General features: G+C 68.8%; 53 protein-coding genes and 1 riboswitch (1 of these 54 only partly in view). Of the genes, 31 read left to right on the forward strand and 22 right to left on the reverse strand.

Annotation, left to right across the window (positions count from 1 at the left end; all coding sequences use genetic code 11):
- The 6 genes from GPX89_RS23495 to GPX89_RS23520 form a co-directional block, all read right to left on the reverse strand.
- Positions 1-8, reverse strand: partial view of a hypothetical protein gene (locus tag GPX89_RS23495; protein WP_207710599.1) — the start only. 538 nt of this gene lie to the left of the window's left edge; 8 of the gene's 546 nt are visible here — the first part of the coding sequence; its start codon is at positions 6-8; its stop codon lies beyond the left edge, outside the window.
- A 570-nt stretch (positions 9-578) separates the two neighbouring features.
- A complete protein-coding gene (locus tag GPX89_RS23500) occupies positions 579-917 on the reverse strand; it encodes a hypothetical protein (protein ID WP_157389705.1) in 339 nt (112 codons plus the stop codon).
- A 16-nt stretch (positions 918-933) separates the two neighbouring features.
- Positions 934-1938 carry a hypothetical protein gene (locus GPX89_RS23505; protein ID WP_157389706.1) on the reverse strand — a complete coding sequence of 335 codons (1005 nt, stop codon included), beginning with the start codon at positions 1936-1938 and terminating at the stop codon, positions 934-936.
- 177 nt (positions 1939-2115) lie between these two features.
- On the reverse strand, positions 2116-2976 hold the full coding sequence (locus GPX89_RS23510; RefSeq protein ID WP_157389707.1) for a hypothetical protein: 861 nt from the start codon (positions 2974-2976) through the stop codon (positions 2116-2118).
- A gap of 225 nt (positions 2977-3201) precedes the next feature.
- Positions 3202-5820 (reverse strand): helix-turn-helix transcriptional regulator, encoded by a 2619-nt coding sequence (locus GPX89_RS23515; protein WP_157389708.1) that lies wholly within the window; start codon positions 5818-5820, stop codon positions 3202-3204.
- Between the two features lie 65 nt (positions 5821-5885).
- Entirely contained in the window at positions 5886-6707 is an 822-nt protein-coding gene (locus GPX89_RS23520; RefSeq protein WP_328602218.1) for an MmyB family transcriptional regulator, read from the reverse strand.
- Between the two features lie 101 nt (positions 6708-6808).
- Here GPX89_RS23520 and GPX89_RS23525 point away from each other — a divergent pair, with 101 nt between their 5' ends.
- The gene (locus tag GPX89_RS23525; protein ID WP_157389709.1) at positions 6809-7345 is read left to right on the forward strand and encodes a YceI family protein; all 537 of its coding nucleotides are present in this window, start codon (positions 6809-6811) and stop codon (positions 7343-7345) included.
- 77 nt (positions 7346-7422) lie between these two features.
- On the opposite strand, the gene GPX89_RS23530 is transcribed toward GPX89_RS23525, so the two are convergent.
- The 3 genes from GPX89_RS23530 to GPX89_RS23540 form a co-directional block, all read right to left on the reverse strand.
- Positions 7423-8520: a CaiB/BaiF CoA transferase family protein gene (locus GPX89_RS23530; protein ID WP_328602219.1), complete on the reverse strand. Its 1098-nt coding sequence runs from the start codon at positions 8518-8520 to the stop codon at positions 7423-7425.
- Between the two features lie 108 nt (positions 8521-8628).
- Positions 8629-9498 (reverse strand): amidohydrolase family protein, encoded by an 870-nt coding sequence (locus tag GPX89_RS23535; RefSeq protein ID WP_328602220.1) that lies wholly within the window; start codon positions 9496-9498, stop codon positions 8629-8631.
- 86 nt (positions 9499-9584) lie between these two features.
- Positions 9585-10988 carry an FAD-dependent oxidoreductase gene (locus GPX89_RS23540; RefSeq protein WP_157389710.1) on the reverse strand — a complete coding sequence of 468 codons (1404 nt, stop codon included), beginning with the start codon at positions 10986-10988 and terminating at the stop codon, positions 9585-9587.
- A 241-nt stretch (positions 10989-11229) separates the two neighbouring features.
- Between GPX89_RS23540 and GPX89_RS23545 the strand changes: the two genes are divergently transcribed.
- From GPX89_RS23545 to GPX89_RS23570, 6 genes are all read left to right on the forward strand, one after another.
- Entirely contained in the window at positions 11230-11676 is a 447-nt protein-coding gene (locus GPX89_RS23545; RefSeq protein ID WP_157389711.1) for an Rv0361 family membrane protein, read from the forward strand.
- Between the two features lie 62 nt (positions 11677-11738).
- Positions 11739-11855, forward strand: a riboswitch (SAM riboswitch).
- Positions 11856-11884: 29 nt separating this feature from the next.
- Positions 11885-12307 (forward strand): rhodanese-like domain-containing protein, encoded by a 423-nt coding sequence (locus tag GPX89_RS23550; protein ID WP_157389950.1) that lies wholly within the window; start codon positions 11885-11887, stop codon positions 12305-12307.
- The gene (locus tag GPX89_RS23555; protein ID WP_157389712.1) at positions 12304-13518 is read left to right on the forward strand and encodes an O-succinylhomoserine sulfhydrylase; all 1215 of its coding nucleotides are present in this window, start codon (positions 12304-12306) and stop codon (positions 13516-13518) included. The genes GPX89_RS23550 and GPX89_RS23555 overlap by 4 nt, the downstream gene beginning before the upstream one ends.
- A gap of 140 nt (positions 13519-13658) precedes the next feature.
- Entirely contained in the window at positions 13659-14453 is a 795-nt protein-coding gene (locus tag GPX89_RS23560; RefSeq protein ID WP_157389713.1) for an alpha/beta fold hydrolase, read from the forward strand.
- Positions 14454-14513: 60 nt separating this feature from the next.
- Complete coding sequence (locus tag GPX89_RS23565) at positions 14514-15152, forward strand: DJ-1/PfpI family protein (RefSeq protein ID WP_157389714.1); 639 nt, start codon at positions 14514-14516, stop codon at positions 15150-15152.
- A complete protein-coding gene (locus GPX89_RS23570; protein ID WP_157389715.1) occupies positions 15149-15610 on the forward strand; it encodes a MarR family winged helix-turn-helix transcriptional regulator in 462 nt (153 codons plus the stop codon). The genes GPX89_RS23565 and GPX89_RS23570 overlap by 4 nt, the downstream gene beginning before the upstream one ends.
- Here GPX89_RS23570 and GPX89_RS23575 read toward each other — a convergent pair whose 3' ends face one another.
- Positions 15611-16369, reverse strand: coding sequence for an HAD-IIA family hydrolase (locus tag GPX89_RS23575; protein WP_157389951.1), 759 nt, complete (start codon positions 16367-16369; stop codon positions 15611-15613).
- 335 nt (positions 16370-16704) lie between these two features.
- On the opposite strand from GPX89_RS23575, the gene fgd reads away from it, so the two are divergent.
- The 3 genes from fgd to GPX89_RS23590 all read left to right on the forward strand — a co-directional run bounded on the left by fgd (position 16705) and on the right by GPX89_RS23590 (position 21268).
- A complete protein-coding gene (fgd, locus tag GPX89_RS23580) occupies positions 16705-17712 on the forward strand; it encodes a glucose-6-phosphate dehydrogenase (coenzyme-F420) (RefSeq protein ID WP_328602221.1) in 1008 nt (335 codons plus the stop codon).
- A 281-nt stretch (positions 17713-17993) separates the two neighbouring features.
- Entirely contained in the window at positions 17994-20075 is a 2082-nt protein-coding gene (gene pta / locus GPX89_RS23585) for a phosphate acetyltransferase (RefSeq protein ID WP_157389717.1), read from the forward strand.
- Positions 20072-21268, forward strand: coding sequence for an acetate kinase (locus tag GPX89_RS23590; protein WP_157389718.1), 1197 nt, complete (start codon positions 20072-20074; stop codon positions 21266-21268). The genes pta and GPX89_RS23590 overlap by 4 nt, the downstream gene beginning before the upstream one ends.
- Before the next feature lie 274 nt (positions 21269-21542).
- Here GPX89_RS23590 and GPX89_RS23595 read toward each other — a convergent pair whose 3' ends face one another.
- The 3 genes from GPX89_RS23595 to GPX89_RS23605 form a co-directional block, all read right to left on the reverse strand.
- On the reverse strand, positions 21543-23864 hold the full coding sequence (locus GPX89_RS23595) for a serine/threonine-protein kinase (RefSeq protein ID WP_235947933.1): 2322 nt from the start codon (positions 23862-23864) through the stop codon (positions 21543-21545).
- Between the two features lie 371 nt (positions 23865-24235).
- Entirely contained in the window at positions 24236-25222 is a 987-nt protein-coding gene (locus GPX89_RS23600) for a glutamate ABC transporter substrate-binding protein (RefSeq protein WP_157389720.1), read from the reverse strand.
- Positions 25219-26550, reverse strand: coding sequence for a hypothetical protein (locus tag GPX89_RS23605; protein WP_157389721.1), 1332 nt, complete (start codon positions 26548-26550; stop codon positions 25219-25221). The genes GPX89_RS23600 and GPX89_RS23605 overlap by 4 nt, the downstream gene beginning before the upstream one ends.
- Before the next feature lie 133 nt (positions 26551-26683).
- Here GPX89_RS23605 and GPX89_RS23610 point away from each other — a divergent pair, with 133 nt between their 5' ends.
- Entirely contained in the window at positions 26684-27358 is a 675-nt protein-coding gene (locus tag GPX89_RS23610; RefSeq protein ID WP_157389722.1) for an NUDIX domain-containing protein, read from the forward strand.
- 4 nt (positions 27359-27362) lie between these two features.
- On the forward strand, positions 27363-29546 hold the full coding sequence (locus GPX89_RS23615) for a molybdopterin-containing oxidoreductase family protein (protein ID WP_328602222.1): 2184 nt from the start codon (positions 27363-27365) through the stop codon (positions 29544-29546).
- Positions 29547-29640: 94 nt separating this feature from the next.
- On the opposite strand, the gene thiE is transcribed toward GPX89_RS23615, so the two are convergent.
- Positions 29641-30342: a thiamine phosphate synthase gene (gene thiE, locus GPX89_RS23620; protein WP_328602223.1), complete on the reverse strand. Its 702-nt coding sequence runs from the start codon at positions 30340-30342 to the stop codon at positions 29641-29643.
- A gap of 152 nt (positions 30343-30494) precedes the next feature.
- Here thiE and thiO point away from each other — a divergent pair, with 152 nt between their 5' ends.
- The 6 genes from thiO (at position 30495) to GPX89_RS23650 (ending at position 35760) form a co-directional block, all read left to right on the forward strand.
- A complete protein-coding gene (gene thiO / locus GPX89_RS23625; RefSeq protein WP_198347549.1) occupies positions 30495-31580 on the forward strand; it encodes a glycine oxidase ThiO in 1086 nt (361 codons plus the stop codon).
- Positions 31577-31789: a sulfur carrier protein ThiS gene (gene thiS / locus GPX89_RS23630; RefSeq protein WP_157389724.1), complete on the forward strand. Its 213-nt coding sequence runs from the start codon at positions 31577-31579 to the stop codon at positions 31787-31789. The genes thiO and thiS overlap by 4 nt, the downstream gene beginning before the upstream one ends.
- 85 nt (positions 31790-31874) lie before the next feature.
- Entirely contained in the window at positions 31875-32618 is a 744-nt protein-coding gene (gene thiG / locus GPX89_RS23635) for a thiazole synthase (RefSeq protein ID WP_157389954.1), read from the forward strand.
- 109 nt (positions 32619-32727) lie between these two features.
- Positions 32728-33693: an ABC transporter ATP-binding protein gene (locus tag GPX89_RS23640; RefSeq protein ID WP_157389725.1), complete on the forward strand. Its 966-nt coding sequence runs from the start codon at positions 32728-32730 to the stop codon at positions 33691-33693.
- Positions 33693-34445 carry an ABC transporter permease gene (locus GPX89_RS23645; protein ID WP_157389726.1) on the forward strand — a complete coding sequence of 251 codons (753 nt, stop codon included), beginning with the start codon at positions 33693-33695 and terminating at the stop codon, positions 34443-34445. The genes GPX89_RS23640 and GPX89_RS23645 overlap by 1 nt, the downstream gene beginning before the upstream one ends.
- Before the next feature lie 454 nt (positions 34446-34899).
- Positions 34900-35760: an adenylate/guanylate cyclase domain-containing protein gene (locus GPX89_RS23650; RefSeq protein WP_407939483.1), complete on the forward strand. Its 861-nt coding sequence runs from the start codon at positions 34900-34902 to the stop codon at positions 35758-35760.
- On the opposite strand, the gene GPX89_RS23655 is transcribed toward GPX89_RS23650, so the two are convergent.
- Positions 35761-35919: a hypothetical protein gene (locus GPX89_RS23655; RefSeq protein WP_157389727.1), complete on the reverse strand. Its 159-nt coding sequence runs from the start codon at positions 35917-35919 to the stop codon at positions 35761-35763.
- Between the two features lie 167 nt (positions 35920-36086).
- On the opposite strand from GPX89_RS23655, the gene GPX89_RS23660 reads away from it, so the two are divergent.
- The 8 genes from GPX89_RS23660 (at position 36087) to GPX89_RS23695 (ending at position 46005) form a co-directional block, all read left to right on the forward strand.
- Positions 36087-37802: an acyclic terpene utilization AtuA family protein gene (locus GPX89_RS23660; RefSeq protein ID WP_157389728.1), complete on the forward strand. Its 1716-nt coding sequence runs from the start codon at positions 36087-36089 to the stop codon at positions 37800-37802.
- A gap of 106 nt (positions 37803-37908) precedes the next feature.
- Complete coding sequence (locus GPX89_RS23665) at positions 37909-39072, forward strand: acyl-CoA dehydrogenase family protein (protein ID WP_157389729.1); 1164 nt, start codon at positions 37909-37911, stop codon at positions 39070-39072.
- Positions 39069-40673 (forward strand): acyl-CoA carboxylase subunit beta, encoded by a 1605-nt coding sequence (locus tag GPX89_RS23670; protein WP_157389730.1) that lies wholly within the window; start codon positions 39069-39071, stop codon positions 40671-40673. Before GPX89_RS23665 ends, GPX89_RS23670 begins: the two co-directional genes overlap by 4 nt.
- A gap of 8 nt (positions 40674-40681) precedes the next feature.
- Positions 40682-42745 carry an acetyl/propionyl/methylcrotonyl-CoA carboxylase subunit alpha gene (locus GPX89_RS23675; protein WP_157389731.1) on the forward strand — a complete coding sequence of 688 codons (2064 nt, stop codon included), beginning with the start codon at positions 40682-40684 and terminating at the stop codon, positions 42743-42745.
- A 3-nt stretch (positions 42746-42748) separates the two neighbouring features.
- A complete protein-coding gene (locus tag GPX89_RS23680) occupies positions 42749-43912 on the forward strand; it encodes an acyl-CoA dehydrogenase family protein (RefSeq protein WP_157389732.1) in 1164 nt (387 codons plus the stop codon).
- A gap of 84 nt (positions 43913-43996) precedes the next feature.
- Complete coding sequence (locus GPX89_RS23685; RefSeq protein ID WP_157389733.1) at positions 43997-44791, forward strand: enoyl-CoA hydratase family protein; 795 nt, start codon at positions 43997-43999, stop codon at positions 44789-44791.
- Between the two features lie 23 nt (positions 44792-44814).
- Positions 44815-45429, forward strand: a complete 615-nt coding sequence (locus tag GPX89_RS23690) for a TetR/AcrR family transcriptional regulator (protein ID WP_157389734.1) — start codon at positions 44815-44817, stop codon at positions 45427-45429.
- Between the two features lie 219 nt (positions 45430-45648).
- The gene (locus GPX89_RS23695; RefSeq protein ID WP_157389735.1) at positions 45649-46005 is read left to right on the forward strand and encodes a hypothetical protein; all 357 of its coding nucleotides are present in this window, start codon (positions 45649-45651) and stop codon (positions 46003-46005) included.
- 14 nt (positions 46006-46019) lie between these two features.
- Here GPX89_RS23695 and GPX89_RS43915 read toward each other — a convergent pair whose 3' ends face one another.
- The 5 genes from GPX89_RS43915 to thiD form a co-directional block, all read right to left on the reverse strand.
- Positions 46020-46172, reverse strand: a complete 153-nt coding sequence (locus tag GPX89_RS43915) for an RNA polymerase sigma factor sigma-70 region 4 domain-containing protein (RefSeq protein ID WP_198347550.1) — start codon at positions 46170-46172, stop codon at positions 46020-46022.
- Positions 46173-46289: 117 nt separating this feature from the next.
- Positions 46290-48320 carry an ArnT family glycosyltransferase gene (locus GPX89_RS23700; RefSeq protein ID WP_157389736.1) on the reverse strand — a complete coding sequence of 677 codons (2031 nt, stop codon included), beginning with the start codon at positions 48318-48320 and terminating at the stop codon, positions 46290-46292.
- Positions 48317-48502: a hypothetical protein gene (locus GPX89_RS23705; RefSeq protein WP_157389737.1), complete on the reverse strand. Its 186-nt coding sequence runs from the start codon at positions 48500-48502 to the stop codon at positions 48317-48319. The genes GPX89_RS23700 and GPX89_RS23705 overlap by 4 nt, the downstream gene beginning before the upstream one ends.
- Positions 48499-49743, reverse strand: a complete 1245-nt coding sequence (locus tag GPX89_RS23710) for a glycosyltransferase (RefSeq protein ID WP_157389738.1) — start codon at positions 49741-49743, stop codon at positions 48499-48501. Before GPX89_RS23710 ends, GPX89_RS23705 begins: the two co-directional genes overlap by 4 nt.
- Before the next feature lie 76 nt (positions 49744-49819).
- Positions 49820-50671, reverse strand: a complete 852-nt coding sequence (gene thiD, locus GPX89_RS23715; RefSeq protein ID WP_328602224.1) for a bifunctional hydroxymethylpyrimidine kinase/phosphomethylpyrimidine kinase — start codon at positions 50669-50671, stop codon at positions 49820-49822.
- A gap of 71 nt (positions 50672-50742) precedes the next feature.
- Between thiD and GPX89_RS23720 the strand changes: the two genes are divergently transcribed.
- Complete coding sequence (locus tag GPX89_RS23720) at positions 50743-51891, forward strand: GTP-binding protein (protein ID WP_157389739.1); 1149 nt, start codon at positions 50743-50745, stop codon at positions 51889-51891.
- Positions 51892-52024: 133 nt separating this feature from the next.
- Positions 52025-52420 (forward strand): hypothetical protein, encoded by a 396-nt coding sequence (locus GPX89_RS45535; protein ID WP_157389740.1) that lies wholly within the window; start codon positions 52025-52027, stop codon positions 52418-52420.
- 75 nt (positions 52421-52495) lie between these two features.
- Here GPX89_RS45535 and GPX89_RS23730 read toward each other — a convergent pair whose 3' ends face one another.
- Positions 52496-53119 (reverse strand): NAD(P)-dependent oxidoreductase, encoded by a 624-nt coding sequence (locus GPX89_RS23730; RefSeq protein ID WP_157389741.1) that lies wholly within the window; start codon positions 53117-53119, stop codon positions 52496-52498.
- Between the two features lie 157 nt (positions 53120-53276).
- Positions 53277-54431: an epoxide hydrolase family protein gene (locus GPX89_RS23735; protein WP_198347551.1), complete on the reverse strand. Its 1155-nt coding sequence runs from the start codon at positions 54429-54431 to the stop codon at positions 53277-53279.
- An 86-nt stretch (positions 54432-54517) separates the two neighbouring features.
- On the opposite strand from GPX89_RS23735, the gene GPX89_RS23740 reads away from it, so the two are divergent.
- The 3 genes from GPX89_RS23740 (at position 54518) to GPX89_RS23750 (ending at position 56715) form a co-directional block, all read left to right on the forward strand.
- On the forward strand, positions 54518-55168 hold the full coding sequence (locus tag GPX89_RS23740) for a TetR/AcrR family transcriptional regulator (RefSeq protein ID WP_157389743.1): 651 nt from the start codon (positions 54518-54520) through the stop codon (positions 55166-55168).
- Positions 55169-55246: 78 nt separating this feature from the next.
- Positions 55247-56245: a 2-hydroxyacid dehydrogenase gene (locus tag GPX89_RS23745; RefSeq protein ID WP_157389744.1), complete on the forward strand. Its 999-nt coding sequence runs from the start codon at positions 55247-55249 to the stop codon at positions 56243-56245.
- A 65-nt stretch (positions 56246-56310) separates the two neighbouring features.
- Positions 56311-56715 (forward strand): VOC family protein, encoded by a 405-nt coding sequence (locus GPX89_RS23750; protein WP_157389745.1) that lies wholly within the window; start codon positions 56311-56313, stop codon positions 56713-56715.
- Positions 56716-56745: the final 30 nt, after the last annotated feature.

Genomic DNA, 56745 nt, shown 5'->3' on the forward strand with positions numbered 1-56745 from the left:
GGGGTCACAACCGGCGCATTCGAATTCTGCCCCAACGCATTCGGCAAGAACTGCGACGACATGAACAAAACGACATACGATGCCCCGGCCGCGGCCACTATCCGGGGATAACGCTGTGAGACCGCAATATCCACAGACGACATATGCGATTCCCTTCGAAGACAGGAGAATTCATAGGATCACCAGTCTTCGCGGCAGCCCGCCCTCCGACATCCGCTGCACCGCGTATGTTCGGCTACGTCAGGTTACGTACGCCCCGCTCGGCCGATCCGCACCCGGTGATCACCGAAAAGCTTCCGCACCAGCGAAATTGGTGCGAACGCCGCTGGTCGGCGCGCTGCCGATGTACGGCGGTTGCAGGCTCCAGCCGCCGCAGTTCCACGACTCGCCAGGCACGATGTCCGCGCGAATGACGCCGCGAGATGAGCGGTGGGGTGGCGGAGGCGGCCTGTGTGGCGAGCAGGCCACCCGCGGCGACGGCCCCGGCGATCGCGGTCATGCGTTGAGCTGCACAGCGCCGCTGAGGAAGCCGCCTACCGCACCGCCGCCGATGCCTTCCTGTCGAACTGGACCTGCCGCTAGGAGCCGGCCTTGACGATCGGGCCGTAATAGATGAACGGTGATCCGGTCCCGGCGCATTCGACCCAGACGTCGGCGCCCGGGCTGAAGCGCAGATAGACGGGGTCCGGGCCGAGCGCGAACTGATGGATCCCGGGGGCTTGCTGCCAGAACGGCGGTTGCAGGCTCCACCCGGTGCACTCCCACCACTCGCCGGGCGTCGTATCCATGCGGATGACGCCGCCGGGTTCGGGAGTGGGCACCGGTGCGTCGGCAGTGGCGATCGGAGTTCCGAGTAGGCCGAAACCGAAAATGGCACCCGCGATCGCGATCGCACGAACCGATTTGGTCTTGTTCATCTTTGTCTCCTTCGGTTCAGACTTCGGCGCCGAAGGCGGTTCCGGCGGCGCCACCGAGCACGCCACCAACCACACCACCGGCCACAGCGGCTGGGATGCCGAGAGCGGCCGCTCCGATCGCGGCACCGGCCGCGGCGCCGACGCCAGCGCCGATCAAGGCTCCTGCTGCCGCGCCCCCGGGCGAGGCTGCTCCGCCGGTCGGAATTCCGGCGGCGATACCGCCGATAATCGCACCGGCGCCCGTACCGACAACGAGCCCGACGGGGGCGCCCACAGCCGCACCGGCGAGCGCAAACGGGGCACCGGCGACCGCCGCTCCCACGACGGCGCCGCCCACGGCTCCGGCAACAGTCAGTCCGGCGATCTTGTCGGAGCGAGAGGCATTGATACCCACGGAGTTCAGCCCAGTAGCGATGCCCGCTTCGACGTTGGCAGCCCCGCTGTTCACGGGTTCGAGGAGGCTGTCCGGCACGTCATCGCCCACCGGAGTCGAGAACGCGCCCACGCGCAGGGTGCGTGGCGGTGGAGCAATGGGGAGCACCGGGTCCACGACGGTGGGGGCATGGAGAGTCTGGAAGTCCAGGACCGGGGCCGTTTCGTGGTTCGGGATCGGGCGGAAGTTGGCCGGGATCGGGTAGTCGGGCTGCGGCTGAGGTTGCGGCTGAGGGTAATTCGGTACGGTGACGCCGGGCTGTGCGAGGCGCGGGCCAGGGCGGTCCTGGTCACCGGCGGGAAGGGCCACGCCGGGCTGGGCCGAGCTGGGGCGCGCACCGGGTTGGACGCCGGGTGCGGTTGCGCCGGAGGCGGAGTCGCTCGGGCTCGCCAGGCCGGGCTGCGGATTACCTTGCGGTGCAGGGGAATCGGTCGGCGACTTGGTCGGGCCGGGCTGCGGGGCGGCCGACTGGGCCGTGTTGCCCTGGGCCACCTTGGCCGGTTGGTCGGTCGTATTCGAGCAGGCCACGGCCAGGGCCAGGGGGATGGCTCCGGCGACGAGGGCTCGTCGAGCCGCGTTGCTCTTCATTCCACGATGCCGACGACCCACGTCGAAACACCCACCTTCCGAACATATTTCGTTGCTTCGGTCCGGAGACCGTCTATCAATGCCTGTGATTCGCGACCTACCCCGGTCGGGCGCTGACGCCGCGCCTGCGCGATTGCGTCTGTGCAGGTCAGCGACCGGAATCGGGGGTGCGAAGTTTTAGAAGGCGCCGCCGATGGCCGCACCGGCGATACCGCCGCCGACGCCGCCCAGGACCGCCATCGGAATACCGACAGCCGCCGCGCCGAGCGCCGCGCCGCCGACCGCGCCGACCGCGGCACCCACGCCGAGACCGATCAGCGCGCCGCCACCGATGATCGGGACGGCCGCGGGTGCGGCGATGGCCGCACCGATCCCGGCACCCACCGCGCCACCCGCGGCCGCGGTCGCCGCGACGATGCCGACACCGATACCGGCGCCGATGGCAGCACCGACCCCGGCACCGATGATGCCGCCGCCCACGCCGCCGCCGACGGCACCGGCCACCGCGCCCGGAATGCCCAACAGAGCGGCACCGGTGACGGCGCCCGCCGCGGTCATGCCCGCGATCTTGTCGGAGCGGGACGGGTTGACGCCGATCGACTGCAGCCCGGTCGACAGGGCTGCTTCCGCGTCGGCGGAGAAGCCGTTGACGGGGTTGAGGATCTCGTCCGGCAGCTGGTCCGGGGCCGGGGTGTAGAAGTCACCGATGCGCACGGTGCGCGGCGGGGGAGCGATGGGCTCGACCGGCTCGACGGGCTCGGGCGTGTGCAGCGACTGCCAGTCGATGGCGGGCGCGGGCTCGGTCTCGGCCGGTACCGGTCGATGGTTCTGCGGCACCACATAGTCGGCCTGCGGCGACTGAGGCGGAGCGACAGGAGCGATCGTGGTTCCGGGCTGAGCCGGGGATACGGAGGTTCCCGGCTGGGCGGGGCTGGTGGTCACCCCCGGCTGCGGAACGGCCTGGGCGACGGAGGCGCAGGCGATGGCGAGGGCCAGCGGCAGGATGCCGACGGCGGGACGGATGGCGTGTCGCAGCACGCCGGTATTCATTTCTCGATGCCGACGAGCCACGCCGAAAACACCACCCTCATCAGATTTTCCCGACTTCCCCCCGTGTGGTCCCTAATGGACTCACACTTCGCGGGATGTTAACTGATTGAGAGCTTGTGGCTCTAGTCCTAGTCGGTCATTCCCTTGCTTGACTGTGGACGGCGAGACATATCGCACATTTTGCAGGTAGATCGGTTTTCAAGCGGGCTAGCGCTAAGCATTCTCGGATTTGCTGGAATGTGTCCCGCCGCGCATGAGTTCGGCGAGTGCCTCGCGATCGGTCACATCGAGCTTGATGCAGGCCCGGTACAGGTGGCCTTCCACGGTCCGTACCGAGACCGTCAGCCGATCCGCGATCTGCCGGTTGGAGAGCCCGGCCGCCACCAGATTCGCGATCTCGCGCTCCCGTGCCGTCAGCGGCAGCGGCTGCGCGGACTGCCGCAGCGCCGGGGTCGACGCCCCGCCGCACGCGGCGGCCAGCCGGTTCGCGGTAGCCGCCGATTCCAGCAGCCGCCGCCGATCCCCGGCCCGCTCGTGCGCGGACGCCGCCTGCGCCGCCGCGTCGGCCGCCGAGAGCAAGGCCCCGATGCTCTCGAATTCCGCTGCGGCCTTGTCCAATCCGGGTCCGTCGTGGGCGGCGACAGCCACGGCGTGCCGGGCCTGCACCTGGACGAGTCGCCCGTCGATGCGCGCCGCGAGATCCGCGAGTCGTCCCGCCACACTGTGATCGCCGAAGCGGGCGGCCGTATGCAGCGCCATGGCCTCGATGGCGTGCTGATGCGAGCGCGCGGCCATATCGGCGGCCCCGAGCGCCAGCCGGATGGCCGGTGTCGCGGTGCCCTCGGCCGCGGCCTGCATCGCGCGCGCCAGTTCGAGCATCGGTTCGTACACCGCGCTGTGCCGTCCGCCCCGGAAGTTGGCCGCCGCAATGGCTTCCGCCGCCTCGGTGGGCCGCCCGAGCGCCGCGTAAGCCTCGGCCAGCCGCAGTTGCGCCGGGAACATCCAGGCCGCCGCGCCCTCGGTGGTGAGGGCCGCGAGCGCTTGCTCCAGGTTGTCGATGCCCTGCGGGAACTGCCCCTGCGCTACGTCGACGGTGCCCTGCAGGATCTTGGCCAAGCCCCAGGCGAGGTACTGGCCGGGTGAGGAGTAGACGAAATTGCTTCCAGCGCACCGGCGTGCGGCGTCGAGCTCCCCGAGGAAGGTGAGGGCCAGGACCTCCGCATGGGTGGACATGAAACGGTTGAGACCGTCGACGTGCGATTCGATCGTGTGGCTGCGGGCCGTGTATACGCGTGCGACCTCGCCTCGTCCCATCAGCGCCAAGGCCAGACCGCCGCCGAATGCCGCCCACCACACCGCCCACGGCGGCGCGTCGGCCGTGGCCATGACCGGCTCGGCGAGCCGGAATGCCTCGTCGATCCGGTTCTCGTTGACGGCGACGGCGGAGGCCAGACCGTCCAGTGTCGCAACGAGTTTCGGATGCTTCACCCGTTCGCGGACCGATTCCAGCACCGTGTCGGCGCGGTCGGCATCGCCCATGGACCACAGCAGATTCGACACCCGTGAACTGCCCCAGCGTGTCAGCTGCAGCTCGGTCATCTCATCGGGGTCGAAGGCCGCGAGGGTGCGCTCCGCCTCGATCCGATGTCCCTGCCACAGCAGGGCGCGGGCCAGTAGATCGGCCGCCTCGACCCCGCCCCGGCGTTCCACGGCCGCCCGTGCGAACCGTTCGCCCAGAGGCAGATTCGCCAGCGAGATGGCATCTTCGGCTGCCGCCTGGAACAACTCGAGATCCGCGGATTTATCGCTGTCCAAGGCCAATTCGGCCAACCGGATGCGTTCGGACGCCGAATGGATCTCCCGGTCCTTGAGCGCCGAGTACAGCCGTCCGCGCAGTCGCCGCGCCGACGCGATGCCCAGCCGCCGCCGGATCACCTCCCCGAACAGTGGATGGTTGTACCGCACCAGCAGTTGATGGCTGTTCTCGACAATCCTGATGAGACCGCGTGTTTCGGCCGCTTCCACGGCCTCTTCGCCCGCGATCTCCGACAGCACGTCCAGGTCGATGGGCTCGCAGAAGGTGAGCAGTTCCAGCACCCGTAGCACCGATTCGGGCATCTGCTCGACCCGATCCTCCAGCAGCGCAGCCAGTTCCGAGGTGACGGCCGCCCGCCCGCGCAACTGCCACACCCCGCTCACCTGTCGCAGCGTGCCCGCTTCCAGCGCCCCCTCGACCAGGTGCCGCAGGAAAAGCGCGTTGCCCCCGGAGGATTCCCACATCAGATTGGCGGTGAACCCCTCCAGCTGCCCGCCCAGCATCGATTCCACCAGTTCCACGCTCTGGCGCTGCGTGAACGGTTTCAGGTCGATGCGCAGCAGATGTCCGTCCTTCCACAGCGACGTCACCGCGTCGGGCACCGGTACCCCGCTGCGCACGGTGCACACGATGTGGGCGGCGCGGTCGATGGCCAGCTGCAGCAGCAGGGTGGCCGAGAGCTGATCGAGCAGGTGCGCGTCGTCGACGCCGATAATGGTGTGCCCGTCGGCGAGCAGCGCCTCGCGCGCCGCGGCCATGAAGGTCACCGGATCGTGGGCGGTGTACACCCCCACCATGTGCGCGAAGACGCCGAGCGGGATGCTGCGCGCCGATTCCGTCCCCGCGACCCATCGAATGTTTCCCCCGACGGCGGCGGTGGCCAAACGCGCCAGAGTGGTCTTTCCGACCCCCGCGTCGCCGGTCAGGACCGCACCGACAAAGTCGTCGCCGGTGAGCGCCGACCTGATCGATTCGAGTTCACTTTCCCGTTCGACCATCGGCCAATTCCGAGCCATGGCTCAACTGTAGTGCGCCGCCCCGTCGTGAGCAGCGGGAACGAAAGGCCCGGAACCTGCGGCGTTTATTCGTTGACCAGCCGTAATCCGGGTGTACGGGCCTGGCGGCGGTCGACCAGCCAGACCATGACGGTCTGGTCGGCGGCCGGATCCAGGGTCTCGACCTCGACCTCCACTTCGCCCCGCAGCGGGTGCTGAATCCGCAGCACGACGGTCCGGAAGTCGGTGAGCCGGTGCTCGCGCCAGCGCTTCTCGAACTCCGGATGCCGGTTCAGGTTGGTGATGGCGGCCTGGACCGACGGGTCGTCGGGGAAGCGGGTCACGGCCGCGCGCAGCGCCGAGGCGGCCATATCCGCGGCGGCGTCCCAGTTCAGGATGGTTTTCCGGGCGGCCGGGTGGCCGAAGACGTAGATGGCGAAATTGCCGTGGGCCTCGGCGTCGAACATTCCGAGCGGTTCGGCGAAGTCGCGGAAGGAAGGATTCCCGGACAGCAGGTTCAGCCAGCGGCCGAGCACGAACGCGGGCGTCGGCTGCAGGGCGTCGATGACGGCCTGGATGGTTTCGGACACCTCTTCCCGCGCCTGCCCGGAGGAGGGGCAGCTGGCCTTCTGTTCCAGTCCGAGCGCCAGCTTGCCGAAGTGGTGTTTCTCGATCTCGTTGAGCCGCAATGCTTCCGCGAGTGCGACCAGCACGGCGGCGGAGGGATTGGTATCGCGGCCCTGTTCGAGCCGGGCCAGGTAGTCTGCGCTGACGCCCGCGAGCGCGGCGACCTCTTCGCGGCGCAGGCCGGGTGTGCGGCGGCGTCGACCGGCCGGCAACCCGACATCCTCGGGTTGTAGCTGGGCGCGGCGCGCGATCAGGAACTCGGCGAATTCGGAGCGGGACACCTCTCCATAGTGCCCGGTCCTGGTTCCGTTATCCCCGCCCTGCCAATCCCAGGATAACCACGGCCTGGATAAGCGGACCACGGTCCACTTAATCTCATGGCATGACGACTTCCGAGCAGACCACCCTCGCCCCCGGCGCCTGGACCCTCGACGCCAACCACTCCTCGGTCAACTTCACCGTGAAGCACCTGGGCATCTCCAAGGTCCGCGGCCGCTTCAACCGCTTCGAGACCGGTTTCGTCGTGAACGACGCCGGCGAGGCGGCCATCGAGGCCACCATCTACTTCGACTCCTTCGACACCGGCAACGAGATGCGCGACGGCCACGTCCGCACCGCCGACATCCTCGATGTCGCCAACCGCCCGCACCTGACCTTCCGCGTGCCCGAGCCGGTCAAGCTGGCCGAGGAGTTCGAGGTCACCGGCGAGGCCACCATCGGCGGCATCACCAAGCCCGTCACCCTCGAGGTCGAGTGGGGCGGCGTGCAGGTCTTCCCGCAGGACAACAAGGAGCACGCGGGCTTCACCGCCTCGGGCACCATCAAGCGCAGCGACTTCGGTGTCGCCCCGGGCATGCCCAACGCCATGCTCAGCGACAAGATCGCCATCGAGCTCGACATCCAGCTCGTCGCCCCGTAAGGGACTCGTCCGCCGCATCGGAAAAGTCAACGCCCCCTGTGGATTCCACAGGGGGCGTTCGGTTGTCCGGCGAAAGATCAGTCCGCCCAGACGGTTTCGATCGGGGTGCCCTCGTTCGGCGGCGGGGTCGGGACGCCGGACGGGGTGCGCGAGAAACGCGGGGCCGGGGCGTGCTGCACGACGCCGTCGATCTCGATGAGACCGGTCCGGGCCTGGATGTGCGGATTCTGTTCGGCCTCGGTGAAGGTCAGCACCGGGGTGGTGCAGGCGTCGGTGTGCTCGAAGATCGCCCACCACTCGTCGCGGGTCCTGGTCTTGAACTTCTCGGTGAACAGCTTGCGCAGCTGGTCCTGACCCGCCGGGTCGAGCTGGTGGGGCAGGCCCTCGGGTGAAATCTCCAGCCCCTGGAGCAGTTCCGCGTAGAACTGCGGCTCGATGCAGCCCACGGCCATGTACTTGCCGTCGGAGGTCTCGTAGGTGTCGTAGAAGGCCATGCCGGTGTCGAGCAGGTTGGTGCCGCGCTCATCGGACCACAGGCCCATGCCCTTCATGCCCCAGATCATGTGCGAGAGCGCCAGCGCACCATCGATCATGGCGGAGTCGATGACCTGACCCTTGCCGGAGCTCTGCCGCTCGACCAGCGCGGCGAGGATACCGAAGACCAGGAACATGGAGCCGCCGCCGAAGTCGCCGACCATGTTCAGCGGCGGGACGGGGCGTTCGCCCTTGCGGCCGATGGCGTTCAGCACGCCGGTGAGCGAGATGTAGTTGATGTCGTGCCCGGCGCGGTCGGCCAGCGGACCGTGCTGGCCCCAGCCGGTCATGCGGCCGTAGACCAGGCGCGGATTGCGTTCCAGGGCGGCCTCGGGGCCCAGCCCCATGCGCTCGGTGACGCCGGGCCGGAAGCCCTCGATGAGCACGTCGGCCTTGGCGATCAGCCCGAGCACCTTCTCGATGTCGGCCGGATCCTTGAGGTTGGCCTCGACGATGGTGCGGCCGCGCCACTGCGGGCGTTCCATGAATCCGGGGAATCCGCCGGGCCGCTGCACCCGCACCACGTCCGCGCCGAGATCGGCGAGCAGCAGTGCCGCGTGCGGACCGGGGCCGATGCCGGCCAGTTCGACTACTCGGATGCCCGCGAGCGGGCCCTGCTTGGCGGTGGATGGAGTGCTCACGCCCTACCTCGGTTCGTCGTCGAATCCTGAGCACCGGCTCACGAACCGGTGTTGACGCTACGACAATAACGCGAGGGTGATGCGGGACGGCAGGGTGGGCGGGATCACTCAGTTGTCGACGATGGGCAGCGGGAGCGTGTCCGGCGGAGGCGGTTTCGGCAGCTCCGAGCGGGGGATGCGCAGGGTCGGCAGCTCGCCCGAGGCCATCCGCATGGTCTCCGGGTCCGTGAGGGTCCGGTCCTTGGCGGGCAGGCCGTAGAAGGCCCGGGCATTGTCCTCGAGCACCTTGTGCAGGTCCGAACCCACCGCGTCGGCGATCACGGAGATGTCGGTGTCCCGGAACGCCCGGTCGGCGCGGGTGCCCGGGAGATCGGTCCCGAACATCAGGGCTTCCGGATTCACGGTGTGGATCTTGCGCAGCGCCGAGCCGACGTTCATCGACACCCGCCCGAAGCCCGACGCCTTCACCTTGGCCCCGCGGTCGACCAGGTTGAGCAGGTACGGCAGGCATTCGTCGGACATGCCCAGGTGGTCGATGGACAGCTTGGGCAGTTTGGTGATGACCGGTTCCAGCGAGCCCAGCATGGACCCGTCGATGTAGAGCTCCACATGCCATCCGGCCAGTTCATAGGCCCGCAGGGCGAGCATGGTCAGCCCGACGATGTCGCCGCCCGCGCGCTTGAGGTTGAACCGGATGGCCCGCACCCCGGCACGATTCAGATCGATGATCTGCGCGTCGGCGGCGTCGACCGGCAGCATGGTGACGCCCACCCAGCCCGCGCCGAGCGCGTCCAGGGCTGCCAGCAGGTAGCTCTGATCGGTGCCCTGGAACGACCCGCTGACCACGGCACCACCGTCGATATCGAAGCGGGACATGCGCTTGCGATAGTCGGCGATGGTGTACGGGTCGGGCAGGTAGCCCTCGTTCTCCGCCAGCGGGAACCGCGGATCGAAGATGTGGAGATGGGCATCGAACACGTGATCAGCATGCCTCAGAACGGTGACATGTGTGGACAACCTTGTCCGGCAAGCGGATTGGCCCTGGTCAGACGATCTTGCCGGGCTCAGACCTTATCGGGCTCGGAGGCGGCCAGCATGTCCTCGCGCTCGACGACCTTCACGCGCTCGCGGCCCTGCGGCTCGCCCAGGGCGCGCTCGTGCGCGTCGAGGCGGTACCAGCCGGCCCAGGTGGTGAAGGGGATGCCCTTGCCCTCGAGGAACTCGGTCACGGCGTCGGGCTCCGGCTTGGGGGCCGGGGTGAAGTTCGCGGCGTCGTCGAGCAGGCAGGCGATGGTCTCGTTGGCGTCGCCCTTGGTGTGGCCGATGAGGCCGACCGGGCCGCGCTTGATCCAGCCGGTGACGTAGGTGGCGGGCTCGTAGCGGTCCGCGCCGTCGGCGTCCTCGTTGACCAGCACGCGTCCGGCCTCGTTGGGCACGGTGCCGGCCTGGTCGTCGAAGGGCAGCGACGGGATGTTCTGCGACAGGTAGCCCACCGCGCGGTACACGGCCTGGATGTCCCAGTCCTTGAATTCGCCGGTGCCCTTGCAGTTCCCGGTGCCGTCGAGCTGGGTGCGCTCGGTGCGCAGGCCCACGACCTTGCCGTTCTCGCCGAGGATTTCCGAGGGGTTCTCGAAGAAGTGCAGGAACAGCTTGTGCGGGCGGTTGCCCACATCGCGAATGGCCCACTGCTCCAACGTGTTGCAGATCATGTCGACCTGCTTGGAGTGCCGCCGCGCGGCCTCGGAGCCCTCGTCGTAGTCGATGTCCTCGGGATCGACGATGACCTCGATGGTCGGCGAGTGGTCGAGCTCGCGCAGCTCGAGCGGGGTGAACTTGGCCTGCGCGGGACCGCGGCGGCCGAACACGTGCACCTCGAGGGCCTTGTTGGCCTTCAGGCCGTCGTAAACGTTCGGTGGAATCTCGGTCGGCAACAGCTCGTCACCGGTCTTGGCCAGCACGCGCGCCACGTCCAGGGCGACATTGCCGACACCGAGCACGGCGACCTTCTCCGCCTCCAGCGGCCAGGTGCGCGGCACGTCCGGGTGCCCGTCGTACCAGGACACGAAGTCCGCCGCGCCGTAGGAGCCGTCCAGATCGATGCCCGGAACCTCCAGGGCGCGGTCGGCATTGGCGCCGGTGGAGAAGATGACCGCGTCGTAGAACTGACGCAGATCCTCGAGGGTGATGTCGGTGCCGTAGTCGATATTGCCGAGCAGGCGCACCGAGTCCTTGTCCAGGACCTTGTGCAGCGCGGTGATGATGCCCTTGATGCGCGGGTGGTCGGGGGCGACGCCGTAGCGGATCAGGCCGAAGGGCGCGGGCATGCGCTCGTAGAGATCGATGCTCACCCCGCCGAAACCGGTGGGGGCATCGGACTTCATCAAGGCGTCGGCGGCGTAAATACCGGCCGGTCCTGCGCCCACGATCGCAATGCGTAGCGGGCGAGTCGCTGCACTCTGTTCGGTCATTCTTCCGCGCACCCTTTGGGTCGAAACTAACTTGCCGTCTGAACTTAGCCGTCGTTCTTAGCTTAGGCTAAGTTGACGTCCTGGCCTCGATGGGCCGCCGTTGGCCCCCGACGCTGCAGCGTTGCTGCGTTGTCCTGCTATTCCCGCGCTTTGTCGGAAATTCTGCTGATTCTATCGATGGCGCACGGGACCCTCCGCGCGCAGGGCGTGAAACTGCCGGAATGCCAGGCATGATCTACCCATGAGCGACGCCGAGGAGACAGTCGAGGAGACATCGGTACCGATCGATCAGGACGAGACGCGGAGCATGTGGCCGTTCCTGGTGGCGGCGGGTGTGATCGCCGCCGTGATCCTGGGCATCGTGATCGCCACCCTGGTCTCGCCGGTTGAGAAGAATGTCACAGATTCCGACCGGCTCTCGGTCGCGGCGGGCAACTTCATCAAGTCCCGCAGCGACACCGGCAAGAACGATCCGGCTCTGGCCTGCAAGGGATTCGACGAGAACGACAACCCGCTGAAGCTCGCCATCGCGGCCGGGGGACAGATCGGCTTCGACAAGCTCACCGACGCGAAAGTCGACGGCGCCACGGCGACGGCCGAGGTCACCGTCACCGCCGACGGCACCCAGTCCACCTCGACCTGGCACTTCACCCGGGAGAATTCCCGCTGGTTGGTCTGCAATTCGTGACAAGGTCCGAATACTGGGCAGGGGTTTGACAGGGAAGCCAATCTTTCGGCACTCTCATCCCAGGTCATGAGTACCAGCGTCAAGCCCCGGCTGGCTGGTCGGCAACCCTCCTCCGCGGTGGGGTGCTCCGGGTGACGACCTGGCCTCGCATCGAGCAAGCGATGCGGCAAGTGCGGATTCACGGGAGGTACAGGTGAACGCGGCGCATATGAAGTACAAGGGTGACATCACGCCGAAGCAGGCGTGGGAGTTGTTGCGCGACAATCCGGATGCGGTGCTGATCGATGTGCGCACCGAGGCGGAATGGCGATTCGTCGGCGTGCCCGACACCAGCGACATCGGCCGGACGACCGCGCTGATCGAATGGGTGGACGCCACCGGCACGCCCAACGCGCGCTTCGTGGACCAGCTCAAGCAGGCCCTCGCCGACCGGAATCCGGATTCGGAGGCGCCCGTGCTGTTCATCTGCCGGTCCGGCCAGCGCTCCATCGGCGCGGCGACCGCGGCCACCGCCGTCGGCATCACCCCGTCCTTCAACGTGGTCGACGGTTTCGAGGGCGCGCTGGACGGCCAAGGTCATCGCGGCAGCACCGGCTGGCGCGCCGACGGACTCCCGTGGAGGCAGTCATGATCACCGGTGGCTCTTTCGACAAGCCGCTTCCCGAGGGCGTCGGCCCCGCCACGCAGGCCGTGCGGGGCGGCACCCGGCGTTCGGGTTTCGACGAGACCTCCGAGGCGCTGTTCCTCAATTCGGGTTTCGTCTATGAGAGTGCCGAGGCGGCGGAGGCTTCCTTCACCGGCGATATCGAGCACTTCGTCTACTCCCGCTACGGCAACCCGACGGTCGCCATGTTCGAGGAGCGGCTGCGCCTGATCGACGGCGCGGAAGCCTGTTTCGCGACCGCGTCGGGCATGTCGGCGGTCTTCACCGCGCTGGGCGCGCTGCTGTCCGCCGGCGACCGCCTGGTCGCGGCGCGCAGCCTGTTCGGCTCCTGCTTCGTGGTGGCCAACGAGATCCTGCCGCGCTGGGGCGTGGAGACCGTCTTCGTCGACGGCGAGGATCTGGACCAGTGGGAGCAGGCGCTGTCGGTGCCGACCCAGGCCGTCTTCTTCGAGACCCCCTCCAACCCCATGCAGACCCTCACCGATGTGCGCGCGGTCTCCGACCTCGCGCACGCGGCGGGCGCGAAGGTGGCGCTGGACAACGTCTTCGCCACCCCGCTGCTGCAGCGCGGCTTCGACCTGGGCGCGGACATCACCGTCTACTCGGGCACCAAGCACATCGACGGCCAGGGCCGGGTGCTGGGCGGCGCGATCCTGGGACCGCAGGACTACATCGACGGTCCGGTGAAGAACCTCATGCGCCACACCGGTCCGGCGCTGAGCCCCTTCAACGCCTGGACGCTGCTCAAGGGCCTGGAGACCATGCCGCTGCGCCTGCGTCAGTCGGTGGACTCCGCCCTGAGGATCGCCCAGTTCCTGGAAAACAACCCGTCGGTGGCGTGGGTGAAGTACCCCTTCCTCTCCTCGCACCCGCAGTACGAGCTGGCCAAGCGCCAGATGTCCGGCGGCGGCACGGTCATCACCTTCGAGCTGAAGGCCCCCGAGCACGAGGCCAAGAAGCGCGCGTTCGAGGTGCTCAACCGGCTGCGCATCATCGACATCTCCAACAACCTCGGTGACGCGAAGACCCTGATCACCCACCCCGCAACCACCACCCACCGGGCCATGGGTCCGGAAGGTCGTGCGGCAGTGGGCATCACCGACGGCGTGCTTCGCATCTCCATCGGTCTCGAGGATGTCGAAGACCTCCTCAACGACCTGGATCAGGCGCTGAGCTGATCCGACGATCGTCCGAAAAGGGCCGGAACCGAAGGGTTCCGGCCCTTTTCGGTGTGCCGTCCGGCCTCCGGTGACAGTGTCAGCGCGGACGTCAGGCGCGTGTCAGCGCGATATCAGGCCCGCCGCCGAAGGTTGTTCTCATGACGAAGAACAACTCCTCCACCACTTCCACCTGGTCCGGCATGGTTCCGGTCGACGACACCGCCCTGTTCACCACCGACACCGGCGGCGATGGCATCCCGGTGATCTACCTCAACGGCCAGTTCGCCACCCAGGGCTACTGGGCCAAGGTCATCGCCGACCTCGGTGACGGCTTCCGCCACATCACCTTCGACGAGCGGGCGCGCGGCAAGAAGTCACTGAAGTCGGCGGACTACTCCTTCGAGGCGTGCGTCCACGACGTGGATGCCGTCCTCGCCGCCCGCGGTGTCGAGAAGGCGATCGTGATCGGTTGGTCCTACGGCGCTTTCATCGCCGCGCACTGGGCGAGCCGCAATCCGGAGCGGGCGCTCGGTGCGGTCCTGGTCGACGGCGCGGAGCCCTCCGACTGGCTCGACGACGCGATGGAGGCGCGCATCCGCAAGCTGTTCAAGCGGCTCGCCCCGATCACCGTCCTGCTGCGCCCGACGGGTCTGACCCCGAAGCTGTCCCCCGCGCAGCAGGCCGAGAGCAATATCGAACTGGGCAAGATCTCCCGTACGGAGGCGCTGGGCCCGGTCCTCGACAACATCACCGTCCAGACCCGGTACGTCCTCGCGTCGGGTGCGTCCTTCGGCAGCCGCGGTGACGAGCAGGAGAAGATCCGCGCCGCCGTCGGCGGTGTCTGCGAACGGAATCCGCACATCCGGCTCAGTGCCAAGGTGGCCAGCAACCACGACCACATCCTGCGCAAGGACTTCCGCGCCGTCGCCGACGCGGTCCGTGAGGTCGCTTGATGCCGGCGGAGGATCGGAAATTGATTGACAGCATGCTGTCAAATCTGACAGCATGCTGTCATGATGAAAACAGTCCACATGGCCGTCTACGACACCTTCGCCGACTGGGAATGCGGTCACGCGACCGCGCACATCAATCGCCCGTCGTGGCAATGGGAGCCGGGCACCTGGCAGGTTCGCACCGTGGGATCGGGCTCCGGCGCGGTGTTGTCGGAGGGCGGTCTGCGGGTCACTCCGGACATCGCGCTCGACGACCTGAAGCCGGCGGACAGCGCCATGCTGATCCTGCCGGGCGCGCATCTGTGGCACACCGACGCGCTGAAACCCTTCGCGCGCAAGGCGCGGGAGTTTCTCGCGGCGGGAGTTCCGGTCGCGGCGATCTGTGGCGCGACCTTCGGGCTCGCGGAAGAGGGATTGCTCGACGATCGGCCGCACACCAGCAATGACGCGGGATATCTTGCCTCGAGCGGATATTCGGGTGGTGGGAAGTTCGTGTACGAGACGGCGGTGGTGGACGGGGATCTGATCACGGCCAGCGGTGTTCGGCCGGTGGATTTCGCCCGCGCGATCTTTACCCGCCTGGGTCTCTACGAGCCGCACGTGCTCGCGGCCTGGTACAAGCTGTACGGAAACAATGATCCGGCAGGCTTTTACGAGCTGTTCGAGTATGAACAGCAGCGCGCGGGGGCCGCGAAATGACCCGCACCGCGCAGCAGCTCTTCGGCGCGGCGGCGGTCACCTCGTTCAAGCTGAACGGCCAATTCCTCGCGATCGCAGAGGAATTGGCGAAGCCCTCCGGCATCACCGTGGCCTGGTGGCAGGTGCTCGGCGCGATCCTGCACGAGCCGTTGCCGGTCGCGGGCATCGCCCGGGAGATGGGTATCACCCGCCAGAGCGTGCAGCGCGTGGCGGATGTGCTGGCGGACAAGGGGTTCGTCGAATATCGGCCCAACCCCGCTCATCGTCGCGCGAAGCTGGTGGCCATCACCGAAGCGGGGCACGACGCGGTCCGGCGGATCGATCCCCAGCACGCCGCCATGGCGAAACGGCTGGTGGCGCAGGTGGGTAAGGACGAATTCGCCCGTATCGTCGACGCGCTGACGACCCTGTCGGCCGCCCTCGACGCACTCGAGGACGACGCGACGGATGTGGCCTGACTAGGGCGCGAACGGGTCCTTGGTCTTGCCGACCAGGGCGGCGACCGACGGCAGGATGGCGGTCGGGCGGTACGGGAACTGCTCGACCAGGGCCGGGGTGGAGATGCCGGTGGTGACCAGAATGGTCCGCATGCCGGCCTCCAGACCCGCGATGACGTCGGTGTCCATCCGGTCGCCGATCATGACCGTGGACTGCGAGTGCGCGCCGATGCGGCGCAGTGCCGAGCGCATCATCAGCGGGTTGGGCTTGCCGACGTAGTAGGGCTTCTTGCCGGTGGCCTGGGTGATGAGGGCCGCGACCGAGCCGGTGGCCGGGAGAATGCCCTCGCGCGAGGGGCCGGTGGCGTCGGGGTTGGTGGCGATGAAGCGCGCGCCCGCCGCGACGAGCCGGATGGCGGTGGTGATGGCTTCGAAAGAGTAGGTACGGGTTTCGCCGAGGACCACGTAGTCCGGCTCGGAATCGGTGAGGATGTAACCGATTTCGTGCAGCGCGGTGGTGAGGCCGGATTCGCCGACCACATAGGCGGTGCCGCCGGGGCGCTGCTCGTTGAGGAAGGTCGCGGTGGCCAGCGCGGAGGTCCAGATGGAATCGACGGGGATGTCGAGGCCGGTGTGCTTGAGCCGGGCCTGCAGATCGCGCGCGGTGTAGATGGAGTTGTTGGTGAGGACCAGGAACGGGATGTCGTTGTCGCGCAGTTCGGCGAGGAACTGATCGGCCCCGGGCACCATGTGGTTCTCGTGCACCAGGACGCCGTCCATGTCGGTCAGGTAGGAGAGGATCGGGTCTGCACTCGAGTTGGTCACGCGCCAGAGTCTATTTGCCTCCGCTTCGCTCCGGCTGGCCGCGGCCCTGCAAGCTCGATTCTTCCCTCCTCCGCTCCTCCGCTTCGCTCCCCCGCTCCGTCAGTCCAGAATCGAGCCGGGCCGCGGCCTTTGGCTGTGCCGCAAGGGCGGAATACCTGCCGACGTCGCTGGGGTTTCAGCCTTGGGTGTGACCCCTGCCGCACCGCATCCGGCGTCTGACCTAGGGTGCGAAGAAGAGCGGGAGGTTGGCCCGCACCACCCAAGCGCAGCAAGGCGATAGGAGTGCCCAGGTGAAGGACCTCAAGCTCGGTTACAAGGCGTCCGCGGAGCAGTTCGGCCCGCGTGAACTGGTGGAGCTGGCAGTGGAGGCGGAGGCGCACGGCCTCGACAGCGCCACGGTCTCCGACCACTTCCAGCCGTGGCGGCACAATGGCGGCCACGCCCCGTTCTCGCTGGCCTTCCTGGCCGCGGTCGGCGAGCGCACGAAGCGCATTCAGCTCGGCACCTCGGTGCTGACCCCGACCTTCCGCTACAACCCGGCGGTCATCGCGCAGGCCTTCGCGACCATGGGCTGCCTGTACCCCGGCCGCGTCATGCTCGGCGTCGGCTCCGGCGAGGCGCTCAATGAGATCGCCACCGGCTACACCGGTGAATGGCCGGAGTTCAAGGAGCGTTTCGCACGCCTGCGCGAGTCGGTCGACCTCATGCGCGCGCTGTGGACGGGTGAGCGCACCGACTTCGACGGCCAGTACTACAAGACCGTCGGCGCCTCCATCTACGACGTGCCCAAGGGCGGCATCCCGGTCTACATCGCCGCGGGCGGTCCGCTGGTGGCGCGCTACGCGGGACGCGCGGGCGACGGTTTCATCTGCACCTCCGGCAAGGGCATGGACCTCTACACCGAGAAGCTCATGCCCGCCGTCGCCGAGGGCGCGGCCAAGGTGGGCCGCACCGTCGACGACATCGACCGGATGATCGAGATCAAGATCTCCTACGACACCGATCCCGAACTGGCGCTGGAGAATACGCGTTTCTGGGCCCCGCTGTCGCTGACCCCCGAACAGAAGCACTCCATCACCGACCCGATCGAGATGGAGGCCGCGGCCGACGCGCTGCCGATCGAGCAGATCGCCAAGCGCTGGATCGTGGCCAGCGATCCGGACCAGGCCGTCGAGCAGATCAAGCCCTACTTGGATGCGGGCCTGAACCACCTGGTGTTCCACGCGCCCGGCCACGACCAGCGCCGCTTTCTGGACCTGTTCCAGCGCGACCTGGCTCCCCGCCTGCGGGCCCTCTGAGGCGTTCCAGATCACACCCCAACCGGCGGCATCCGGGGACGGACAACCCTTGCGGAGTCCGCTCCCGGTGTGCCGCCGGTGGGCGGAAAACCGGCCTCCGAGCGGGACATATGTCATGTGATTGCAGTCTCCTGCACCCGGGGCCGGGTATAGGCTCAGCGGGAAATGGCCGGTAGAACGGGCCTTGACGAATCTATAGCAATTGTGCATAACCAATCGCGCTTGACGTGTTGCCAGGCAAGAGCGGAAATCGGCCGAAAACGGTCGGTAGTCTTCTGCTCATGGCTGCCACACCGGTTTCCAGCGTGTACATCGCGTCCCCCGAGGGCGACACCGGCAAGTCGACGGTGGCGCTGGGCGTCCTCCAGGCACTCGCCGCGACCACGCCCCGCGTGGGCGTCTTCCGGCCGATCACCCGGTCCGCGACCGGACGCGATTACATCCTCGAGCTGCTGCTCGAGCACTCCACCTCCGACGTCGACTACGACCAGGCGATCGGCGTCACCTACGAACAGGTGCACGAGGATCCGGACGCGGCGATCAGCGAGATCGTCATGCGCTATCACGCCGTCGCCAAGCAGTGCGACGCCGTGCTCATCATCGGCTCCGACTACACCGACGTCGCCAGCCCCAGCGAACTGCGCTACAACGCCCGCATCGCCGTGAACCTCGGTGCGCCCGTGCTGCTGGTGGTGCGCGGAATCGGCCGCACCCCAGAGGAATTGGGCCAGCTGGTGGAGCTGTGCCGGGGTGAACTGAACGCCGAGCACGCCAAGTTGGTGGCCGTGGTCGCCAACCGCTGCGAGCCCGAACAGCTCGAGGCCGACGCCGATGTGCTGAAGCAGGTGGCCATGGTGCCGTCCTGGGCGCTGCCCGAGGTGCCGCTGCTGCAGGCCCCCACCATGGAGGAGCTGCGCGAGGCCATCGGCGGCGAACTCTACAGCGGCGATTCGGAACTCATGCAGCGCGAGGCGCTCGAGGTCATCGTCGGCGGCATGACCGCCGAGCACATTCTGGAACGTCTCGAGGACGGCATGGCCGTCATCACCCCCGGCGATCGCTCCGACGTGCTGCTGGCCCTGGTGAACGCCCATGAGGCGGAAGGCTTTCCGTCGCTGGCCGGCATCATCATGAACGGCGGCATGCTGCCCGAGCCGTCGATTGCCCGCCTGATGGCCGGGCTCAAGCCCAAGCTGCCCATCCTCTCCACCGATCTCGGCACCTTCGAGACCGCCAAGGCCACCGCGCTCACCCGCGGCCGGGTCTCGCTGTCCAGCATCCGCAAGGTGGACACGGCGCTGGCCGTCATGGAGGAGCGGGTCGATCCGCGAGAACTGCTGCGGCAGATCGAGGTTCCCATCCCGAGCGTCGTCACCCCGCAGATGTTCGAGTACCAGCTCATCGAGCGCGCCCGCAACGACCGCAAGCGCATCGTGCTGCCCGAGGGCGACGACGACCGCATTCTGCGGGCCGCCGGCCGCGTGCTGCAGCGCAAGATCGCGGATCTGACCATTCTCGGCGAGGAGGCGGCCATCCGCGGCCGCGCCGCCGAACTGGGCGTGGACATCGAGGCCGCCGAGGTGCTCGACCCCAAGACCTGCCCCCTGCGCGACGAATTCGCCGAGGAGTACGCCCGCCTGCGTGCCCACAAGGGCATGACGGTGGACCGCGCCCGCGAATTCATGAGCGACATCTCGTATTTCGGCACCATGATGGTGCACATGGGGGTGGCCGACGGCATGGTGTCGGGTGCGGCGCACACCACCGCGCACACCATCCGGCCGTCCTTCGAGATCATCAAGACCACGCCGGGCGTGTCCACGGTGTCGTCGGTGTTCCTCATGTGTCTCGCGGATCGTGTGCTGGTGTACGGCGACTGCGCCGTGGTGCCGGATCCGACCCAGGAACAGCTGGCCGATATCGCCGTCTCCTCCGCCCGCACCGCCGCCCAGTTCGGCATCGACCCGCGGGTGGCCATGCTCTCGTACTCGACCGGTGAATCCGGCTCCGGCGCGGACGTCGACAAGGTCCGCGCCGCCACCCACCTGGTGCACGAGCGTGCCCCGGAACTGTTGGTGGAGGGCCCGATTCAGTACGACGCCGCCATCGAACCGGCGGTCGCCCGGACCAAGCTGCCCAATTCCGAGGTGGCGGGTCAGGCGACGGTCTTCATCTTCCCGGATCTCAATACGGGTAACAACACCTACAAAGCGGTGCAGCGCAGCGCCGGAGCCGTGGCCATCGGGCCCGTGCTGCAGGGTCTGCGCAAGCCGGTCAACGACCTCTCGCGCGGCGCTCTCGTCGCCGACATCGTGAACACCGTCGCCATCACCGCCATTCAAGCCCAACAGGAGGCGCAATGAAGGTACTGGTGATCAACTCCGGTTCCTCGTCCATCAAATACCAGCTGCTGGATCCGGAGTCGGCCGAGGTCGCGGCCTCGGGCGTGGTGCAGCGCATCGGCGAGGACGTCGAGAGCGACGTCGTGACGGTCGAACACAATTCGGGCGCCGAGACTTTCGAGTACCGGGGGCCGCTCGCCGATCACGCGGCGGGCCTGCACGTGGTGTTCGACCTGTTCAAGACCTCCGGCCAGGATCTGGCGCACGCCGATCTGGGCGCGGTCGGACACCGGGTGGTGCACGGCGGTGAGGTCTTCTATCAGCCGACGCTGATCGACGACGACGTGGTCAAGGCCATCATCGACCTGTCTTCCCTTGCCCCGCTGCACAATCCGCCGAACGTCATCGGCATCGAGTCCGCCCGCGCGCTGCTGCCGGACGTGCCGCAGGTCGCGGTGTTCGACACCGCGTTCTTCCACAACCTGCCGGCCGCCGCCAAGACCTACGCGATCGACGCGGAAACCGCTGCCGCGCACGGTATTCGCAAGTACGGCTTCCACGGCACCTCACACGACTACGTTTCGGGCCGGGCCGCGGCGTTCCTCGGCAAGGACCGTTCCGAGCTGAACCAGATCGTGCTGCACCTGGGCAACGGCGCGTCCGCCTCCGCGATCCGCGCCGGACAGGCCGTGGACACCACCATGGGCCTGACCCCGCTCGAGGGCCTGGTCATGGGCACCCGCTCCGGAGATCTGGACCCGGGCATCATCTTCCACCTGATCCGCACCGCGGGCATGGGGGTGGACGATGTGGACAACCTGCTCAACCGGCACTCCGGCATCAAGGGCATCTCCGGCGTCAACGACTTCCGCGAACTGGGCCAGCTCATCGAAACCGGCCACCCCACCGCGAAATTGGCGTTCGACGTCTACATCCACCGCCTGCGCCGCTACCTCGGCGCGTACCTCATCGACCTGGGCAAGGTCGACGCCATCACCTTCACCGCCGGTGTCGGCGAGAACGACGCGCACGTGCGCGCCGAGGCGCTGGCCGGGCTGGAGAACTACGGCATCCGCATCGACGAGGCCCGCAATGCCGAGCGCTCCAAGGCGGCCCGCCGCATCTCCACCGACGACTCCGAGATCGCGGTGCTGGTCGTGCCGACCAACGAAGAACTGGCCATCGCCCGCTCGTCCGCCGACCTGGTCGGCTGACCCGAGTCTGCCGTTTCGGCGGGCTTCACGAAATCATCATGATGCTGCTGGCATCGTGAAGGCCGGATCGAGGTTCCTCCCCGGTCCACCGGAACCCCGTGTCGCACCACGCACAACCGCGGTAGGGACTGACCTTCCCTCGCCGGTCCCGCGGTTTCTGGCTGCCCCCGAGACCACTGCGGGCGACACGGGACCCTTCCGGGGGCGATGCGTCGGCACGCCGCCATGATGGTCCGGGCTGCCGCCCGGCCACCCGGCACCGGAACACGCTGTGTCAGAACCAGGATTTGGCGCGCACCGCGTTGGCCAGGTCGACCAGGGCGTAGCGGTGGGTGCGGGCTGGGGCGGAGCGGGCCAGGCCGCGGAGGCCGGTTTCGATGCCGCGGCGTAGGTCGCGTTCGGTGAAGGGCGATCCGAAGAGCTTGGCGTTGGGGGACTTCGGGCGCTTGCCGGCCTGCACCCAGCCCAAGGCGATGCCGAGGGCGAGGATGCGCAATTGGGGCGCTCGGCCCTCGCCCGGGGGGAGATCCTGGACGCGCGCTGCGGCCACCTGCAGGGTCGCTTCATCCAATTCCGCTGCGGGAGCGCAGGTCAGGAGCATGAGGATGGCGGTCATGCGGGCTTCGGCGTAATGGCGGGAGGCGGGGGGCACCTGGTCCAGGGCGTGGACGGCGGCGGTGATGTTGCCAGCGGCGGCGAGTTGGCGGGCCAGGCCGAAGGCGGCGCTCACCACGCCTCGGTCGGTGCGCCATACGGTGGAGTAGTAGCTTTCGGCGTAGGCGCGCCATTCCTCCGGATCCGGTGAATCCCAGTGCTGCAGAATGAGTTCCGCGGTGGCGGCCAGGGCCAGTTTGGGTCCGATCTCGCCGGGCAGCGCCTCGAGGACGGCGTCGAAGCGGGCGAAGGCGCGCTCGTACTCCAGTTCCAGCAGTTCGGTCAGACCCAGATACCAGTCGATGCGCCAATCCGGGGCGGGCGGCTGCGGGTCGTCGGTGAGCCGGGTCAGCAGCAGGCGTGCGGCGGCGGGCTCGTCGAGATCCAGATGCGCCCGCGCCTCGGCGAGGGTCACCTCCAGTTCGAAAGTCTCGGGCGCGCCGCCGGGTTCGGCCGTGGCGCGCTGGCGGGCGTGCCGCAGCTCGTCGAGGGCGTGGCGGGGTTCGGGGTGGGCGGCCCCGGCCAGCAGCGGCGCGGACGGGTCGCCCGGATCGATGATCGGCACCGGCAGCGCGGCCACCACGTCGCCGGGCTGCAGCAGGGTGTCGCGGGCGACGCCGTCGATGATGCCGTCGGTCTGCGCGATCAGTTCGCCGGTGCCGAAACTGGTGCGCGGCGGGCTGAAAAGCGTGGACAGCTGCGGATGCTCGGTGCCGGTCTCGACGGCCAGGATCTCGCGCAGCACACCGGTGAGCTGGGTGCTCAGCAGCCGGGCGGAGGCGAAGCGGCGCTCCGGGTCCGGATGGGTGGCGCGCAGCAGCAGCCGGTACAGGAACTGGTGCCGGGCCAGGATCGGCTCGTCCTTCGGATCCGGGATGCCGTCCACATACGCGCCCCGCTCCATCGGCAGGTGCAGGGTGAGCACCGCCAGCGTGCGGCCCGCGGTGTAGATGTCGGAGGCCACCGTCGGCCCGGTGTGGGCGATCTCGGGAGCCTGATATCCCCTGGTGCCGTACAGGTTTCCGTACGCCTCGAACTGGCTGACCGCGCCCAGGTCGATGAGCTCCACCCGATCGGTGGTGATCATGATGTTGTCCGGCTTGAGATCGTTGTAGGCCAGCCCGACCGAATGCAGATAGTCCAGCGCCGGAAGGATTTCCAGCAGGTACGCGATGGCGACCGTGACCGGCATGCGGTCGGGCGCATAGTGATCGAGCAGATCGCGCAGCGAATGCCCGCCCACGTACTCCATCACGATGTAGCCGACCGGCGTCCCGTCCGGCCCCGCGTGCTCCACGAAGTTGTGGATTTTCACGATGCTCGGGTGCACCACCTCGGCCAGGAACTGCCGCTCCGCCACCGCGACCGCCTGCGCCTCGGCGTCACCGGCGTGCAACAGGCCCTTGAGCACCACCCAGCGGTCGCTCACATTGCGGTCGATGGCCAGATAGATCCAGCCCAGCCCGCCGTGCGCGATGCAGCCCTGGATCTCGTACTGCCCCGCCACTCGATCGCCGGGATGCAGCGAAGGACGGAAATCGTAAGGCGCGCCGCAGGTTTGACAGGTGCCCGTGGTTGTGGACGGCTGTGTCGGCGTGGCCCGCCCGACCGGCTTGCCGCAGCGCCAGCAGAACCGCCGCCCCTCGGCCACCACCGGATCCGCGAGCACCGCCTTCTCCGGGTCCACCGGCTCCACCGCGGGAATCGGCACCAGCCCCGCCCCGAGCCGCCGCACCACGGGTCGCGGCCGGGTCATGCGCGCGGTCCGCTGCGACGGACGCGTCGGAGTGCGGGGCTCGCCTTCGCCGGTAGGGCTCGTCGACTTCCCGGTGGCCGAATTACCTTGTCCCGCAGTCGAGCCCGCATCGCCGGCGAGGTCCGGCTCGCCGGTCTCGGGCGGCCCGATCTCCGAGTGTGAGGTGGGCTCGGTGCGCGGCGTCATCTCCGTGCGCGGCGTCATCTCAGTACGGGGTGTGCCCTCGGTCGCGGCGAATTCCGCACTGCCGCCGGTGGGTTCGGGTCGCATCGTGACCTCGGTCCGGGCGGGCCAATGGGGCCCGGTCAACTCGGTCCGCGCGACGGCCCGGGTCCCCTCCGGATGCGGTCGGGGCATCGCCGACGTGGCGCCCGGGTCGGCTGCCTCGCCGGTCAGCTCCTCGCGCGCGGTCGCCCGCGTCTCGGCGCCGTCCGGGGGTGCAACGGAATCACCGTGCTGCCGCACGGCTTCGGGGCGTGCCGTGGCACGGGTGTGCTCCTCCGCCCCGCGGGTGTCGTCGGGTTCGGGGTGCTCGGATCCGGACGGTGTGGTCATCGTCAGTCCTGATACCTCGGGGGCGGCGGGACGGCCGCGTTGCCCAGTTCGGGCGCCAGCCAACGCTGGTAGAGCCGGTTCCAGGTGCCGTCGCCGCGGATGCGTTCCAGGGTGCCGTTGACGAAGCGGACCAGATCGTCGGATCCCTTGGAGATGCCGATGCCGTACTGCTCGGTGCTCAGGTTCGGGCCCACCACCTCGGTGGCCGGATCCTGTTGCGCCAGACCGGCCAGCACGGTGTCATCGGTGCTGACCGCGTCGACCTGCCGCTGTTGCAGCACCACCAGGCAGTCGGCCCAGCTGGGCACGGTCAGGACCGAGGCGGCCGGCTGCTGGCGGCGGATCAGCTCCAGCGACGTGGTGCCGAGCGCCACGCACACCCGCCGCCCCGCCAGATCGGCGAGACTCCTGATGCCCGAGTCGCGCACGGTCAGCACCCGCTGGTGCGCCTGCAGGTACGAGGTGGAGAAGGTGACCGTCTGCCGCCGTTCGCAATTGATGGTCATGGTCTTCACCACCACGTCGACGGTGTGCTCCACCAATGCCTTCTCGCGGTCGGCGGAGCTCAGGATCCGATACTCGACCGCGCCGGGATCCCCGAGCAGATCGCGTGCCAGCTCCTTGGCGATGTCCACGTCGAAGCCCGCCAGCGTGCCGGTGGTCGGATCCCGGAAACTGAACAGATTGCTGCCCGGATCCAGTCCCACCAGGAGTCGGCCGCGCGCCCGGATGGCATCGATATCGGGCCCGCTCCGGACCACGTTCGGGCGCAGGCTGGCGGTCGGATCCCCGCAGTCGGCCGCCGGGGGCGGCGGGTTCGTCTGCGTCTGCGCGACAACGGCTCCCGAGGGCAGCGGCGGCTCGATATAGCTGGGTACCCGGGTGGACGGCGCGGGCGGCGGGGGAGTGTTGTCGCCGCAGGCGGCCGTGAGCGCCACGGTCGCCGCGAGGACGCCGACGGTGAGGGTGCGGAACGGCCTTCGCGTCATCGGTACTCCCGTAGTCGCGGCCACAGTCCGGCCGCGATCAGCACGGCGGCGGCGGTGCTCAGCACCAGCGCGCCCGGCCCGAGCAGGTCCAGGGTGCGGGCTGCATGGGAAGTATTGGCGCGCAAGGTGTTCCGTGTTTCGGCGATGCCGTCGCCGAGGGCGCGGTCGAGGGCGTCGGTCTGGGCGGTGGCCTCGCTCGCGCCGGGACCGGTCGCCACCGCGGCCGCCCCGAGGAAGTCGCCCTTGGACAGCGCGTCGTTCATGCGCTGGTGGGCGGCCCGCCAGCGGTCCAGGGCGGTCGCGGCGGTCTTCACGTCATTGGCGCCGGGCTTGTCGGAGGCGTAGCCGGAGAGGATGTTCGCCAGCTTGTCGATGGCCTGGTCGTAGGTGCTGTCGTAGTCGGCGCTGGTGTCGCGGCGCACCAGCTTGAGGGTCTCGGCGGTGCGGGCCTGCTGGGCCAGGATGCGGCTCTCGGTGAGCGCGGCGGTCGGAATGCTGCCGTCGTCGCGGGCGTGCGTGGTGTCCACCGCGGAGATGAAACCGGCGACCACGGTCCAGCCCAGCAGCACCACCATGGTCGCGCTGGCCAGCAGCAGGCCGAGGTTGAGCACCCGGTGCCAGCGCCGGAACAGGAACAGCTGCGCCGCGATCAGCGCCGCCACCGCCAGCAGCGGCAGCAGGATGGCCCCCCACGGCGGGCGCACGTGATTGCGCTGGGTGGAGGTGATGGCCGCGGACCGGTGCTCCTGCAGTTCCTGCGCCATCGGCAGCAGCGTGCCCTGCATGAGGTTGGAGCCCTCGCTCAGATAGGCCGCGCCCACCGGCTGCCCGCCGCGATTGTTGGCCCGCGCGGTCTCGACGATGCCGGTGTACACCGGCAGCCCGGTGGCGATGCCGCTGCGCAGATGCGTGTCGGTGTCCCCGTCGCTGCGATTGGACTGCGTCACCAGTTCGGCCGCGGCCTCCCCGACGGCCTGGTTGTAGCGGTCGCGCACCGGTTTGGGTTCCAGCCCACCGGAAATGAAGGCGGTGCCCGCCGACGCGTCGGCGACCGAGAGCGAGGTGTAGAGCCGCTGCGCCGAATAGGCGTCGGGCTCGGACTGGTCGAGCAGCACGTCGAGGGCGTGTTGCCGGTTGGTCACGGCGGTCGCGGTCACGATGCCCGCGGTCAGGCACAGACTCAGCAGGACCAGCCCGACGGCGATCAATTTGGCGGGGGAGGACTGCGCGAAGGACCGTAGCTCGGTGGTCGCGAAGCGTTCCCGCCAGGCCGCGGCGGCCGCGCGCGGGGACAGCTCCGCCAACTCCAACTCCTCGGTGCGAGCCATCCTCACCTCCTGCTGACCGAAATCGAACGACCGACTTGTTGCTCGCGGTTGAGCTTATTGTGGACGTACCGCCGCCGTGACGCGGGAATCCCCGCGGCAGTTCTCGGCGCGGTCGGACGATGGGATTGCGAAGATGCGCGGTGACGGTGACGGTTGGGCCGAAAGCCCGGATGGCACCCGCCAATGGGGCCGTTTCGGAGCTGCCGGACTGTTGCTGCGCGCCCCGCTGCAGGGCGGCGGGTCGGCGGTCCTGCTGCATCACCGCGCCGCCTGGACCCATCAGGGCGGAACCTGGGCGCTGCCCGGCGGCGCCCGCGATTCCCACGAGACCACCGTGCACGCCGCGGTCCGCGAGGCCGAGGAGGAGGCGGGCATCCCCGCCGGGTCGATCCGGGTGCGCGGCTCGCGCGTCACCGCGACCGCACCGAGCGGCTGGACCTACACCACGGTCATCGCCGATGCCGCCGACCGCCTGCGCACCCGCGGCAATATGGAGAGCCAGGATCTGATGTGGGTGCCCGAGGACGAGGTCGAGGATCGACCGCTGCATCCCGGCTTCGCCGCCGCCTGGCCGACCCTGCGCGCCACACCCACCCGGGTCAGCCTGGCGGGTGTCGCCGCTCCCCGCGCGGTGGCGGCCGCGTTGCCGCGCACCCTGGATCTGGCCGAGCGGGGTTTCCTCTGGCTGCACTCGAACGGCGACGGCAATGGGCGCAGCGCGCGCATCGGTGCGCTCGAATCCGGCGCGGAACAGACCGATTTGGCCGGAAATGTGTTGTTCCTCACGATGGCGCAGGTGTTGTCTTGAACAGGTGAGCACGCGCGAGCTTCCCACCTACTGCCGGATCTGTGAGCCGCTCTGCGGCCTGATCGCCACCGTCGAGGACGGTCGCCTGGTGCAGCTGCGCGCCGACAAGGAGCATCCCCTCTCGCGTGGCAACGCCTGCCCCAAGGGCATCGCCTTCTCCGAGATCCAGAACGATCCCGACCGCGTGCTGTATCCCCTGCGGCGCACGGCCGCGGGCGAGTTCGAGCGGGTCTCCTGGGACACCGCGCTCGACGAGATCTCCGAACGCCTGCGCGGCCTGATCGCCGAGCACGGAATCGAAAGCCTCGGCTGGTATTTCGGCAATCCCTCGTCCTTCTCCTACTCGCACACGCTGTGGATGCTCGGATTCCAGATGGCCGCCGGGCTGAAGCACGTGTACTCGGCGGGCTCGCAGGATGTGAACAACCGCTTCGTGGCCAGTCAGCTGCTCTACGGCTCGGCCACCTCGGTGCCGGTGCCCGACCTGGACCGCACCGATTTCCTGCTCATGCTCGGCGCGAATCCCCTTGTCTCGCACGGCAGTGTGATGAGCGTGCCGCGCGTGCGCGAGAAGCTCACCGCCATCACCGAACGCGGCGGCCGGGTGGTCGTGGTGGATCCGCGCCACACCGAGACCGCCAAGCTGTTCGAGCACGTCGGGGTGCGGGCCGACGGTGACGCCTGGCTGCTGGCCGCCATGCTGCAGGTCATCTTCGAGGAGGGCCTCGAGGACGCCGAGGCGCTGCGACGCCAGGCCGCCGGTGTCCGCGAATTGCGCGCCGCCGTCGCACGATTCACGCCCGAGGCCACCGCCGCCGTGACCGGGCTCGAGTCCGACCGGGTGCGGGCCCTCGCCCGGGATCTGGCCCGCGCCGAGAGCGCCGCGGTCTACGGCCGCACCGGCACCTGCCTGGGCCGGCACGCCACCCTGGTCGCGTTCCTCATCGACGCGCTGGCCCTGGTGACCGGAAACCTCGACAGGCCGGGCGGTTCCGTCTTCGGCAAGGAACTGGTGGCCGTCTCCGAACTGAACGCCCGCCTCGGCTTCGTCGGCTACGGCAAGAACCGTTCGCGCATCGGCGGATTCCCGGACGTGCTGGGCACTTTCCCGGCCGCCATCATGGCCAAGGAGATCACCACTCCCGGCCCGGGCCGCCTGCGCGCCCTGTTCACCTCGGCGGGCAACCCGGTGTCCTCGGTGCCCAACGGCCGCGAATTGGCTTCCGCCCTGGCGCAACTCGACCTCTTCGTTTCCATCGACATCTATGTCAACGACAGCAACCGGACCGCCGACTACATCCTCCCCGCGACCACGTTCCTCGAGCGCGACGACATTCCGCTGCCGTTCACCGCGCTCTCGCCGACCCCGTACACCCAGTACACCGAGCGGGTCGTCGAACCGTACGGCGAGGCGCGTGAGGAATGGCGGATCATCGACGCCCTCGCGACCCGGATCGGCGTGCAGCCCTTCGCCATCGGCCCCGCCCGCGCGGCCGGCCGGCTGCTGAGCACCCTGCGCCGCCGCGTCCCCGGCCTGTCCTCGGCCCGCCCCACCCCGACCCTGCTCGCCGATCTGGCGCTGCGCACCGGCCCCTACGGCGACCTGTTCGGCCTGCGCCGCGGCGGCCTCAGCCTGCGCATGCTGCGCCGCCACCCGCACGGCGTGGTGCTGGCCGACGCCATCACCACCGGCGTGCTGCGAGACGTGGTGCAGCACAAGGGTGGTCGCGTGCGGCTGGATCCCGACGAGATCATCATCGAACTGCACACCCTGACCGACCGTCCCGCCGACCCGGCCTACCCGCTGCGCGTGATCGGCCTGCGCGAGCTCAAATCTCACAACTCGTGGATGCACAATGTCGAGCTGCTCATGCGCGGCGATCGCGAGCACGCCGCCCGCATCAACCCGAAAGACGCTGCGGTGGCGGGCATTTCCGACGGCGACCGCTGCCGGGTCAGCTCGGCGCACGGCTGTATCGAGGTCACGGCCCGGCTCACCGAGGACATGACCGAGGGGACCGTGGCCATCCCGCACGGCTGGGGGCATCGGGGCGGCTGGCAGCGGGCGAATGCCGCGGGCGGCGCGAACGTGAACGACCTGATGTCGACGGATCTGGCGGACGTGGAACGCCTCGCGGGCATGTCCAACCTCAATGGCGTGCCGATCCGCCTCGACCCGGTCGCCTGACCCTCGTCATTCCGGCGTGTATTCGGCCGGAATCCACTGACATGAGTGCCGATCCCGGGCCATGAGCCGGCCGGGATGACGGGGATGTCTGCGGCTAGTTGTCGTTCTCGAGGATCCGCTGTTTGATGGCGCGCGCGGCGGCCTCGGGATCGTCGGCGTCGGTAATGGCCCGCACCACCACGATTCGGGTCGCGCCCGCGTCGAGGACGTCGGGCAGTGTCTTCTCGTCGATGCCGCCGATGGCGAACCACGGTCGCTGGGTGTGCGAGTCGGAGGTGGAGCGGACCAGTTCGATGCCCGCGGGGGTGCGGCCCGGCTTGGTCGGGGTGGCGTAGACCGGTCCGGTGCAGAAGTAGTCGAGGTGGTCGTCCACCGCGGCCAGCCCGGCCTGCGCGCGATTGTTGGTCGAACGGCCCAGCACCACCTCGGCGCCCAGGATCTGGCGGGCGTAGAAGGGCGGCAGATCGTTCTGGCCCAGATGCAGCACGTCCACCCCGGCGGCGAGCGCGATATCGGCGCGGTCGTTGCAGGCCACCAGCGCGCCGTGGCGGCGGGCGGCGGCCTTCAGCTCGGCCAGCGCGCCCAGTTCGCCCTTGGCCTCGAGCGGGCCGAACTGTTTCTCCCCGCGTGAGCCCTTGTCGCGCAGCTGGATGATGTCGACGCCGCCGGCGAGAGCGGCATCGGCGAACTGCGCGAGGTCGCCCTTGTCCCGGCGGGCGTCGGTGCACAGGTAGAGCCGCGCACTGGCGAGGCGTTCCCGCGGGGATACCGGTCGGTTCGGGTGGGAGGGTTGCACAGGGTCGACGGTAGTCGCGCTACGGTGGTTGAGTCGAAACGCCCCACGGGAGCGCGCCCGGCCTCGCGCCGCACGACGCTCCCGGTGAAATTCCTGTTTCGAGACGTATATATGCAGGTCCCGGATGTACCGGGTCGGGTTAGGTGGATTCAATGCGGACTCTGGCCGTCGTCGGCGGCGGTGTGATCGGACTGTCGGCGGCTTGGAAGGCCGCCGGAGCGGGCTTTACCGTCACCCTCTTCGACCCGGCCGTGGGCTCCGGATCCTCCTGGGTGGCGGGCGGCATGCTCGCACCCCTCTCGGAAGGCTGGCCCGGCGAGGACGAGGCCCTCGCCTTCGGCGCCGCCTCCCTGTCCCGCTGGCCCGGTTTCGCCGCGGAGCTGAAGGCCGTCAGCGGCACCGACGTCTTCGTCGCCGACCAGACCCTGACCGTCGCCCTCGATGCGGCCGACGCCGCGGACCTGCGCACCATCGCCGACTGGGTCAATGCCCGCGGCCACGACCTGCGCGTGCTGGATCGCGCCGGTGTGCGCGAGGCCGAGCCGAGCCTGGGCCGCGCCGTGCGCGCCGGACTGCTCGCCACCGCCGAACCGGCCGTGGACAACCGTGCTCTCGTCGACGCCCTCCGAATCGCCTGCGGCGCGGCCGGAGTCGAGTTCCGGGCCGAGCGGGTCGAATCCCTGGCCGACCTGCCGCACGACCGGATCGTGCTGGCGACCGGGTCCTGGGCCGCCGAACTGTGGCCCGACCTGCCCATTCGCCCGGTGAAGGGCGAGATCCTGCGGCTGCGCCGCCGTCCCAGCGCCCCGCCCCCGCCGACCCGGGTCATCCGGGCCCGGGTGCACGGCCGTCCCGTATATCTTGTGCCCAGGGGTGACGGAATCGTTCTCGGTGCAACACAATACGAAGTCGGGTTCGACAGCGCCGTGACCGTCGCCGGTGTCCGCGACCTGATCACCGATGCCGAGTCGGTGCTGCCCGGTATCGGGGAGTACGAATTCGCCGAGGCCATCGCGGGTTACCGCCCGGGCTCACCGGACAATCTGCCGCTGATCGGCCGCCTCGACGAACGGGTGATCGTGGCCGCGGGCCACGGCCGCAACGGCATTCTCGACACCCCGGTCACCGCCGACGCCGTCCTCGCGCTGCTCACCGATACCGAGCTGCCCGAGGCGAAGGCGGCCGACCCGCGCCGGTTCTCTACCGTCGCACCGCTTCATCCAGGAGGAGTTCGATGACCGCAATCCCGGTCGGCGTCACCGTGAACGGTGCGGACCACGTGTTCCCCGACGAGCTCACCGTGCGCGAGCTGCTCGAGCGCCTGAACCTGCCGTGCCAGGGCGTGGCGCTGGCCATCGACGGCGCGGTGTTCCCCAAGTCCCGCTGGGACGAGCCGGTCGGCCGCGGCTGGGAGATCGAGGTGCTGACGGCGGTGCAGGGTGGCTAGCCCGTCGGCGGGAGCTCAGGGCCCGGAGGCGGCAGCTCGGGTCACCACGCAGGGCCCCGCGCACGCCGCATCGAGCACAGCGCCGCTGGTCATCGCCGGTCGCGAATTCGGCTCCCGGCTCATCACCGGCACCGGCGGCGCGGAGAACCTGGCCGTGCTGGAGGAGGCCCTGGTCGCCTCGGGCACCGAGCTGACCACGGTCGCCATGCGCCGCGTCGACGCCGCGGGCGGCACCGGCGTGCTGGACCTGCTCAAGCGGCTCGAGATCGCCCCGCTGCCCAATACCGCGGGCTGCCGCACCGCCGCCGAGGCCGTGCTCACCGCGCAGCTGGGCCGTGAGGCGCTCGAAACCGACTGGGTGAAGCTGGAAGTCATCGCCGACGAGCGCACCCTGCTGCCGGACGCCATCGAATTGGTCGCCGCCGCCGAGCAATTGGTGGACGACGGCTTCACCGTGCTGCCCTACACCACCGACGACCCGACCCTGGCCAAGCGCCTCGAGGACATCGGCTGCGCGGCGGTCATGCCGCTGGGCTCGCCCATCGGCACCGGCCTGGGCATCTCCAATCCGCACAATATCGAGATGATCGTGGCCGCCGCGGGTGTCCCGGTCATTCTCGACGCGGGCATCGGCACCGCCAGCGATGCCGCCCTGGCCATGGAACTCGGTTGTTCCGCAGTGCTTTTGGCCACCGCGGTCACCCGTGCCCGCCAGCCCGCCCTGATGGCCGCCGCCATGGCGCGCGCGGTCGAGGGCGGCTATCTGGCCCGCCACGCGGGGCGCATCCCCAAGCGCTTCTGGGCCCAGGCGTCCTCGCCGGGGTTCTGAACAGGTCTGAACCAGGGTCCGGGTCGGGGCCGTAGTCATCCTCAGGTATGAGCGACGCGCTACCAAATAGCGATAGTGCGCACTGCGAATGTGGGGAAGACTGGTGCCCATGATCGAACTGAGAGGTCTGACCAAGCACTACGGCCAGACGGTTGCGGTGTCGGATCTGTCCTTCACGGTTCAACCGGGGCAGGTGACCGGCTTCCTCGGCCCGAACGGGGCGGGCAAGTCGACCACCATGCGCATGATCCTGGGACTGGATACCCCGACCGCGGGCACGGCGCTGATCAATGGCAAGCCGTATCAGGATCTGAAGCGCCCACTCGAGACCGTCGGCGCGCTGCTCGACGCGAAGTGGGTGCATCCCAACCGTTCCGCGCGTTCGCATCTGCGCTGGATGGCCGCCTCCAATGACATTCCGCAGTCCCGGGTGGAGGAGGTGCTGCGCCTGGTCGGCCTCTCGGAGGTGGCCGGTAAGCGGGCGGGCGGCTTCTCCCTGGGCATGTCACAGCGCCTCGGCCTGGCCGGGGCGCTGCTCGGCGACCCGCAGGTGCTGCTGTTCGACGAGCCGGTCAACGGCCTCGATCCCGAGGGCATTCTGTGGATCCGCCGCTTCATGCAGCGGCTGGCCGCCGAGGGCCGCACGGTCCTGGTGTCGAGCCACCTGCTCTCCGAAATGGCGCAGACCGCCGAACATCTCATCGTGATCGGCCGCGGCCGCCTCATGGCCGACACCAGCACAAAGGATTTCATCGAGAAGGCGTCGGAACAGTCCGTGCGCGTGCGCAGTCCGCAGCTGGACCAGTTGCGCAGCCTGCTCACCTCGAACGGCATGACCGTGCGCGAGGACGGCGCTCCGTTGAACGGCAAGGACACCGGGGCCGACGGTCCCGCTCTCGTCGTGGCCGGTGTCACCAGTGACGCGGTCGGAAAACTGGCCGGCGCCAACGACATCACGCTCTACGAGCTCTCGCCGCAGCGCGCCTCGCTGGAGGAGGCGTTCATGCGCATGACCGGCGGTGCGGTGCAGTACCACGGCGAAGGCTTCGACCAGGTTATGGGAGGTGCGCTCTGATGGGAGTGCTGACCGCGGAACGAATCAAGCTCACCTCGACCCGTTCGCCGTGGTGGTGCTCGGCCGTCGTGGTGGTGCTGGGCCTGGGCCTGGCCGTGCTCGGCGCGGTGGTGAGCCATTCGTCCAAGACCGACCACTCGGTGCAGCCCAGTGTCTCCGACGCGGTGTCGAGCGTGAGCGGCTTCGGCGTGCTGATCCTCATGATCATGGCGACGCTGTCGGTGACCAGCGAATACCGTTTCGGCGTCATTCGCACGTCCTTCCTCGCGACGCCGATGCGCACCCGGGTCATCGCGACGAAGGCCGCGCTGCTGGCCGGCTACGCGGCGGTGCTCACCGCGGTGCTGTGCGTGCTGTCCTATGTGCTGTTCCGTGCCATCTACGGGTCCTCCCCGCTGCTCGACCTGTCGGGCTCGGAGGCGTGGCGGGCACTGTTCGGCGTCCCGGTCTACGCCCTGCTGACCGCGATTCTCGCGGTAGCTGTGGGTGTGCTGGTTCGGCAGTCCGCCGCCGCCATCACCATCCTTCTGGTCTGGCCCTTGGTGCTGGAGACCCTGCTCGCGGCCTTCGGCAGCTTCGGCCGCGAGGTCGGTCCGCTGTTGCCCTTCCAGAACGCGCGGCGCTTCTTCACCATGACCGACCGTTCGGGTGACTGGCACTGGGGTCCGTGGGGCAGCCTCGTCTACTTCACGATCTTCGTCGCATTGATCTCCGCGGCCGCGTTGTTCGTGGTAAATAAGCGCGACGCATAGCTGTGTCCCGAGAATGAAATAGACCCTGCCCGGGGAGCCGCCGGCCACTGCCCGGCACGGCGGCGCGCATCGGCCCGATACGGATTTCCGTATCGGGCCGATGTCATGGGAAGGGGCGGGTCAACAGTGTGTGAAAACTTTCGCTTCCGGCTGGAATCATCTAGATCCAGGACTGGACGGTCGGTAGCATCGCGTCAGCAACCACAACACTGAAACATCGGCGGGCCCAACGAAGCGGCCGCTCACACCGATCGGGAGGTGTCAGGTGGCCATGATTGATCCGTCCCACGACGGAGCGCTGGGATACGCTCTGGGCGTGAGCGAACGACCCTCCGACGGCGGTGAACGCGCCAACGACGCGAACCGCACGGACGGACTGGGAACCGATCGCAACCGGTCGCGCGACGCGTCCGGCAACCGGGCGCGGGAACCCCGCATCGATCCGGATGTGGTCATCCCCTTGATTCCCGCGGAACTCTCCGAGGACGTCGACGAATCCGACGCGCAGCCGCGTCGCCGCGGCCGCTTTCCCGGACAGCTCTCCGCCCTGGTCAATGCCGCCAATCAGCGCGGCGACATCATCGGCCTGGTCCGCAAGGCCCGCGAGAACCTGCCGGGCGACCCGGCCTTCGGCGATCCGCTCTCGGTCTCCGGTCCGGGCGGCGCCCGGGCCGTGGCCCGCGCGGCCGACAAGCTGGTCGGCGATACCCCGAGTGCCGCACGGGAAGTGGGGCTGGGCGCGCTGCAGGTCTGGCAGGCCATGCTGGAGCGGGTCGGCAAGGGTCGCGGCCCCCAGGAGATCACCATCATGTTCACCGATCTGGTGGCGTTCTCCAGCTGGTCCCTCGCCGCCGGCGACGAGGTGACCCTGGACCTGCTGCGCCGGGTGGCCAAGGCCATCGAACCGCCGATCAACGATCGCGGCGGCCAGGTGGTCAAGCGCATGGGCGACGGGGTCATGGCCGTCTTCCCGTCCGCGGATCGGGCCGTGCGGGCGGCCGTGGCCGCCAAGGAGAATCTGTCGACGGTCTCGGTGGACGGCTACCGTCCGCAGATGCGCCTGGGCCTGCACACCGGCAGCCCGCGCGAGATCGGCGGCGACTGGCTCGGCATCGACGTGAACATCGCGGCGCGGGTCATGGAGGCGGGCGGCAACGGCAACACCATGCTCTCGGGGGCGACCCTGGACGCCCTGAAGCCGGAGACCCTCGAGGAGCTGGGCATGGGCATAAAGCCCTACCGCCGCAGCTTTTTCGCGGCCCCGCTCAGCGGTGTCCCCGAAGATCTCCGCATCTTCCGGCTCGAAGCCGAATAGCTAGTGCGTCATATATAGGACCGCGCCCACGGCCGCGAGGACGCCGCACGCGCCGAGCCCGATGGCGATCGGGCGCGAGTTCTTGAAGAGGGAGTACGCCCCGCCGAGGAGGAATCCGGCGAGGGCGAGCAGGACGATGGCGGTGACGTCGGTGGACACCCGAACAGTCTGCCCGAAGGTTGCCGCCGCGCCGGAGGGTGGTCGTGACCTGCCGATTCCGCAAATAACAAGCACGCGGGCTTGATTTTTTCTGGAGCGGATGTGACCCTGTAACCGACCGCGGCGACGACGCCGCGCCGGACTCGGGTGTGCACAGGAGGCCCTACATGAGTCAGCTCGCCGACACTCCGGATGTCATCCGGATCGGCAATTGTTCCGGGTTCTACGGCGACCGGCACAGCGCCATGCGGGAGATGCTCGAGGGCGGGCAGCTCGACGTCCTGACCGGGGACTATCTGGCCGAGCTCACCATGCTGATCCTGGGGCGGGATCGCATGAAGGACGCGAACCTCGGTTACGCCAAAACCTTTGTGAAGCAATTGGAAGGCAGCCTCGGGCTGGCGCTGGAGCGCGGCGTGAAGATCGTCGCGAACGCGGGCGGCCTGAATCCGGCCGGGCTCGCGCAGCGGGTGCGGGAGGTGGCCGAAAAGCTCGGTCTCGCACCGAAGGTCGCGTATGTGACCGGCGACGATCTGCTGGCACGGGCCACGGAGCTCGGACTGGGCGCGCCGCTGACCGCCAATGCCTATCTGGGCGCGTGGGGCATCGCGGAATGCCTGTCCGCGGGGGCGGACATCGTGGTGACCGGGCGGGTCACCGACGCCTCGGTGGTGGTGGGTCCCGCGGCCGCGCACTTCGGCTGGGGCCGAACCGATTACGACGCCCTGGCCGGTGCGGTGGTGGCGGGCCACGTGATCGAATGCAGCACCCAGGCCACCGGCGGCAATTTCGCCTTCTTCACCGAGATCGCCGATCTGGGGCGGCCGGGCTTCCCGATCGCCGAGGTGCGGCGCGACGGCAGCAGCGTGATCACCAAGCACGAGGGCACGGGCGGCGCGGTCACCGTGGACACGGTGAAAGCGCAACTCATGTACGAGATTCAGAGTGCGCGGTATGCCGGACCCGATGTCACCACCCGCCTGGACAGCATCCAGGTGAGCCAGGAGGGACCGGACCGCGTCCTGATCAGCGGCGTCACCGGTGAGGCCCCGCCGCCGCAGACCAAGGTGTCGACCAACACCATCGGCGGCTTCCGCAACGAGATGGAGTTCATCCTCACCGGCCTGGACATCGAGGCCAAAGCCGCACTGGCACAACGCCAGCTGGAGTCCTGGCTGACCGTACGGCCCGCGGAGCTGGACTGGACCCTGGCGCGGCTGGACCGACCCGACGCCGACACCGAGGAGCAGGCCAGTGCGCTGCTGCGCTGCGTGGTGCGCGACCCGGACCCGAACAAGGTGGGCCGCGCCTTCTCCAGTGTCGCGGTCGAATTGGCGCTGGCCAGCTTCCCCGGCTTCTCCCTGACGGCCCCGCCCGGCAACGGCGGACCCTACGGCGTGTTCACCCCGGGATACGTGGATTCCAAGGAGGTCCCGCACACGGCGGTGCTCGCCGACGGGGCCGAGGTGGCGATCGCACCGGCGGGGGAGACGCTGGAGCTGGATGCTGTCGCGGAACCGGCACTGCCGCAGCCGCTTCCGGCCGGAGCGACCTCCCGCGTCCCGCTGGGCACGATCGCCTTGGCCCGCAGCGGTGACAAGGGCGGCAATGCCAATATCGGCGTCTGGGTGCGTACCGAGGAACAGTGGCGCTGGCTGGTGCACACCCTGACCGTCGATGAACTGCGCCGCCTGCTGCCCGAGACCGCCGAGCTGCCGGTCGTGCGGCACGTACTGCCGAACCTGAAGGCGCTCAACTTCATTGTCGAAGGTCTGCTGGGTGAGGGCGTCGCCTATCAGGCCCGCTTCGACCCGCAGGCCAAGGGGCTGGGCGAGTGGCTGCGGGCCAGGTATCTGGACATTCCCGTGGAGTTGCTGCCGTGACCAGCCTCGGGCGAAGCGGAAATACCTGCCGGGTGCGAGCGCGCGTGCCCGGCGGACGAAGTGTCGACCGGCGGGGAATCGGCCTCGCGGAAGGGAACGGGGCGGTATGAGTGCCGAGTACGTGGACCCCTGGCGGACGCCGGAACGGCGCGAATTGCGCGCCACCGTGCGCGGTTTCGCGGAGCGGGAGGTGCTGCCGTACCTGGACGACTGGGAGCGGGAGGGGCTGCTGCCACGCGAGCTGCACAAGAAGGCGGGGGCGCTGGGGCTGCTGGGCATCCAATTCCCGGAGTCCGCGGGCGGATCCGGCGGTGACGGCATCGACGCGGCCATCGTGGCCGAGGAGATGCACTACGCGGGGTGCTCGGGCGGGCTGTTCGCCTCCCTGTTCACCTGCGGTATCGCGGTGCCGCACATCATCGCTTCCGGCAATGCCGAGCACATCGAGCGCTGGGTGAAGCCGACGCTGGCGGGCGAGAAGATCGGGTCGCTGGCGATCACCGAGCCGGGTGGCGGTTCCGATGTCGGGCACCTGCGCACGACCGCGGTGCGCGACGGCGACGAGTTCATCGTGAACGGGTCCAAGACCTTCATCACCTCCGGCGTGCGCGCCGATTTCGTGGTGACCGCGGTGCGGACGGGAGGCCCCGGCGCGGCCGGTGTGTCGCTGCTGGTGGTGGAGAAGGGCACGCCCGGCTTCACGGTCAGCCGCAAGCTGGAGAAGATGGGCTGGCTGTGTTCGGACACCGCCGAACTCTCGTATGTCGATGTGCGGGTTCCGGTCTCCAATCTGGTGGGACCGGAGAACAGTGGATTCGCCCAGATCGCACAGGCTTTCGTGAGCGAGCGGGTGGGCCTGGCGGTGCAGGCGTACGGGCACGCGCAGCGCTGCCTGGATCTGACGCTGCAATGGACCAGGGACCGGGAGACCTTCGGCCGTCCGCTGATCAGCCGTCAGGCCGTGCAGAACACGCTGTCGGAGATGGCCCGCCGCATCGACGTCGCCCGCGTCTACACGCACGCGCTCGCCGAGCGCGCCGCCCGCGGCGAGACCGATCTCATCGCCGAGGTGTGCTTCGCGAAGAACACCGCGGTGGAGACCGCGGAATGGGTTGCCCACCAGGCGGTCCAGCTCTTCGGCGGTCTCGGCTACATGCGTGAGTCCGAAGTCGAGCGCCACTACCGCGATGTCCGCATCCTCGGCATCGGCGGCGGCACCAACGAGATCCTGACCAGCCTCGCGGCCAAGCGATTGGGGTTCCAGTCTTGACCATCCTGCGCACTTCCGTAGACCCGAATTCGGCGGAGTACCGGTCCGCCGCCGAGGCCATGACCACCAAGCTGGCCGAGGTGGAGGCCGAGTACGCCAAGAACATCGCGGGCGGCGGCCCGGAGAAGCTGGCGCGCCATCGCAAGCGCGGCAAGCTGACCGCGCGCGAGCGCATCGAACTGCTCATCGACGAGGACTCGCCGTTCCTGGAGCTGGCCCCGCTGGCCGGTTGGGGCAGCGACTTCCATGTGGGCGGAAGCGTCATCGCGGGCATCGGCATCGTCGAGGGCGTCGAGTGCCTGATCACCGCGCCGGATCCGACGGTGCGCGGCGGCACCTCGAACCCGTGGACGCTGCGCAAGACGCTGCGGATGAACGACATCGCGCTGGAGAACCGGCTGCCGGTGATCGGCCTGGTCGAGTCCGGCGGCGCGGACCTGCCGACGCAGAAGGAGGTGTTCGTCCCCGGCGGGCGCATGTTCCGGGACCTGACGCGGCTCTCGGCGGCCGGAATCCCCACCATCGCACTGGTTTTCGGCAACTCCACCGCGGGTGGCGCGTACATCCCGGGCATGTCCGACTACACGGTCATGATCAAGGAGCGCTCCAAGGTGTTCCTGGGCGGTCCGCCGCTGGTCAAGATGGCCACCGGTGAGGAGTCCGACGACGAATCGCTGGGCGGTGCGGAAATGCACGCCCGCACTTCGGGTCTGGCCGATTATCTGGCCGTGGACGAACAGGACGCGATCAGGCTGGGCCGGTCCATCGTCAAGCGCCTGAACTGGCAGAAGCAGGGTCCGGCGGCGCGGCCGATCGATCAGGTCATCGAGCCGCTCTACGACCAGGAGGAGCTGCTCGGCATCGTGCCGGGCGACCTCAAGATCCCGTTCGATCCGCGCGAGGTCATCGCCCGCGTGGTCGACGGCTCCGACTTCGACGAGTTCAAGCCGCTCTACGGTTCCAGCCTGGCCACCGGCTGGGCCGAACTGCACGGCTACCCGGTCGGCATCCTCGCCAACGCCCGCGGCGTGCTGTTCTCCGAGGAAGCCCAGAAGGCGACCCAGTTCATCCAGCTGGCCAATCAGTCGAACACGCCACTGTTGTTCCTGCACAACACCACCGGCTACATGGTCGGCAAGGAGTACGAGCAGAAAGGCATCATCAAGCACGGCGCGCAGATGATCAACGCGGTGTCGAACTCGAAGGTGCCGCACATCTCGCTGCTCATGGGCGCGTCCTACGGCGCGGGCCACTACGGCATGTGCGGGCGCGCCTACGATCCACGTTTCGTGTTCGCCTGGCCCAGTGCGAAATCCGCCGTCATGGGCGGTGCGCAGCTGGCGGGCGTCATCTCCATCGTGGGCCGGGCCGCCAACGAGGCGCGCGGCATCCCGTTCAACGAGGAGCAGGACGCCGGGCTGCGCGCCATGATCGAGGCGCAGATCGAGGCCGAATCGCTGCCCATGTTCATGTCGGGCCGCCTCTACGACGACGGCGTCATCGACCCGCGTGACACCCGCACGGTCTTGGGAATGGCGTTGTCCGCCATCCACAATTCCCCGATCAAGGGCGCCGAGGGCTTCGGCGTCTTCCGGATGTGAGGCCAGACATGGAGATTACGAACGTTCTGGTCGCCAACCGAGGCGAGATCGCACGCCGGGTTTTCGCGACGTGTCGCCGGATGGGTATCGCGACCACGGCCGTCTATTCGGACGCCGATGCGAACGCCCCGCATGTCGCCGAGGCGGACGCCGCAATCCGCCTGCCGGGCAACACCCCTGGCGAGACTTATCTGCGCGCCGAGCTGATCATCGAGGCGGCCCTGGCGGCCGGTGCCGACGCGATCCACCCGGGCTACGGATTCCTTTCCGAGAACGCCGAATTCGCGAAGGCCGTGCAGGCCGCGGGTCTCACCTGGATCGGCCCGCCGGTCGCGGCCATCGAGCAGATGGGCTCGAAGGTCGAGTCCAAGAAGATGATGGACGCCGCCGGTGTCCCGGTGCTGAAGCAGCTGGACCCGGCCGAGGTCACCGCCGACATGCTGCCGGTGCTCATCAAGGCGTCCGCCGGTGGTGGTGGTCGCGGCATGCGCGTTGTGCGTGAATTGTCCGAGCTGACACCGCAGATCGAGGCCGCGCAGCGGGAGGCCGCCTCCGCGTTCGGCGACCCGACCGTGTTCTGCGAGCGCTACCTGGAGACCGGCCGCCACATCGAGGTGCAGGTCATGGCCGACACCCACGGCACGGTGTGGGCGGTCGGCGAGCGCGAGTGCTCGATCCAGCGCCGCCACCAGAAGGTTGTGGAGGAAGCCCCCTCGCCGCTGGTCGAGAAGATCGACGCCATGCGCGCGTCAGGCCCGGAGGAGGCAGCGGAGCGTAACCACGCAGGGCCCGCGCGCATGGCCGATGGGCAGAGCATGCGGGCGCGGCTGTTCGAGGCGGCCCGGCTGGCGTCGGAGGCCATCGGCTACGAGGGTGCGGGCACCGTCGAGTTCCTGGCCGACGAGAAGGGCGACTTCTTCTTCCTGGAGATGAATACCCGTCTGCAGGTGGAACATCCGGTTACCGAGCAGGTCACCGGCCTGGACCTGGTGCGGTTGCAGTTGCAGGTCGCGGCGGGCCGCCCGCTGCCCGCGCGGCAGCCGGAGATGCGCGGGCACTCCATCGAGGTGCGGCTCTACGCCGAGGACCCGGCGCACGACTGGCAGCCGCAGTCCGGCCCGGTCCACAAGCTCGACATCCCCGGCACCCTGGGCGAATTCACCGTGCTGACCGAGCCGGGCGTGCGCCTGGACACCGGTGTGGTGGACGGCTCGGTGGTCGGCGTGCACTACGACCCCATGCTGTCGAAGGTCATCTCCTTCGCCGAAACGCGTGACGAGGCCGCGCATCTGCTGGCGAGCGCGTTGCAGCGGGCCAAGATCCACGGCCTGGTCACCAACCGCGATCTGCTGGTGCGGGTACTGCGCCACCCGGCGTTCCTGGCGGGCGACACCGATACGGCGTTCTTCGCGACCCATGATCTCGAAAAGCTCTCGGCCCCACTGGTTTCCGAGGGCGACGAGCAGCTCTCCATCGTGGCCGCCGCGCTCGCCGACGCCGCCGCCAACCGGCGTGCGGCCCGGGTCGTCCGCGGCGTGCCCAGCGGCTGGCGCAACCTGCCGTCGCAGCCGCAGTCCAAGTCCTACGAGTCGCGGCTGACCGGCAAGCACGAGGTGCGCTACCGGCTGACCCGCACGGGTCTCGAGGTCGAGGGCTTCGAGGGCCTCGAATTGCTGGAGGCCACACCGGATCTGGTGATCCTCCAGGTCCCCGGCGAGCGCGGTCCGGTGCGCCGCCGCTTCGAGATCGCCCGCTACGGCGACCTGGTGACGGTGGACTCCCCGCTCGGCCCGGTGGCGGTGCGCCGCCTGCCGCGCTTCGAGGACCCGGCCGATCAGGTGGCCGAGGGCTCGCTGCTGGCCCCCATGCCGGGCGCGGTGATCCGCGTCGGCGCGGCGGTCGGCGACCGGCTCGAGAAGGGCCAGCCGATCCTGTGGCTGGAGGCCATGAAGATGGAGCACACCATCGCCGCCCCCGCCGCGGGCATCCTCACCGAATTGAATGTTTCCGCCGGCCAGCAGGTCGAAGTCGGCGCGGTACTTGCCGTGGTCCACAGCGAAGATCAGGAGTAGGCAATGAGTTTCATCGAGACCGACGAGCAGAAGGCGCTGCGGGCCGCGGTGGCCAAGCTGGCCGCCAAGTACAACTTCCGCGACTACGCCGGGCCGAAGGCGCGCCGCAACGAGCCCTTCGACGAGCTGTGGGACGAGGCGGGCAAGCTCGGCTTCCTGGGTGTGAACCTGCCCGAGGAGTACGGCGGCGGTGGCGCGGGCATCTACGAACTCGCGCTCGTCCAGGAGGAATTGGCGGCGCAGGGCTGCGGCCTGCTGCTCATGGTGGTCTCGCCCGCCATCTGCGGCACCATCATCACCAAGTACGGTACCGAGGCGCAGAAGCAGGAGTGGCTGACCACGCTGGCCGACGGTTCGTCGAAGATGGTCTTCGGCATCACCGAGCCGGACGCGGGCTCCAACTCGCACAAGATCACCACCACCGCGCGGCGTGACGGCGAGGATTGGATCCTCAACGGCCGCAAGATCTTCATCTCCGGCGTGGACCAGGCCGAGGCCGTGCTCATCGTGGCCCGCTCCGAGAATGCCAAGACCGGCAACCTGCAGCCCGCCCTGTTCATCGTGCCCGTCGACACCCCCGGCTTCGTGAAGACGAAGCAGGAGATGGACATCATCGAGCCGGACAACCAGTTCACGCTGTTCCTCGACGAGGTCCGGCTGCCCGCCACCGCCCTGGTCGGCCAGGAGGACGCGGCCATCGCGCAGCTGTTCGCGGGCCTGAACCCGGAGCGGATCATGGGCGCGGCCATGGCGGTCGGCATGGGCCGCTACGCCATCGACGCGGCGGTGAAGTACGCCAAGGAGCGGGCCGTGTGGAAGGGTGCGCCGATCGGTTCGCACCAGGGCATCTCGCATCCGCTCGCGCAGGTGAAGATCGAGCTGGAACTGGCCAAGGTCATGATGCAGAAGGCCGCGTTCCTCTACGACTCCGGCGACGACTTCGGCGCGGCCGAGGCCGCCAATATGGCGAAATACGCTGCGGCTGAGGCCAGTATCAAGGCGCTGGACCAGGCGATCCAGACCCATGGCGGTTCCGGCCTGACCTCCGATGTCGGGCTGGCGGGCATGCTGGCGGCGTCCCGCATCGCCCGGGTCGCCCCGGTCAGCCGCGAGATGATCCTCAACTTCGTCTCCCAGCACTCGCTGGGTCTGCCCCGGTCCTACTGACCGGGGTGACGAGTGGCGGCGGTGCGCGGCCACCGCCACTCGTACCGTTCGCATCCGAAAGCCACACAGCAGCAGGAGTATTCGATGACCGACACAGCCGGTGCCGCCGCGGCCGCGCCGTTCGTGCGCTACGAGGTGCGCGACGGGTTCGCGGTGCTGACCCTGGACTCGCCGCACAATCGCAACGCCCTGTCCTCGCGGCTGGTGACGGAGCTGCTGGAGGGGCTGGCCAAGGCGGCGGCCGACGACGCCGTGCGCGGCGTGGTGCTCACCCACACCGGCAATACCTTCTGTGCGGGCGCGGATCTCAAGGAGGCGGTGGACGCCGACCCGGCGGCCGCCGCCGATATCCGCACCCGCTGGATGATCTCGGTGCTGCGCGACATCCTCGCGATGCCGAAACCCGTTGTGGCGCAGGTGAACGGCAATGTGCGCGCGGGCGGCATGGGCATCATCGCCGCCTGTGATCTGGTGGTCGCCGGGCACGACAGCAGCTTCGCCCTCACCGAGGTGCGCATCGGCCTGGCGCCGTTCATGATCTCGCTGACCCTGCTGCCGCGCATGACCGGCCGCTCGGCGGCGCGCTACTTCCAGACCGGCGAGACCTTCGACGCCGCCGAGGCCGAGCGGATCGGCCTGATCACGGTGGCCGTCGAGGATCCGGCCGCCGAGGTGGCCCGGCTGCGCGGGGAACTGCGCAAGGGTTCGCCGCAGGGACTGGCCGAGGCCAAACAGCTGGTCAACGCCGGGTTGCTGGCCGACTTCGACCGCTCGGCCGAGGAGTTGGCGAAGCGTTCCGCGAGCTTCTTCGGCACGCCCGAGGTGATCGAGGGCATCACCGCGTTCATGCAGCGCCGCCCGGCGAGTTGGGCGGAATAGGCGACTCGGCAGAATAGGCGACCATGGCGACACCCCACGAACCGAAGCAGGACCGCAGCCGGGCCACCCGGCAGCGGCTGCTGGAGGCGACCATCGACTGCCTGGCCGAAACCGGCTGGGCAGCCGCCACGGTCGCCGTGGTCGCCGAACGCGCCGGGGTGTCGCGCGGTGCCGCCCAGCACCATTTCCCCACCCGCGAGGACCTGATCACCGCGGCGCTCGAGTACATGTTCGAGACCCGGATGGACCAGGCCAAGGCCGACGCCCTCGCGGTCTCCGAGGTAGCCGAGGGCGTGGCCCGCACCGAAGCGGTGGTCGCGGGCCTGGTCGAGTCCTACACGAGCCCGCTCTTCAAAGCGGCCCTGCAGGTCTGGACCCACGCCGCCGCAGACCCGGTCCTGCGCGAGCGAATCGTCCCCATGGAAGCCCGCTTCGGCCGCATCTCCCACCGCATGGCGATCGAGGCGCTCGGCGTCGACGACACCGACCCCGTCACCCACCATCTCGTCCAAGCCACCCTCGACCTGGCTCGCGGCCTGGGCCTGGCCGACGTCCTCACCGACGACTCCCTGCGCCGCAAGGAAATCGTCCAGCAGTGGGCCGCCACCCTCCACATGGCACTCACCGCCCCCCGCTGACCTGCGCGGCCCCCGGAATCGGGGGCGGTCCGCGCCGGGTTCCGTTGCCTATCCTGGAGATTCGGGAGTGGCTTGGAGATCGGGTGGGGGGCCACATGAATGCTCCGAGATTGGAATCCGCAGGTTCGTTCGAGTCCGGCGAGACTGCCGTTCGCTCTCGTCTACGCCGGCGTGTCCGGCCTCGGATCGTCCACATGGGTCGGGCGCACCGTGGGAGCCGTGCTGTGGCTCGGCCTGTACGCCGGGTCGGGCGTGTTGCTGAGCCACTGGTTCGGCATGCCCGCGATGGTCGCGTTCGCGGTGGGTGCGCTCGGGCAGGGGCTCGGGACACGCGCGGTTCGGCGACGCAATCAATTGACCGCCGATCGCGTGTCGGTCGACCTCGGGCACGGTCCGGGAATACGGTCCTACATCGACAAGCGGGCCCCGGACGATTGGCTGTCCCCGCCTATGGTGTGGTCGCTTTCGCCCGCCATGCGGGTGCTCGCCTTCCTGTGCCGGATCATCGATCCGGACCCTCGGCCAGGCGAGCGGCTGCTGGCCATCGACAGACGCCTGCACCTTCGGTGGAGCTGAATCGGGGCCAGCGCTCAGAAGCCGAAAATCTCTGCGATCTCGATGGATTCGTCGTCCCAGCGGCGTTCGATGGCCTCGCGCTCGGGCTCCGGGAGATGGGGATGCCAACCGGCCTTGCGCCAGAAGGCTTCTCGGTGCTCATCGCTGAGGGGATACGGCGTGCTCATGGCGGATTCCCTGGATCGTGACGGCCGTCACATCCAGTCTATGAAGAAGAACCGAGCGTCAGGACCGGATCGGGATCCTGACGCTCGGTTCGGTTGTGGCGGTGGCAAGCCCGCCGGTTATGTGGTCTTCGGGGCCGTCAGGTCGTAGAGGGTGATGCCGTCCACTTCCTGAGAGTCGAAGTGCTCCTTGACCCATGCGGTGATCTGAGAGCTCTGGCTGTTGCTGTTGCCGCCGCGCTCGCCGCCGCCCATCTGGCTGCCGCTGATGAAGTAGTGGATCCTTCCGACCTGCACGTACTCCTGGAACTGAGCCAATGTCGGGGACGGGTCGCTGCCGTTGAAGCCGCCGACCGGCATGACCGGCAACTGGGTCGCCAGCTGGAAGCCGGCCGCCGAGTTGGAGCTGACCGTGGCGGCCACCCAGGTGTAGTCGGAGCCGTCGGCCTTCAACAGCGCGGTGACCTTGTCGCTCGGGGTGCTCGCCATCATCATGTTGCCCGCACCGCCGCCGAAATCGCCGGGGCCGCCGCCCTTTCCGGCGGTGTTGCCGGGGAAGCCCGCGGTGTCACCGTGGTTTCCGGCCGCGCCGCGCTGACCGCCGGGACCGCCGAAGCCGCCAGCGGGCCGATCGCCGAAGCCGTGTCCGCCCGGACCCCAGCCACCGCGGGTCATGGGTCCGGCCGAGGGCATGGGGCCCTGGTGGGCCGTGGTCAGCCCGTTCACGGTGTACGCGATCGGTCCGGCCAAACCGACCAGTACTGCCGCCGCCGCGGCGACCAGACCGGCCTTGCGCGGCAGGCGAATCAGGACGAGCAGGGTGGCGACGATGCCGCCGACCAGAACCACCCAGCGCAGCCACGGCACGAAGGAGGTACTGCGGGACAGGATGATCCACGACGTCGCGGTGGTCAGACCCACTGCCAGGGCGGTGGTCAGGCGCACCCACAGGGTGTCGCGGTGCTGCCAGGCGAGCACCGAGCCCACGCCGACGAGCGCGGCCACCGCCGGGGCCAGCGCCACGGTGTAATACGGGTGGAAGATGCCCTTCATGAAGCTGAACACCAGCCCGGTGCCCAGCAGCCAGCCGCCGAACAGGATGAGCGTGGCCCGCCGCGGATCGGTGCGGGTCAGCTTGCCGCGCAACACGAGTCCCACGACCAGCAGCACCAGCGCCGCCGGGATGAGCCAGGCGATCTGACCGGCCTGCTGCGGCTGGAACAGCCGCCCGATACCGGGCGTGCCCCACATGCCTCCGCCGCCGGTCGGCATCTGCTCGCCGCCGCCGAATCCGCCGACACTGCCGGTCTCATCGCCATTGAGGCGGCCGAGACCGTTGTAGCCGAGGGTCAGTTCGATGATCGAATTGTGCTGGGAGCCGCCGAAGTACGGCCGGTCCGAGGCGGGCCACAGCTCGGCCAGCAGCACCCACCAGCCCGCGCCCACGACCATGCCCGCCAGCGCCCCGAACAGCTGCGCGATCCGCGTGCCCAGCTTGGGCGGGCCCGCGATCAAGTAGGTCAGCGCCAGCGCCGGCACCACCAGCAGCACCTGCAATTGCTTTGCCAGGAAGCCCAATCCGATGAACGCGCCGGTGAGCAGCAGCCAGCGCCAGCGGCCGTCGGCCACCGCGCGAGTCATGGCCCAGGCCGCGGCCAGCATGAGGAACACCAGCATGGCGTCCGGGTTGTTGAACCGGAACATCACCGCGGCAATGGGAGTCAGCGCCAGTACCAGCCCCGCCAGCAGTCCGGCGCTCGCGCCGAAGTCGCGGCGCACGATGGCCCACAGCAGCGCCACCGACGCCACGCCCAGCAGCGCCTGCGGCAGCAGCATGCTCCAGGCGTGCAGCCCGAAGAGGCGGACCGAGATCTCCATGGGCCACAACGACAGTGGCGTCTTGTCCACGGTGATGGAGTTGGCCGCGTCGGAGGAGCCGAAGAACATCGCCTTCCACGACACCGAACCGGCCTGCACGGCCGCGGCGTAGAAGGAGTTGGCCCAGCCGTTCGCGGCCAGGTTCCAGATGTAGGCGACGGCGGTGCCGACGAGCAGTGCCGCCAGTGCCAGGTACTCCCGGCGGCCGGAGCCGTTCGCGGGCGGCTCGGCCGGTGGCGGGGAGAGCCGGGGTTCGGTCAGTGTCGCGGTCATCGGTCGCCTCCTCGGTCAGCTCGGTCGGTCGGGGAATCAGCTCGGTCGGTCGGGGAATCGGCGGGGTCGGTCCAGAAGGGCAGATCGCCGTGTTCGGGGTGGCTGCGGCCGGGGAAGTCGACCCGCAGCAGCCGGAAGCCGTCGTTCGGAAGCGCTTGCGGCGCAGGGAAGACGATGGTCACCGAACCCCCTCGGGCACGGGATGCTTACCGGCATTGCGGAACACCCAGCGCAGACCGACGAACCGCAGCAGCGTCGCGACCAGATTCGCGATCACCAGCACCACGAGTTCGAGATGCACCGCCGCGTCCGGCGCCCAGTGATGCAGGGTGTAGAGCGAGCCACTGGTGAGCGCCCAGGCGACGCCGAAGATGGCGAGGCCCTGGAAGTGGTGCGACACCGCCTGATTCGACCCGCGCACCCCGAAGGTGAAGGCGCGGTTGGCGGCGGTATTGCCGATCGCGGTGATCAGCAGCGCCAGGAAGTTGGCGGCCTGCGCACCCGTGATCCCCTGTAGGAGCACGTAGAGCAGTAGGTAGGCCAGCGTCGAGGTGACGCCGACGATGCCGAACCGCACCAGCTGCCCGACCATGCCCAGCGGCACACCCTCGACCAGCGGCTCGCGGCCGATGGCGGCGCGCAACTCGTTGATGGGCAGGCGGCCGGTGGTGAGCGCGCGGCCCACCCGCCAGACGCCGAGCAGGTCCTTGCGGGCGGTGTCGACGATGTCGACCCGCGAGTCCGGGTCGTCGATCCAGTCCACGGGCACCTCGTGGATGCGTAGCCCGATGCGCTCGGCCAGCACCAGCAGTTCGGTGTCGAAGAACCATTCGCCGTCCTCGACCAGCGGCAGCACCAGTTTGGCGACCTCGCCGCGCATGGCCTTGAAACCGCACTGCGCGTCGGAGAACTTGGCCTGCAGGGACGCCCGCAGGATGAGGTTGTAGCAGCGGGAGATGATCTCGCGCTTGGGTCCGCGCACCACGCGGGAGGAGGAGGCCAGCCGGGTGCCGATGGCGACATCCGAATGTCCGGACACCAGCGGCGCGACCAGCGGCAGCAGCGCGTTGAGGTCGGTGGACAGGTCCACGTCCATGTAGGCGACCACCTGGGCGTCGGAGGCCTGCCACACCTCGCGCAGGGCGCGTCCCCGGCCCTTGCGATCCAGGTGCACCACCCGCACGCCGTCCAGCTGGGACGCCAGCTGCTTCGCCACCTCGAGGGTGGAGTCGGTGGAGGCGTTGTCGGCGATCGTGATTCGCGCCGTGAACGGGAAGTTCAGGGTCAGGAAGGCGTGCAGCCGGCGCACGCAGGGGCCGAGGTCGACCTCTTCGTTGTAGACCGGAACGACCACGTCCACGACGGGCGCGGTCACTGCTTCTGCGGGTTCCGCCTCCCGGACGGCGGTCACGGTGTCGCTCATAGTGACCAATTTCGATCACCGAACTCACATCAGGCTGCGCCCTGCCTGGGAGCTTCCTGGGAGACCGTGATCCGCGTTACCTCGGACCGAGATGCAGCCGCCACAACGGCGAGACCGGTCCGTGTCCCGCGCCCAGGTCGTAGGACGCCTCCAGACAGCGGAAGGTCCACTCCTTGGCGAAGGCGACGGCGTCGGGGACCGAATGGCCGTGGGCCAGCGCGCAGCAGATGGCCGCGGCCAGGGTGTCGCCGCCGCCGTGGTCGTTGCCGGTGTTCAGGCGTTTGGCCGGCAGTTCGTGGAAGGTGTCGCCGTCGAAGAGCAGGTCGGTGGACTGCTCGGAGGTGCGCAGGTGGCCGCCCTTGACGATGGCCCAGCGCGGGCCCAGCGCGATCAGGGCCTCGGCGGCCTTGCGGGCCGAGCCGTCGTCGACGACGTCGATGCCGGTGATGAGCCGGACCTCGTCGAGGTTGGGGGTGACCACGGTGGCCAGCGGAATCAGGGTGTGGCGCACCGCCTCCAGGGCCTCGGCGTGCAGCAGGGCGTCGCCGTGCATGGAGGCCGCGACCGGATCCACGACCAGCGGGATGTCGCCGTCGCGGCCGATGCCGACCTCGCGGCAGACGCCCGCGACCGACTCGATGATGGCGGTGGAGGCCAGCATGCCGGTCTTGGCCGCGCCGATGCCGATGTCGCCCACCACGGTTCGCACCTGGTCGGCCACGATCTGCGGCGGGATCTCGTGGAAACCGCTGACGCCCAGGGTGTTCTGCACGGTCACCGCGGCCACGGCCACGCAGGCGTGCACGCCGCACATCGCCATGGTGCGGGAGTCGGCCTGAATGCCCGCGCCGCCGCCGGAGTCGGTGCCCGCGATGGTGAGCGCGCGAACCGGGGTGGCGCCATTCGGGGCGAGGGGTAGGAGTTCCACGTCACAGACCCTAGTGGTCCGGAATCGCGCCCCGACGCCCGCCCTAATTGAAAACCGTTATCATTAACTGCATGACTTCCGACCCGACTCAGAAACCGCTGCCAGTTACCGTGCTCTCCGGCTTCCTCGGCGCGGGGAAGACGACCCTGCTCAACCACATCCTGGCCAACCGGGAGGGCCGCCGGGTGGCGGTCATCGTGAACGACATGAGCGAGATCAATATCGATGCCGCTCTGGTCGAGGGCCAGGGCCACCTCGACCGGACCGAGGAGCGGCTGGTCGAGCTGACCAACGGCTGCATCTGCTGCACGCTGCGCGACGACCTGCTCGAGTCGGTGGGAAAGCTGGCGCGGGAGGGCCGCTTCGACTACCTGGTCATCGAATCCACCGGCATCTCCGAACCCATGCCGGTGGCGGCCACCTTCGAGTGGGAATTCGAGAACGGCTTCCGGCTCGGCGACCTGGCGCGGCTGGACACCATGGTGACCGTCGTGGACTCCTCCACTTTCCTGGCGGAAGTGGTCCGGGGGCAGGCCCTGGCCGAACGGAATCTGCAAGCGGGAGAGGGCGATGCGCGCACCATCGCCGACCTGCTCATCGATCAGGTCGAGTTCGCGAACGTGCTGGTGCTCAACAAGACCGACCTGGTGAGCGCGAAGGCCCTCGGGACGGTGGAGGCCACGATCCGCCGATTGAATCCCGGCGCGCGCGTGGTGCACGCCGCCCACGGCGTGGTCGATCTCGCCGAGGTCCTGGACACCGGCCGCTACGACCCCGACCTCGCGGCCCAATTCGACGGCTGGGACGACGAACTCGCGGGCGTCCACACCCCCGAAACCGAGGAATACGGCATCAGCAGCCTGCGGTTCACCGCCGACCGCCCCTTCCACCCCGAACGCCTGGAATCCGCACTGGCCCAACTGCATCGGCTGCTGCGCAGCAAGGGCTTCTTCTGGCTGGCCAGCCGCCCCGACCTGGCCGCCATCTGGTCCCAGGCCGGGCCCAATCTCACCTTCGAACCGGGGGCGCACTGGGACGCCCTGGATATGGAGCCGGGCCAGGAAATCGTCTTCATCGGCATCAAGCTCGACCGCCCGCACGTGCGTGATCTCCTGACATCCGCACTGCTGACCGATGCCGAATTGACTGCGGGCCAGCGGGAATGGCGCACCTACCCCGACCCCTTCCCCACCTGGGATGCCACCCACGAACACGCGTAAAGGCGTGTCAGCGATCTTGTCAGCTCGGCGTCAGTGCGGTGTCAGCGGTGGCGGACAAAGTATGTCCATCGAACAAAACAGACCTGGATCACCGGATCCGGGACTGCCACAACAGTTTTCGAAGGAGTACGCAATGTCCGCCACCCTGAACCTGACCGACCGGGACAAGTCCACCATCCGCTCCGCCGCCTACGGTGCCGTCTCGCTGCTCGCCGCCGCGTCCCCCAAGCCCAACAAGGCCGCCACCGCGGGCTCCCGGGCCCTCACCTCCGCGACCGGTCGGATCGGCCACGTGCTGAACGCCAAGTCCAAGGACATCCACCTGTCCGGCAACACCGTCGCCGATCTCGCCGACCAGGTGCTGCCCGCCCTCGCCACCGCGGCGGGCCTGCTCGAGCAGCAGGACCCCGCCGAGGCCGACAGCTTCCGCGCCGCCATCCTCGTCGCCGTGGAAGCCGCCGCGACCGTCGCCCCCAGCCCCGTCGTCGACGACATGACCCGAAAGGTGACCGCCGCCCTGCACGCCTGATAAACCGATCGCCGAGTGGCGCATCCTGGAGGGGATTTCGGACAAATCTCCTCCAGGATGTGCCACTCGGCGTTGTCAGTTGGAGATGCCGGGGGTGCGTTGGAGGTAGGTGGTGTCGGTGAGTTGGTCGACGAGGAAGTTGGCGAGGTCGGCGCGCGAGATCTTCAGGGACAGGGCGGTTTCGGTGGCGGGGAAGCCGCGGCGGTAGGTGCCGGTGGCGGGGCCGTCGGTGAAGGCGCTGGGGCGGACGATGGTCCAGTCCAGGTCGCTGGCGACGACGTACTGCTCCTGCTGGACGTGGTCGGCGTAGGCCTGGCGCAGCAGCATGCCGAACATGACGTACTTCCAGACGAAGTTCAGGTTGCCGCGGCTGTCGCCGACGCCCAGGGAGGATTGGCAGATCAGGCGTTTGACGCCGGTGCGGTCCATCGCCTCGATCACGAGGCGGGTGCCCTCGGCGCGGACCACGCCCTTGCGGCCCGCGCCCAGCACGACGATCACCGCGTCCTGGCCGGCGACCGTGCGCTCCACGGCGGCCGGGTCCATGACATCGCCGACCTCGACCCGCAGCCGCTCGTGCGGGGCGGCGATGTTCGCGGGGTCGCGGGTCAGCGCGGTGACCTGATGCCCGGCCGCGAGGGCGCGGGCGACGACATGGCGACCGACGGTGCCGGTGGCTCCGAAAATGGCTACCTTCATGGCTCTCACCTCGTGTAATTCGTTGTCTCGAAGGTGAATTCAGTACATCAATCCGGGCCGCCGGCGAACATCGCCGTGCGTCTCGCGAACATGCGGGAGGGTCCAGGCATGCGAATGGCCCGCGTTCCGAGCCGGAACGCGGGCCATCGGGGATCGATCAGGCCAATCGAGCGAAGAACTGGCGAATATCCGCGAGCAACACCTCGGGCGCCTCGTGGGCGGCGTAGTGACCGGCCGCGTCATTGGCGCTGGTCGAGTGCATCGACCTGACGTCATGGGCGTGCCAGCTCACGATGTTCTTGTGATCCCGGTCGGCGAAGCGGCGCATCGACTGGAAATCGCCCTTGAACATGCACAGCGCGGTCGGCACGGTGGTCGGGCCGGGCGTGCGCTCGGTGTCGTGGGCGTCCTCCCAGTAGAACCGGATGGACGAGGCGGCGGTGCCGGTCAGCCAGTAGATCGCCGTATTGCCGACGATGAACTCGGCGTCCAGGCTCTCGCCCATGAGTTGAGAGTTCCAGCCCAGCAGGCCGATCGGAGAATCCGAGATCGCGAAGGCCAGGGTCTGCGGCTGCTGGCTGTGCAGGGTGTTGAACGAGAACTTGTTGTCCATGAACCACTGCAGGTGCCCCAGCGCCGCCAGGTCCTCCTCCGGCAGGTCCGCCATCTCGGCCGGATCGCCGGAGGGGAACGAGAACAGCTGTGTCACATGCATTCCCAGCAGCCGGTCCGGTGCGATGCGGGCCATCTCCGGCGCGACCATCGAGCCCGCGTCATTGCCGATCGCGCCGAAGCGCTCGTAGCCGAGCCGGACCATCAACTCCACGAAGGCACGGGCGGTGCGGCGGGTGCCCCAGCCGGTGCTGCGGGTCGGGCCGGAGAAGCCGAAGCCGGGCAGCGAGGGGATGACCAGGTGGAAGGCCGGGGACGCGGCGTCGGCCGGATTGGTCAGCGGCTCGATGACGTCCAGGTATTCGAGGATCGAGCCGGGCCATCCGTGGATCAGGACGGCCGGGACGGCATCCTCGCGCGGGGAGCGCACGTGCAGGAAGTGGATGTCCTCACCCTCGATCTCGGTGGTGAACTGCGGGTAGGCGTTGAGCTCGGACTCCAGTGCCCGCCAATCGAATTCGTTCAGCCAGTAGTCGGCCAGCCCGCGCACCCGGTCCGCGGTGACGCCGTACGCGTCGCCCACGCCCGGCAGCTCGTTCGGGTACAGGGCGTTGCGCAGCCGTGCGGAGAGCTCGTCCAGCTGGGCCTGGGGGACATCGATGCGGAAGGGGCGGATGGCGGTGGTGGGCTGGGCGTTCATCATTCTCTCCTTGGTGGAACGGAATGCTTCGTTCTGTTTCAACCATAGCGGAACGGATTATTCCGTTCAAGTGGTAATCTCGGTTCATGTCCAAGACCGCCGAACCCACAGCTCAGCGCGCCCTGCCCGGCCGCAAGGCGCAGGCCGCCCGCAATGACGAGCTCATCTTGGCCGCCGCGCGAGACGTGTTCCTCGCCGAACCCAAGGCCCCGATCTCGGCGGTCGCCGAGCGCGCCGGAGTAGGAATCAGCGCGCTGTATCGGCGCTATCCGAGCAAGGAGGAGCTGCTGCGCACCCTCTGCTACGACGGATTGCGCCGCTACAACGCCGAAGCCGAAGCGGCGCTGGCGGATTCCGACGGCTGGGCCGCGCTGACCGGCTTCCTGGAACGGGTCGTCGACGCCGACGTGCACTCGCTGACCGTGCATCTGGCCGGCACCTTCACTCCAGACGACTCGATCCTGCCCGAGGTGATGCGCTCGGCCGAGGCCAACGAGGAACTCATCCGCCGGGCCCGGGAGTCCGGCCGGTTGCGGGACGGGGTCACCGTCGCCGACCTCGGTCTGGTGCTCGAGGCATGCTCGGCCATTTCGCTGCCCGACCCCGAGCGCACCGCGCAACTGCGCCGCCGGGTGCTCGCACTGCTCATCGACGGTCTGGCGGCTCCGGGGGAGCTGCCGGGCCCGCCGCCCGCCCCGGGGGAGTTCGCGGGGCGCTGGCAGCCGCGCGGCAAATAGTCGGCAGCCGCGCGGCAAGTGATCGGATCGTTGCCCCTGAATACCGGGGCAAATGTCCTGCGGCGATAGCGTATCGGCATGGAGATCCTCGCCTACGGCGTGCAGGCCGATGAGAAACCCATGCTGCGTACGGCTCTCGACGGGCGGCACGGCCTCCGGATGCTCGAGGAGTTCCTGAACCGGAACACCGCGCCCCTGGCGGCGGGATACGAGGTCGTCAGCACGAGTGTCAACGCACAGCTGGATGCCGAGGTCCTGCGCACGCTCGCCGCGGGCGGCACGCGCATGATCGCGCAGCGCTCAACGGGTTTCAACAATATCGATCTGGACGTGGCGGCCGAGCTCGAACTGACCGTGGCCCGGGTCTCGTACTACTCGCCGTACGCGGTGGCCGAATTCGCGTGGACGCTCGCCATGGCGGTGAACCGGCGCATCATCCGCGCCGCGCACCGGACCCGCGAATTCGATTTCCGGCTGGACGGATTAATGGGTCGCGACATCCACGGCATGACCATCGGGGTGGTCGGCACCGGGAAGATCGGCGAATGTTTCGCGCGGATCGCGCACGGTTTCGGAACCCGGCTGCTGGGCTGGGACGTGGCCGAGAACCCCTACTGCCGAGACGAATTGGGGATGACCTACACCGATCTCGAGGCCCTGCTCGCCGAATCCGACATCGTGTCACTGCACGTGCCGCTGCTCCCCGCCACCTATCACCTGATCGACGCCAAGGCGCTGGATCTCATGAAACCCGGTGCGCTGCTGATCAACAGCAGCCGCGGCGGCCTGGTCGACGCCAACGCGCTGGTCGAGACGCTGCGCACCGGAAAGCTCGGCGGGGTGGGCCTGGACGTCTACGAGGAGGAGACCGGCCTGTTCTTCTTCGACCGCTCGGTCACCGGGATCGCCGACGACACCCTGGCCCGCCTCATGACGATCCCGAACGTCCTGGTCACCTCGCACCAGGCGTACTTCACCTCCACCGCCGTCGGACAGATAGTCGAGACCACGGTCCGCAATGTCGAGGACTACCTGGCCGGGAGGCAATCGGAGAACACATTGGTTCCCGCACCCTGAACCATGATGATTTCCGCGACCCGGCTCCGACTTCCGGAGGAACACCCAACTCGGAAGGATTCGCCATGAACTGGACTCTCGAAGTGATCGTCGTCCCCGTCACCGACGTCGACCGCGCCAAGGATTTCTACGCCAACCAACTCGGCTTCCACGTCGACCACGATGTCCAGCCCGGCGACGGCATGCGCATCTGTCAGCTCACCCCGCCGGGCTCCGGCTGCTCCATCGTCATCGGCGAGGGCGTGGTCCCGAAGATGGAACCCGGCTACCTGAAGGGCCTGCAACTGGTCGTGAACGACCTGAAGCGTGCGCACGCCGAACTCGTCGAGCGCGGTGTCGCCGTCAGCGACATCCAGATCCTGCCCGGCCCGGTCACCGAGGGCGACCCGCTGAACAACGCGGGTTTCCTCTTCTTCGACGACCCGGACGGCAACAGCTGGGCGGTCCAGCAGATCTCCAACCGGCCCTGAAAACCCTCGGGTAGAACAGAAATCGGGGCG

It is taken from the genome of Nocardia terrae, assembly GCF_009760405.1.
GTDB lineage: Bacteria > Actinomycetota > Actinomycetes > Mycobacteriales > Mycobacteriaceae > Nocardia > Nocardia terrae.

What these genes read in the sequence shown, in the direction of transcription:
- GPX89_RS23730 (WP_157389741.1), bottom strand. Translation starts at nt 53,119, where the DNA reads ATGAAGGTAGCCATTTTCGGAGCCACCGGCACCGTCGGTCGCCATGTC.
- GPX89_RS45535 (WP_157389740.1), top strand. Translation starts at nt 52,025, where the DNA reads ATGTCCGCCACCCTGAACCTGACCGACCGGGACAAGTCCACCATCCGC.
- GPX89_RS23565 (WP_157389714.1), top strand. Translation starts at nt 14,514, where the DNA reads ATGATGAAAACAGTCCACATGGCCGTCTACGACACCTTCGCCGACTGG.
- GPX89_RS23595 (WP_235947933.1), bottom strand. Translation starts at nt 23,864, where the DNA reads ATGACGCCGCGCACCGAGCCCACCTCACACTCGGAGATCGGGCCGCCC.
- GPX89_RS23540 (WP_157389710.1), bottom strand. Translation starts at nt 10,988, where the DNA reads ATGACCGAACAGAGTGCAGCGACTCGCCCGCTACGCATTGCGATCGTG.
- GPX89_RS23740 (WP_157389743.1), top strand. Translation starts at nt 54,518, where the DNA reads ATGTCCAAGACCGCCGAACCCACAGCTCAGCGCGCCCTGCCCGGCCGC.
- GPX89_RS23590 (WP_157389718.1), top strand. Translation starts at nt 20,072, where the DNA reads ATGAAGGTACTGGTGATCAACTCCGGTTCCTCGTCCATCAAATACCAG.
- GPX89_RS23675 (WP_157389731.1), top strand. Translation starts at nt 40,682, where the DNA reads ATGGAGATTACGAACGTTCTGGTCGCCAACCGAGGCGAGATCGCACGC.
- GPX89_RS23570 (WP_157389715.1), top strand. Translation starts at nt 15,149, where the DNA reads ATGACCCGCACCGCGCAGCAGCTCTTCGGCGCGGCGGCGGTCACCTCG.
- GPX89_RS23545 (WP_157389711.1), top strand. Translation starts at nt 11,230, where the DNA reads ATGAGCGACGCCGAGGAGACAGTCGAGGAGACATCGGTACCGATCGAT.
- GPX89_RS23700 (WP_157389736.1), bottom strand. Translation starts at nt 48,320, where the DNA reads ATGACCGCGACACTGACCGAACCCCGGCTCTCCCCGCCACCGGCCGAG.
- GPX89_RS23685 (WP_157389733.1), top strand. Translation starts at nt 43,997, where the DNA reads ATGACCGACACAGCCGGTGCCGCCGCGGCCGCGCCGTTCGTGCGCTAC.
- GPX89_RS23640 (WP_157389725.1), top strand. Translation starts at nt 32,728, where the DNA reads ATGATCGAACTGAGAGGTCTGACCAAGCACTACGGCCAGACGGTTGCG.
- thiS (WP_157389724.1), top strand. Translation starts at nt 31,577, where the DNA reads ATGACCGCAATCCCGGTCGGCGTCACCGTGAACGGTGCGGACCACGTG.
- GPX89_RS23665 (WP_157389729.1), top strand. Translation starts at nt 37,909, where the DNA reads ATGAGTGCCGAGTACGTGGACCCCTGGCGGACGCCGGAACGGCGCGAA.
- GPX89_RS23575 (WP_157389951.1), bottom strand. Translation starts at nt 16,369, where the DNA reads ATGGACGGCGTCCTGGTGCACGAGAACCACATGGTGCCCGGGGCCGAT.
- thiO (WP_198347549.1), top strand. Translation starts at nt 30,495, where the DNA reads ATGCGGACTCTGGCCGTCGTCGGCGGCGGTGTGATCGGACTGTCGGCG.
- pta (WP_157389717.1), top strand. Translation starts at nt 17,994, where the DNA reads ATGGCTGCCACACCGGTTTCCAGCGTGTACATCGCGTCCCCCGAGGGC.
- GPX89_RS23660 (WP_157389728.1), top strand. Translation starts at nt 36,087, where the DNA reads ATGAGTCAGCTCGCCGACACTCCGGATGTCATCCGGATCGGCAATTGT.
- GPX89_RS23735 (WP_198347551.1), bottom strand. Translation starts at nt 54,431, where the DNA reads ATGAACGCCCAGCCCACCACCGCCATCCGCCCCTTCCGCATCGATGTC.
- GPX89_RS23645 (WP_157389726.1), top strand. Translation starts at nt 33,693, where the DNA reads ATGGGAGTGCTGACCGCGGAACGAATCAAGCTCACCTCGACCCGTTCG.
- GPX89_RS23680 (WP_157389732.1), top strand. Translation starts at nt 42,749, where the DNA reads ATGAGTTTCATCGAGACCGACGAGCAGAAGGCGCTGCGGGCCGCGGTG.
- GPX89_RS23610 (WP_157389722.1), top strand. Translation starts at nt 26,684, where the DNA reads ATGCGCGGTGACGGTGACGGTTGGGCCGAAAGCCCGGATGGCACCCGC.
- GPX89_RS23555 (WP_157389712.1), top strand. Translation starts at nt 12,304, where the DNA reads ATGATCACCGGTGGCTCTTTCGACAAGCCGCTTCCCGAGGGCGTCGGC.
- GPX89_RS23500 (WP_157389705.1), bottom strand. Translation starts at nt 917, where the DNA reads ATGAACAAGACCAAATCGGTTCGTGCGATCGCGATCGCGGGTGCCATT.
- GPX89_RS23505 (WP_157389706.1), bottom strand. Translation starts at nt 1,938, where the DNA reads ATGAAGAGCAACGCGGCTCGACGAGCCCTCGTCGCCGGAGCCATCCCC.
- GPX89_RS23550 (WP_157389950.1), top strand. Translation starts at nt 11,885, where the DNA reads ATGAAGTACAAGGGTGACATCACGCCGAAGCAGGCGTGGGAGTTGTTG.
- GPX89_RS23605 (WP_157389721.1), bottom strand. Translation starts at nt 26,550, where the DNA reads ATGGCTCGCACCGAGGAGTTGGAGTTGGCGGAGCTGTCCCCGCGCGCG.
- GPX89_RS23515 (WP_157389708.1), bottom strand. Translation starts at nt 5,820, where the DNA reads ATGGCTCGGAATTGGCCGATGGTCGAACGGGAAAGTGAACTCGAATCG.
- GPX89_RS23525 (WP_157389709.1), top strand. Translation starts at nt 6,809, where the DNA reads ATGACGACTTCCGAGCAGACCACCCTCGCCCCCGGCGCCTGGACCCTC.
- GPX89_RS23690 (WP_157389734.1), top strand. Translation starts at nt 44,815, where the DNA reads ATGGCGACACCCCACGAACCGAAGCAGGACCGCAGCCGGGCCACCCGG.
- GPX89_RS23745 (WP_157389744.1), top strand. Translation starts at nt 55,247, where the DNA reads ATGGAGATCCTCGCCTACGGCGTGCAGGCCGATGAGAAACCCATGCTG.
- GPX89_RS43915 (WP_198347550.1), bottom strand. Translation starts at nt 46,172, where the DNA reads ATGAGCACGCCGTATCCCCTCAGCGATGAGCACCGAGAAGCCTTCTGG.
- GPX89_RS23710 (WP_157389738.1), bottom strand. Translation starts at nt 49,743, where the DNA reads ATGAGCGACACCGTGACCGCCGTCCGGGAGGCGGAACCCGCAGAAGCA.
- GPX89_RS23750 (WP_157389745.1), top strand. Translation starts at nt 56,311, where the DNA reads ATGAACTGGACTCTCGAAGTGATCGTCGTCCCCGTCACCGACGTCGAC.
- GPX89_RS23720 (WP_157389739.1), top strand. Translation starts at nt 50,743, where the DNA reads ATGACTTCCGACCCGACTCAGAAACCGCTGCCAGTTACCGTGCTCTCC.
- GPX89_RS23560 (WP_157389713.1), top strand. Translation starts at nt 13,659, where the DNA reads ATGACGAAGAACAACTCCTCCACCACTTCCACCTGGTCCGGCATGGTT.
- GPX89_RS23600 (WP_157389720.1), bottom strand. Translation starts at nt 25,222, where the DNA reads ATGACGCGAAGGCCGTTCCGCACCCTCACCGTCGGCGTCCTCGCGGCG.